The organism is Collinsella sp. WCA1-178-WT-3 (M1) (genome assembly GCF_009696325.1).
In the GTDB taxonomy this organism is placed as follows: domain Bacteria; phylum Actinomycetota; class Coriobacteriia; order Coriobacteriales; family Coriobacteriaceae; genus Collinsella.
The window spans coordinates 115,344-164,533 of sequence record NZ_VUME01000004.1 but is presented as its reverse complement, the minus strand read 5'-3'; the positions used below and the strand labels follow the sequence as shown (position 1 = coordinate 164,533).

At 60.0% G+C, this 49,190-nt stretch carries 33 protein-coding genes and 1 tRNA gene; 6 read left to right on the top strand and 28 right to left on the bottom strand.

The genetic code is table 11. From position 1 onward, the window contains the following. Positions 1-15: 15 nt before the first annotated feature. The 5 genes from FYJ40_RS04250 to FYJ40_RS04230 all read right to left on the bottom strand — a co-directional run bounded on the left by FYJ40_RS04250 (position 16) and on the right by FYJ40_RS04230 (position 5,206). Complete coding sequence (locus FYJ40_RS04250) at positions 16-1,020, bottom strand: IS1249 family transposase (protein ID WP_154516574.1); 1,005 nt, start codon at positions 1,018-1,020, stop codon at positions 16-18. Between the two features lie 277 nt (positions 1,021-1,297). After that, the gene (locus FYJ40_RS04245) at positions 1,298-1,786 is read right to left on the bottom strand and encodes an S-ribosylhomocysteine lyase (protein WP_154516577.1); all 489 of its coding nucleotides are present in this window, start codon (positions 1,784-1,786) and stop codon (positions 1,298-1,300) included. Between the two features lie 215 nt (positions 1,787-2,001). Then, entirely contained in the window at positions 2,002-3,012 is a 1,011-nt protein-coding gene (locus FYJ40_RS04240) for a LacI family DNA-binding transcriptional regulator (RefSeq protein ID WP_154516580.1), read from the bottom strand. 219 nt (positions 3,013-3,231) lie between these two features. Beyond that, positions 3,232-4,206 carry a nucleoside hydrolase gene (locus FYJ40_RS04235; RefSeq protein ID WP_154516583.1) on the bottom strand — a complete coding sequence of 325 codons (975 nt, stop codon included), beginning with the start codon at positions 4,204-4,206 and terminating at the stop codon, positions 3,232-3,234. Positions 4,207-4,210: 4 nt separating this feature from the next. Next, positions 4,211-5,206 (bottom strand): ribokinase, encoded by a 996-nt coding sequence (locus FYJ40_RS04230; protein ID WP_154516586.1) that lies wholly within the window; start codon positions 5,204-5,206, stop codon positions 4,211-4,213. A 186-nt stretch (positions 5,207-5,392) separates the two neighbouring features. Between FYJ40_RS04230 and FYJ40_RS04225 the strand changes: the two genes are divergently transcribed. After that, positions 5,393-7,585 carry an acyltransferase family protein gene (locus FYJ40_RS04225; RefSeq protein ID WP_154516589.1) on the top strand — a complete coding sequence of 731 codons (2,193 nt, stop codon included), beginning with the start codon at positions 5,393-5,395 and terminating at the stop codon, positions 7,583-7,585. Between the two features lie 189 nt (positions 7,586-7,774). Here the strand turns inward: FYJ40_RS04225 and FYJ40_RS04220 are convergent, their stop codons facing one another. The 12 genes from FYJ40_RS04220 to FYJ40_RS04165 form a co-directional block, all read right to left on the bottom strand. Then, the gene (locus tag FYJ40_RS04220) at positions 7,775-8,971 is read right to left on the bottom strand and encodes an Nramp family divalent metal transporter (protein WP_154516859.1); all 1,197 of its coding nucleotides are present in this window, start codon (positions 8,969-8,971) and stop codon (positions 7,775-7,777) included. A 74-nt stretch (positions 8,972-9,045) separates the two neighbouring features. After that, complete coding sequence (locus FYJ40_RS04215) at positions 9,046-10,890, bottom strand: magnesium transporter (RefSeq protein ID WP_370450605.1); 1,845 nt, start codon at positions 10,888-10,890, stop codon at positions 9,046-9,048. A gap of 320 nt (positions 10,891-11,210) precedes the next feature. Then, positions 11,211-12,617 carry a polysaccharide deacetylase family protein gene (locus FYJ40_RS04210; protein ID WP_229770658.1) on the bottom strand — a complete coding sequence of 469 codons (1,407 nt, stop codon included), beginning with the start codon at positions 12,615-12,617 and terminating at the stop codon, positions 11,211-11,213. Positions 12,618-12,689: 72 nt separating this feature from the next. Continuing rightward, positions 12,690-13,445: a PRC-barrel domain containing protein gene (locus tag FYJ40_RS04205; RefSeq protein WP_154516592.1), complete on the bottom strand. Its 756-nt coding sequence runs from the start codon at positions 13,443-13,445 to the stop codon at positions 12,690-12,692. Next, a complete protein-coding gene (locus FYJ40_RS04200; protein WP_154516595.1) occupies positions 13,445-13,834 on the bottom strand; it encodes a YtxH domain-containing protein in 390 nt (129 codons plus the stop codon). Before FYJ40_RS04200 ends, FYJ40_RS04205 begins: the two co-directional genes overlap by 1 nt. 136 nt (positions 13,835-13,970) lie before the next feature. Then, positions 13,971-14,798: a hypothetical protein gene (locus tag FYJ40_RS04195; RefSeq protein ID WP_229770657.1), complete on the bottom strand. Its 828-nt coding sequence runs from the start codon at positions 14,796-14,798 to the stop codon at positions 13,971-13,973. 24 nt (positions 14,799-14,822) lie between these two features. After that, on the bottom strand, positions 14,823-16,196 hold the full coding sequence (locus FYJ40_RS04190) for a hemolysin family protein (RefSeq protein ID WP_154516597.1): 1,374 nt from the start codon (positions 16,194-16,196) through the stop codon (positions 14,823-14,825). Positions 16,197-16,310: 114 nt separating this feature from the next. Then, the gene (locus FYJ40_RS04185) at positions 16,311-16,994 is read right to left on the bottom strand and encodes a hemolysin III family protein (RefSeq protein ID WP_154516600.1); all 684 of its coding nucleotides are present in this window, start codon (positions 16,992-16,994) and stop codon (positions 16,311-16,313) included. Positions 16,995-17,378: 384 nt separating this feature from the next. Further along, positions 17,379-18,584: a DUF362 domain-containing protein gene (locus FYJ40_RS04180; protein ID WP_154516603.1), complete on the bottom strand. Its 1,206-nt coding sequence runs from the start codon at positions 18,582-18,584 to the stop codon at positions 17,379-17,381. A gap of 362 nt (positions 18,585-18,946) precedes the next feature. Further along, positions 18,947-20,152, bottom strand: coding sequence for an ABC transporter permease (locus FYJ40_RS04175; protein ID WP_154516606.1), 1,206 nt, complete (start codon positions 20,150-20,152; stop codon positions 18,947-18,949). After that, positions 20,139-21,326 carry an ABC transporter permease gene (locus tag FYJ40_RS04170; protein WP_154516609.1) on the bottom strand — a complete coding sequence of 396 codons (1,188 nt, stop codon included), beginning with the start codon at positions 21,324-21,326 and terminating at the stop codon, positions 20,139-20,141. Before FYJ40_RS04170 ends, FYJ40_RS04175 begins: the two co-directional genes overlap by 14 nt. Before the next feature lie 9 nt (positions 21,327-21,335). Next, positions 21,336-22,274, bottom strand: coding sequence for an ABC transporter ATP-binding protein (locus FYJ40_RS04165; RefSeq protein ID WP_154516612.1), 939 nt, complete (start codon positions 22,272-22,274; stop codon positions 21,336-21,338). Positions 22,275-22,440: 166 nt separating this feature from the next. On the opposite strand from FYJ40_RS04165, the gene FYJ40_RS04160 reads away from it, so the two are divergent. Then, the gene (locus FYJ40_RS04160; protein ID WP_154516615.1) at positions 22,441-23,586 is read left to right on the top strand and encodes a sensor histidine kinase; all 1,146 of its coding nucleotides are present in this window, start codon (positions 22,441-22,443) and stop codon (positions 23,584-23,586) included. After that, positions 23,583-24,212: a response regulator transcription factor gene (locus FYJ40_RS04155; RefSeq protein ID WP_154516618.1), complete on the top strand. Its 630-nt coding sequence runs from the start codon at positions 23,583-23,585 to the stop codon at positions 24,210-24,212. The genes FYJ40_RS04160 and FYJ40_RS04155 overlap by 4 nt, the downstream gene beginning before the upstream one ends. 608 nt (positions 24,213-24,820) lie before the next feature. On the opposite strand, the gene FYJ40_RS04150 is transcribed toward FYJ40_RS04155, so the two are convergent. From FYJ40_RS04150 to bilR, 8 genes are all read right to left on the bottom strand, one after another. Next, positions 24,821-31,174, bottom strand: a complete 6,354-nt coding sequence (locus FYJ40_RS04150) for a Spy0128 family protein (RefSeq protein ID WP_154516621.1) — start codon at positions 31,172-31,174, stop codon at positions 24,821-24,823. Positions 31,175-31,381: 207 nt separating this feature from the next. Then, on the bottom strand, positions 31,382-31,723 hold the full coding sequence (locus FYJ40_RS04145; protein WP_154516624.1) for a 4Fe-4S dicluster domain-containing protein: 342 nt from the start codon (positions 31,721-31,723) through the stop codon (positions 31,382-31,384). Positions 31,724-31,730: 7 nt separating this feature from the next. Continuing rightward, complete coding sequence (locus FYJ40_RS04140) at positions 31,731-32,819, bottom strand: nickel-dependent hydrogenase large subunit (protein ID WP_154516627.1); 1,089 nt, start codon at positions 32,817-32,819, stop codon at positions 31,731-31,733. 5 nt (positions 32,820-32,824) lie between these two features. Then, complete coding sequence (locus FYJ40_RS04135; protein WP_154516630.1) at positions 32,825-33,535, bottom strand: NADH-quinone oxidoreductase subunit C; 711 nt, start codon at positions 33,533-33,535, stop codon at positions 32,825-32,827. Beyond that, positions 33,535-34,128: an NADH-quinone oxidoreductase subunit B family protein gene (locus FYJ40_RS04130; RefSeq protein WP_154516632.1), complete on the bottom strand. Its 594-nt coding sequence runs from the start codon at positions 34,126-34,128 to the stop codon at positions 33,535-33,537. The genes FYJ40_RS04135 and FYJ40_RS04130 overlap by 1 nt, the downstream gene beginning before the upstream one ends. A 12-nt stretch (positions 34,129-34,140) precedes the next feature. Continuing rightward, complete coding sequence (locus FYJ40_RS04125; protein ID WP_154516635.1) at positions 34,141-37,023, bottom strand: proton-conducting transporter membrane subunit; 2,883 nt, start codon at positions 37,021-37,023, stop codon at positions 34,141-34,143. A gap of 286 nt (positions 37,024-37,309) precedes the next feature. Beyond that, on the bottom strand, positions 37,310-37,705 hold the full coding sequence (locus FYJ40_RS04120; protein WP_229770663.1) for a helix-turn-helix domain-containing protein: 396 nt from the start codon (positions 37,703-37,705) through the stop codon (positions 37,310-37,312). Positions 37,706-38,159: 454 nt separating this feature from the next. After that, positions 38,160-40,190 (bottom strand): bilirubin reductase, long form, encoded by a 2,031-nt coding sequence (bilR, locus tag FYJ40_RS04115; RefSeq protein WP_229770656.1) that lies wholly within the window; start codon positions 40,188-40,190, stop codon positions 38,160-38,162. 1,894 nt (positions 40,191-42,084) lie between these two features. Here bilR and FYJ40_RS04110 point away from each other — a divergent pair. Beyond that, complete coding sequence (locus FYJ40_RS04110) at positions 42,085-43,038, top strand: helix-turn-helix transcriptional regulator (protein WP_154516643.1); 954 nt, start codon at positions 42,085-42,087, stop codon at positions 43,036-43,038. Between the two features lie 258 nt (positions 43,039-43,296). After that, on the top strand, positions 43,297-44,961 hold the full coding sequence (locus FYJ40_RS04105) for a C45 family autoproteolytic acyltransferase/hydolase (RefSeq protein ID WP_154516646.1): 1,665 nt from the start codon (positions 43,297-43,299) through the stop codon (positions 44,959-44,961). A 325-nt stretch (positions 44,962-45,286) separates the two neighbouring features. On the opposite strand, the gene FYJ40_RS04100 is transcribed toward FYJ40_RS04105, so the two are convergent. Then, positions 45,287-45,363, bottom strand: a tRNA-Met gene (locus FYJ40_RS04100). A 197-nt stretch (positions 45,364-45,560) separates the two neighbouring features. Between FYJ40_RS04100 and FYJ40_RS04095 the strand changes: the two genes are divergently transcribed. Next, positions 45,561-46,334, top strand: coding sequence for a type III pantothenate kinase (locus FYJ40_RS04095; protein WP_154516649.1), 774 nt, complete (start codon positions 45,561-45,563; stop codon positions 46,332-46,334). Between the two features lie 195 nt (positions 46,335-46,529). Here the strand turns inward: FYJ40_RS04095 and FYJ40_RS04090 are convergent, their stop codons facing one another. Beyond that, positions 46,530-47,636: a serpin family protein gene (locus tag FYJ40_RS04090; protein WP_154516652.1), complete on the bottom strand. Its 1,107-nt coding sequence runs from the start codon at positions 47,634-47,636 to the stop codon at positions 46,530-46,532. Between the two features lie 159 nt (positions 47,637-47,795). Continuing rightward, positions 47,796-48,992: an ATP-binding protein gene (locus FYJ40_RS04085; RefSeq protein ID WP_154516655.1), complete on the bottom strand. Its 1,197-nt coding sequence runs from the start codon at positions 48,990-48,992 to the stop codon at positions 47,796-47,798. Between the last annotated feature and the right edge of the window lie 198 nt (positions 48,993-49,190).

The following is a 49,190-nucleotide window of genomic DNA, read 5'->3' as shown; positions in this document are numbered from 1 at the left end:
CGAGGGACGGGCCCGTCAAGCCGTGACCGGAATCGGTGAAAATACGTTAGCGCAACCGGTGAAACCGCCTTTGCGCGAACGGTGCGCCTGTTTAGCGAAACTGGTGAAAAATAGATTGACGCTAACAGACGTCAGCCCCCGGTGGTTGCGCAGGACGGCCCTCAGCTGCGAGTTCACCCCTCCCTCGATCATGTTGTTGGTCGACGGCAGCGGGCCGGCCTTGGCCAGGGCGGGGTCGAGGTAGGCGAACAGCGTCCCCGCCGACACCAGCGACGACAGCGACGAGCGCGCCCGCCTCAGCCTCTCGTGGGTGTAGACCCTCCTGCCGTCCACCACGGTTCTGTCCTCCAGGAAGTCGGCCCAGAACCCGCACCAGTCGAGGTAGCGCTCGACCCAGAGCTCGGCCTGGTGCAGCGTCTCGATTCCCATGAGGTCGCGCGCGATGAGGTAGAGCTCGCGCCCCGCCTGGAGCTTCGGCCGCGTCGTCGTGTAGCGCTTGACCTGCGAGAAGGCGTGGAAGGTGCATCTCTGGACCCTGGTGCGCGGCCAGGTCTCGCGCACGGCCTTGGCGAACCCGCTCCCGCCGTCGGTGACGACCACCTCGGGCGCCGGGATCGGCGCCATGAGGGCCGACCACGCCCTCGAGTTCTCCGACCTTGCCATGTACCAGGAGACCACCCTCTCGCCGCTGCAGCATATGAGCACCACGAGGTCGCGCGCGACCCAGATCCCGTCGACGTAGAGCACGCGGTGCAGCTCGCCGTCGGGGACGGGCATGGGCCAGACCTCCCAGAACTCGGCCGTCCTGCGCCTGAAGGACCGCCCGCCGCCCGGCATCGCCGCCTGGGAGTCCTTGGAGAGGAGCCACCCGAGGAACTCGTCCAGCCTCGTCGCCGTGTCGTCGTACCTCACCGTCGTCGACGCGCCGCAGGCCGTGCATCTCCACCGCTGGGACCCCGATGAGGTCCTGCCGTTGCGCTTGGTCCGACCGCCGCAGTAGGGGCAATAAACGGCCTTCATGGGCACCTCTTCCGAAAGGGTATTTAACGGTTCCGGAAAAGGTTATCTAGCTGCGGTAACGATAGGCAACCGGACACACATTCTGTCCGAGCGGTTAAAAGCGGGCACGGAATTTAAACGGCTGAAAAAGGGGCATCGACCTGCGCCGATGCCCCCAACGTGGACACACATTTTGTCCTATAAGTCGCGATTTTGAACGCTCGTCCAGACCACTCAACAAAAAGGCGCCCCCGCATAAGCGAAGGCGCCCAATGCGCGCGTTTTGGGCGATAAGCCCTTACGCCTGCTGATAGTGCAGGTGCTTCTCGTCGATATCGGCCAGGTCGCGGTCGAGGTAGCGGCGCGCAAGCCAGTTTGCCATGGGAAGGTTCTGGTCCAGGTAGTTGCCGCACTCCTCGGGAGCGGCTCCGGGGACATCGCCCTCAAAGTCGGCGACAAACTCAAACAACTCACGCACGAGCGGCAGAATCTCCTCGCTCGTCACCTCGCCAAACACGACCAGGTAAAAGCCCGTGCGGCAGCCCATGGGGCCAAAGTAGACAATGCGGCTCGACCACTCGGCATGGTTGCGAAGGAATGTCGCGCCTAGGTGCTCGATGGTGTGGCACTCGGCCGTGTTCATGACCGGCTCCTTGTTGGGCGTGGTCAGGCGCAGATCAAAGGTGGTAACGACAGCGCCGGTCGCCGGATCGCGGTCGATGCGGCTCACATACACGCCGGGCTCAAGCAGCAAATGGTCAACGGAAAAGCTCGCGATGCGCTCCATGGCAGATCCTCTCGATAGTCAATTTGGGACGGGGCTCTTTTAGCTGGTTCGAATGGTCGCACCAATCATACCAGTCAAAAAAGCCCCGTCCCAAATGAGCTGCCCGGGACGGGGATCAATGAGTTTTTAATCCCGTCCCAAAAAATCATGCTAGGCAGTGTACGAAATGGTCGCGTCGACGGCTTTGCCGCCCTGCGGCCCGGCGTTGCCTTTGCCTACATCTCACGCACGCTCTGACGCTCGACAAAATAGGTCGATACGGCTGTCTTGCAGGTATAGCTCTTGGGATTGCGGATGTTGCCCACCAGGCGGCGCACCGCGATCTCACCCACCTCGTGCTTGGGAACGTGCACCGTGGTGAGCGGCGGGTTGGAGAAGGCACCCAGAGATAGGTCGTCAAAGCCGATGATCGAGACATCCTCGGGCACGCGAATACCGTGCTCGTTGAGCGCGCGCATGGCGCCTACGGCGAGCACGTCGTTTTCGGCAAAGAAAGCCGTCGGCAGGTCGTCGCGCGAGACGCTGTCGAGCCATGCGCCCATGTCGCGATAGGCGCCCTCGAGCGTGGTGCCCAGCGTGACGCGCCATGTCGGGTTGGCCTCAAGGTCTGCGTCCTCAAGCGCTTGGCGATAGCCGCGCTCGCGATCCTTAAAGTTGCGGATGCGAAGGTCGCCTGCCAGATAGCCGATCTGCCTGTGACCTTTCTCGATGAGGTGATCCACGGCGCGCAGCACCGAGTCGGTGTTGGCAATGACTACGGCATCGAAGTACTGACGATCGCTCCAGCCATCGAGCACGATCAGGTGGGCGGCAGTGTTGGCAAACAGGGCGTAGTCTTCCTCGCCCAGCTCGGTACCCATCAGCACGATAGCGGCGGACGGATCGGCGATCAGGCCCTCGACCTGCGGACGCACGGCGTCCAAGTCGCTAAAGTCGAGCGAGACAAAGCTCGTGCTCATGCCGTGACGACGCGCCTGGCGCTCCACGCCCTCGATGACCGCGGGATGGAAGGTGCTCTCGTCCAAGATGGCACCCGTCTTGCGCGCGAGCACAAACTGAATGCTCTCGAGCTGCGTCGACTGCTGATAGCCAAGCGATTGCGCGCACTCCAGGATGACCTTGGCGGTCTCTTCACTCACGCTGCGCTTGCGGTTGAGCGCGTTGGACACGGTCGCAGGCGAAAATCCGGTGATGCGGCTGATCTCGCGAACACTTGCTTTGGCCATTGTTCCCCCTAGCAACGGCCGTGGCGGAGCATCGCAACTTGATGACTCGACAACTAAACGACCGCAAATTCAATCTAAACAGAGTAGTAAATGTTTATGAGCTAGTTTAGCCTGTTGTCAAGCGAAGTGGCACGACTATTCCCCCAACGGGCACATTTACTCGGTAGCTAAAAAAGCCCCGTCCCAAATTGACTACATGGGGCGGGGCACGGAAATCATCTAGCCAAGAACACGGGCCATGCGCGTCTTGAACTCGGACAGGAAGCGCGGGGCATCCACGGTCAGCGCCACAAGCGCGCTCTTGTCCGGATCGGACAGGCGATGCTCGTCGCAAATGGTGCGGCCGCGATACTCGCCCAGCAGATCAACACGCAGATTGCAGCCGAGCGCACCCACGAGCGTGGGGTCGATCGCCACGGCGACGGCCAGCGGATCGTGCAGCGCACAACCACCCAGGTAGGGTGCGTTCATCTCGTACGAGCCAATGTAGTGCTCGACCATGCTCGCAAACGCACAGCCCGCCATGGTGCCCGAGCCCGTCCATCCGGCAATGTCGCGACGCGTGAGCACCACGCGATGCGTCACATCCAGGCCCACCATAGTGAGCTTGCGGCCCGAACGCAGCACGGCATCGGCCGCCTCGGGATCGCTTGCCATGTTGGCCTCGGCACCCGCGCTCACGTTGCCGGGCACGGTCAGGGCGCCGCCCATCACCACCACGCGGCCAATAGACATCACCGCCGTCGCATCGCGCTCCAGGGCAAGCGCCAGGTTGGAGAGCGGGCCGGTCGCTACGTAGACCAGATCGGGACCATAAGTGCGCGCGGCATCGATTAGATAATCGACTGCAGCGTTGCCATCGGCCGACGTCGCCCCCACCGGCTCGTAGGGCGACGCGGGCACGCTCGCGCCGCCGATGCCGTTCTTGCCGTGAATGAGTACGGTGGACGCCGGCGGCGTATAGGGCTCAGTCGCCTGCAGAGGACGGTCGGCACCCAGGTACACCGGCACCTCGGGACGGCCCAACAGGTCAAGCACCGCCAGGCAGTTGCGCGCCGACTGGTCGACGCGCACGTTGCCAAAACACGTGGTAATGCCCACGAGCTCAACCTCGGGGCTCGCGATGGCATAGGCAAGCGCCATCGCATCGTCCACACCCATATCCAGATCAAGGATCAGCTTCTTGGTTGCCATTGTTCTACTCCGCTTCTCCGTCTTGTACTAAATCGTCTAAACCAAACACGCGCTCAACTTCGGTGCGCGTGGGAATCGACTGCTGCGCGCCCAAGCGCGACACCGTCACTGCCGAGGCGCGAGCACCCGCGGCCATGCACTCAAAGAGCGGCAGGCCCTCCAAACGAGCCGCGGCAAGCGCACCGATAAATGTATCGCCCGCGGCCGTCGTATCGACCACCGCGCTCGAAAGCGCCGGCATGCGCAGCAGCTCGCCGTCGTCGCCGAGCGTAACCGAGCCGGCGCCGCCCAGCGTGATGACCGCGGCGCCGGCACCCTTGGCGAGCAAGGCATTGAGCGCCACGACGCAGCTCGCATCGTCTGCAGGCAAGATGCCCGTCAGTACCTGGCACTCAGTCTCGTTGGGACAGACCAGGTCGACCGCAGGCCAGACCTCCGCAGGCAAATCGCAGGCTGGCGCTGGATTAAAGACCGTATAAAACCCCTGCTCGTGAGCGCAAACAAACGCCTCGGCCGTCGCTGCAAGGTCACATTCGCCCTGGGCGATAAAGACGCTTCCGGCAGCCGGGGCAATCTCGCTGGCGTCGCCGTCGAGCTCATCGGCCACCAGACGCCTCAGCGCGCGGGCAACGTCCTCGCCCGCAAGTGCATGGTTGGCGCCCGGCGACAGCACGATGCGGTTATCGCCCTCACAGCGAATGATGGTCGCCGTTCCCGTCTCCACGTCGTCGCGGCGCGCCACAAAGTCACAGTCCACGCCAGCATCTTGGAGCCCCGCCACGAGCGACGAGCCAAACGCGTCGCGGCCGACCGCGCCGATCATGCGCGTGCGCGCACCCATGCGCGCAGCTGCTACGGCCTGGTTGGCGCCTTTGCCGCCGGCGTTGGTGATAAACCCGCTGCCGCCGACGGTCTCGCCCGCACGCGGCATGCGCTCGCACGCCACCGAAAGGTCCATGTTCATGCTGCCAAACACCGCAACGATGCCGCAATCTGCCATGAAAACCTCCTCGTCCGCGGGCTCTGCACCCGCTGTCGGCCGTCAATCGTGCGCTCTCGCACCTCTATAACTTTAGTTCACTTTGATGTGGACGCGCGCTTGAGCTTACGCCAGCAGCAAGCATTCACAGGAGTAGGCGGCTACAATGAAAGCGTGCTGATTATTCTCGTCATTGGATGATGTTTTATGGAACAATTCCCGCGATCGAGCTCGCGCAGCTCACGCCATGCGAGCGATCAACAAGCGCCGCACGAACGTTCGCGCACTAACCGCCAAACCACCGAGCCGCGCCGCGCTGCAGGCTCCCATCGCTCGCCCGCCAACAAGAGCGCCCGCACCGACAGCGCCGCAAAAGAACAGGCGCCCACGCGTCCCAAATCTCGCTACATCCCCGCCCTCGACGGCCTTCGCACGCTCGCCGTTGTCGCGGTGGTGCTCTATCACCTCAACCTCACGTGGGCACAGGGCGGCCTGCTCGGCGTCACGATCTTCTTTGTGCTCTCGGGATACTTGATCACGCGCCTGCTCCTCAACGAAATCGCAAAGACCGGTCGTATCGATCTCAAGAGCTTCTGGATCCGCCGCATCCGTCGCCTGTTCCCCGCCGTGGTAACCGTCGTGGTGGTGACCTGCGCACTGTGCACTGTCTTTAACCATGTGATGCTCACCAAGATGCGCCCCGACATCCTGCCGTCGCTGCTGTTCTTTAATAACTGGTGGCAGATCATGCAGGACGTTTCGTACTTTAACGCCCTGGGCGACCCCTCGCCGCTCACGCACTTTTGGTCGCTTGCCATCGAGGAACAGTTCTATCTTATTTGGCCGCCGCTGCTGCTCGCCATGGTGTCGGTGCACATGAGCAAGCCCAACACGCGCCGCGTGGTCCTGGGCCTCGCCGCCGTCTCCGCCGTCGCCATGATGGTGCTCTACAACCCCGCCACCGACCCCAGCCGCGTGTACTACGGCACCGACACCCGCGTGTTCTCGTTGCTGCTGGGCGCCTGGATGGCCTTTATCCCCGACCGCGACCTGGCGCCTGCGCGCCTTGTCCGCCATCTGGGGCTCGACCGACTGGCCGGCGCCGCCAAGCACGGCAAGTCAAAGAGCGACACCGCCGAGGCCGCCACGACAAAGCCAAGTGAGCTCGCACGCTTTTGGTCCTCCCCCGCATCCATCGATTTGATGGGCGTCGTTGGCCTGGTCGGACTCGCCGCCATGGTCGCGCTCACCAACGGCTATACCGCGTTTCAGTATCGCGGAGGCACGCTGCTGTGCTCCATCCTCACACTGATGGTTATCGCGGCATGCGTGCAGCCCCAGGGCATGGTCGCACGGGCCTTGGCCGCCGAGCCGCTCGTATGGATCGGCAAGCGCTCCTACAGCATCTACCTGTGGCATTATCCGCTGCTGCTGCTTATGAACCCGGTCGCCAACATTAACGACACGCCCTGGTGGCACTACATTTTGCAGGTGTTGTTGGTGGTCGCCGTGGCCGAGTGCTCCTATCGCTTTATCGAAACGCCGTTTAGGAAGGGCGCTTTTGGGCGCACCGTTTCCGAGCTCCGCGACGGCACCACCACGCCCGCCGGCTGGATGCGCGCACATGTCCCCACCTGCGCCGTTTGCGCCGTCGTGCTTGTTGTGGCGCTGGGCGGCCTGGTCTTTGTGCCCGACACATCCGCGCTGAGCGGCGAGGGCGCCGAAATCCTAAACAAGGAGGCCAAAAATGCAAAGCCTCAAGATCAGCAGGCGGCCGACGACTCCGACAAAGACGACGACGGCTTCCCCGACGGAGCCTACGACCTGCTAATGATTGGCGACTCCGTGTCCCTGCGCGCCGTCGATGCCTTTGACGGCGTGTTCCCGCACAGCCACATCGATGCCGAAAAGGGCCGCCAGTTTGATGCGGGCCGCGCGACATTTGAGGGCTATATCCAGCAGAACCTTGCCGGCAAGATCGTGGTCTTTGCCCTGGGCACCAACGGTTTGGTAACGGACGCCCAGGTCGACGCGATCATGGCCGACGCCGGTGATCAGCGTATTGTCGTGTTTGTAAACACGCGCAGCCCGCAGCCGTGGGTCGGGTCCACGAACCAAGCCATCGCCAACGCCGCTACGCGCTACAAGAATGTACGCGTTATCGACTGGTACGGGCACAGCGCCAACCGCAACGACCTGTTCGATGGCGACGGCACGCATCTTTCGACCGCCGGTGTGACCGAGTACCTTAAGCTCATCCACGATGCCGTCAAGAAGGACCTACCCGTGCACCCCGAGGACCACGTTAACGATCCGCAGCCGGCGGCTGTCAAATCCGCTGCCGAGGCACTCGTCAACGCCCTCGCCTACAAACCGCACAAGCTAGGCACCGACAAGTAACGCACAGCCAAATCTGCTTACAATCCGGCACTTGGGACCACTTCCGCGACTTACAAAGCCGCCTCTGGGCTGTTAATTCACCCCAGAGGCGGCTTTATGGCTGCACATCGGTATATAACTAGCACCCTATAGCAGACAAAAACAGGCCGCAGCCCATGGCGGCGGCCTGTTTAGAGTCCAAGAGAGGTGCTACGCGCTGTAACCCATCGCTTGCAGAACAAACATGACGACCGTCAGCACCGTAATAACGCCGATAGTCGCCCAAGTGAGTACATTCCACACACGGCCGTTGCGGTTGGCGCCCATAATGTGTCGATCGGCGGCAATAACCACCTGGAACACCAGAACCACGGGCAGCAACACGCCGTTGATGACCTGCGAGGTCATCATAATCTGGAACAGGTCGACGCCGGGCATGAGCACCAGCACGGCAGAAATGCCAATGATTGCCGTAATGATGCCGCGATAGACCGGGGCCTCGTCCCAGCTGCGATCGGCACCGCGTTCCCAGCCAAACGCCTCGCAGATAGCGCTGGACGTAACGCCCGGCAGCACACAGGCGGCCAAGAAGCTCGCCGCGACCAGGCCCGAGGCAAACAGCACCGTGGACCACTGGCCCGCAATGGGCTCCAGCGCGCGGGCAGCGTCTGCAGCGTCGCTAATCTGAATGCCCGCGGGGAACAATACCGTACCGGTCGTGATGATAATAAAACCGGCAATGACATCGGCGGCAATCGAGCCGCTCACGGTATCGATGCGCTGCAACACGATATCGTCCTCGCCCGCATTCTTATCGACCACGTTGTTCTGTGCCAGGAAAATCATCCAGGGCGCGATGGTGGTACCGATCGTCGCGACCACAAGCGACACGTAGCTGGGGTCATTTTGAATGTTGGGTACAACCAAATCGACCGCCACCTCGCCCCAACTGGGACCAGCCATAATTGCAGCGACAATGTAGGTCACAAACACGCAGCTCACCAGCAACAGAATCTTCTCGATGCGCTGGAAGCTACCCGACATGGTAAGCATCCAAATCATCAGCGCCACCAGCGGCACCGAGATGCTCGCCGGCACGCCAAAGAGGGCAAGGCCGCTCGCGATACCCGCAAACTCCGAAATGGTCACGGCTGTGTTGGCAATCAGCAGCGCCGCCATGGCCAGCACGCTCTTGCGCACGCCAAAGCGCTCGCGAATGAGCGAGGCCAGGCCCTTGCCCGTCACGCAGCCGCAACGCGCCGCGGTCTCCTGCGTCACGATGAGCAGCACGGTCATGACGGGAAGCATCCAGAGCATCTTGTAACCATAGCTGGCACCGGCGCTGGAATACGTGGCGATGCCGCCGGCGTCATTGCCCGAAAGCGCCGCCAGAAGGCCAGGGCCCATGGCACCAAAGATGGCCGCGATGGTCAGCTTTTGCTTGGTGCCCTGCTTTTGCTTGCTATTTTGCACGCGACCACCTAACCCATGACCGACATGGTGAGCAGCACCGCAGCGGCACAGTACGCCACGCACGAGATCATGACGGCAATGACGTTCATAGCGGTACCCGACGTATTGAGGTCGTGCTCGTCACGCCAGAACAGCACCATCAGGTAAATCACAGCGCTCATGTTACCAATCAGGCAGACGATGGCCGCGATGTTAAAGCAGCCGGTAAAGAGCTGCTCCTCAAGCATGGGCGCGTCGGGGAACGCCGTGGTGCGCACCAGCTGAGCGCACAGGTAGGTCACGAGCGACAGGATCAGGCCCATGCCCGTGCTCTGGAAGAAGAATCCCAGATACGGCTTGGGTTCATCGTCATGGCCGTCGTACTCCAGGAAGTAGTTCTTGACGAACGACACCATACGCGAGGCAGCCAGCAGCACGAGCGGCATGGCGCACATGGGGAACACCACCAGATGCGCGGAGCCCAGCGCCGTCCCCAGCACTGCCGCCATGATGCACGAGGAAATGCCCCACACGACAACCCAGTACTGGCGATGCACAAACCAGCTGAGCACATTCGTCGAGTCGTCGGACGCGCTATCGCCCGAGCCGACGCCTGCGATCTGCAGGTCCTCCTGGTGCTCCTCGGCGATAACGTCCATGGCGTCGTCGAAGGTCACAATGCCCAAGATATGTCGGTTCTCATCGCAAACGGGGATGGCGACCAGGTCGTACTTGGTCATCTCGTCCGTTACGTCTTCCTGGTCCTCGTCGGGCGACACATAAACCAGGTCGCGGTAGGCCAGCTGGCCCAGCGTGGCGTCGCGGTCAGCCACGATCAGCGTGCGCAGCGAGAGCACGCCGGTCAGCATACCGCTCGGATCCTCGGTATAGACGTAGTAGACGCTTTCGAAATCCTCGTCGAGCTTGCGGATCGCCTCGATGGCGTCACCGACCGTCGCCGTGGCAGGCAGGGAGACAAACTCCGAGGTCATAATGCGGCCGGCAGTGTTTTCCTCATAGCCCAGCAGGTTACGAATCGCCTTCTCCTCCTGAACGCCCATCAGGCGCAGGAGCTTCTCGGCCTTCTCGTAATCGAGCTCGTCGATCAGGTCGGCGGCGTCGTCCGGGTCCATCATGGCCAGCATCGACGACGCATCCGTGTCGGACAGGCCCTCGAGCATCTCGGTCATGAGCTCGTCGTCATCGAACTCCGAGATGGCCTCGGCGGCCTGGGCGGTGTCGAGCTGCGCGAACACCTGCGCGCGCAGGCGAGGATCGAGCTGCTCGATAATGTCGGCAATGTCGGCAGGATGCAGCTCGCCGAGCGTCTTATGCGACACCGACAGCTGGATGTTCTTAGTCGAGCGATCGAGCAGGTCCATGTAGGACCAGGCGATGATGTCCTCGCCGAGCGGTTTGCCCAGGTGCTTCATAAAGCCCTCGACGACATGTTCAAGAGCGGGGCTGATGGCGCGCAGCAGACCGCGGGCACCGACTTCGGCACCCAGCAGGCGCAGCTGATTTTCGCCCGACATGGAAAACTTGATGTCGTTTACGCGCACGACCTTCATGCCCTGCGTGTCGACGATTTGTTTATTGAGCACGTCGCGCGCGAGCAAGAGTTCGGTCGGCTGCAGGTACGAAAAACGGATTTCGGTGGCCGACGTCTTAAGGTATACGCCCGTCTCGTCGATACGGTCGACCCATTTTCGCCAGCTGATCATAAACGGCGTCTTGCCGGGACCGCGGAACGCGAGCGACGTCACGTGCGGAAAAACTTCGCCGGTAGCAATGCCAAAATCGTTCACAACGCCGAGCTTTTCGCCATCGACGTCCAAGACCGGCAGCTTGAGCATCTCACTCAGATAATTCACTGGTGCTCCCCATCATTATTCCTTCGGACCGTGGCCATGCCGGCACGCCATCCGTGGACTTTTAGATATGTATACGCATGCGCGGGCGGCACACCGCTCGGCGCTCACACCCCGTGCATGCGCAAGAAGCACCTGCAAGGGGTCATCGACTGTATGGTCGAGGTTTGGATTTCACCTGCAACCTTTCTCTTGACCCTTGTTATCCGCAGTAACTATAGCATCAGCATCGCGCCGTGACGCCAAATTTATGCTCCAAACATCGCAGGCATATCAAACGCTGACGCATCCGTGACACAGTCGTTTAAGAACGTCCCCCATGACTAGTCTGCGGTGTCGTTATCTTCGGCGAGCTGGGGAAACACGGCGTTCTTGGGCATGGAAGTCTTCGTTAGCGAGGTGAGTTTTTTGCTCAGCGACGTATCCGTCTTAACCAAATCGCTCAGCGTCACGATCTTGTAGCCCTTGGCGACAAGGCCATCGATGATCTGCGGCAGCGCTTCGAGCGTCTGTTCGGAGCACTCGTCGCTATCGGTGAACAAAACAATGTTGCCCGGAGTCACCGATTCGAGCACTGTCGAAACCTGTTCGTCGGCGCCGTTGAGCAGCCAGTCGCCCGAATCGACATTCCACGAGACCACGGCAGACACCAGGTCCATCGCATCGATCCAGTTTTGCTCGTCAAACGCGGCGTAGGGAGCACGCAGCAACATCGTCTCGACGCCGGTCGCCGACTTAATCGCCTCGGTGCCCTTCGTGATCTGCTTGCGCACCGCCTCACGATCCTCGCCCTTGAGCGAATCATCGCTGTAGCTGTTGGAGCCGATCTCGCATCCGGCATCGACAATCGCTTTGGCAGTAGCGGGCGAGGCTTCCGCAGCATCGCCCGAAAGGAAAAACGTCGCCGTGACGCCCTTTTCCTTGAGCACCTGCAAGACCTGCTTGGTCGCGCCGCTCGGACCCTCGTCAAATGTCAGGGCCACGTACTTTTCGTTGCCCTTGGGCGCTACGCTCGCGCACTCGACTACGCAGTCGGTGGCGGGCACGACCTCGCCGCGGTCCTGCGTCTTGCCCGACTGCTCGCCGACCCATACCTCGGAGCGGCCCCGAACGCCCCAGGTTTTAACGTATTCGATAGCGCCCGTGCCCTCGACCTTCAACTTGGGCTCAATGGTCGTGACCTGGACCTCGTGCTTCTCGTACGTGTCGCGGCCGTCTTTGACCGTCACTTTCTCGCCGCCCGTTAGCTCGCGGCTATTCCACTTGCCCTGCTTCACCCGTTTGCCGTCCACCTTCACCGACAGCTTTTCGCCGCCACGGCGGGTAAGCACGCTATCGTCGACAGCCAACAAGTCGCCGGCATCGTAGGTGTCGATCAGGCCTTGATCATCGATAAGGTTCTGCAACGTGGAGCCCACGCGCACCGAAGCCTGCTCCCCATTGAGCACAATGTCCACGCTGCGATTGACATAGCCCACGACGGCAGCGATAAACAGCACGAGCGCACAGCCGACAGCGATGAGCGCATAGGGCAGGCGGGACGGTCGGCGCGGTGAGCGCCCGTTGCCGATGCGCGCGCTGCGATCGCTAAACCCACGGCTGTGGTTGAGGTACATCGCGCCGGGTTTACGGCGACGTCGACGCTGACCGCTGGGCAGCTGCCCCAGGTCGCGTCGCGCCGTCGGACGCGCACCCGAGCGCCCGTTTAAGTTAGATCCGTTTTGGCGCATGTGCCCTCCCCCATAAACACAGCGAGCCGGAGCAACATGTCTCCGGCTCGCCCCCCGTCATTTGGTACGTCGCTATTTGCTAGCTTTTGACGAGCCCCCGCTCGCCTTTTGATATTCGTCCTTAAAGGCCTTGAACATACCGCGCGTCTTGCCGAGCTGCTTGCCCAGTGCGCGACTGCCCTTGTCCACGGCGGCCGATCCCTTGTCATCGAGCACCTTGGCGCCCTTCTTGACCTTATCGCCCACCACGACACTGGCCTCGGCAGCCTTGGCGGCCGCGCCACCCGAATACCCGAGCGACTTGACCTCGTCCGAGACAATCATCGCGCCGTTCTCGTAGCCGCGCAACATCGTCGGCGGCATCTGTGTGTCGCCCACCAGCACACTCGAGGCAGTGCCGGCGGTCACGTAGAACGTCTGCACGATACCCGAACGCGGCTTGAACTCAACGTCCGAGCAGTAGCCCACGACGTCGCCCGATTCCGTGCGCACGTCCATGCCAACCCAGATGATGCAGTCGTCCAGGTTGATATCGAGGCGCTTGGCCGCGGCGGCATCGTAGGTGCCCTTGACGTCGTCGACCGCGACAGCACCCTCATAGACGCCGATGGCATCGAGCGCCACAAATCGATCGGGGCGCTCGATCATGCCCGCGATATCGGACTGGCGAACCATAAAGCCCACCACGCGCGTACCGCCCGGGGTAAAGACCGGAAAGTGAATCTTGCCGAGCTTTTTGGGGCTGCGCGGCGTGCCGTCCTTTTTGGTGCGCTTGTCTTCGGCAGGCTTACGATAAACCTTGACGCCGACAAAATCCCCTGCGCGCATTATGCCTCGGTCGAGGGCTCCGTGGCCTCGGTGTCGGCCTCAGTGACGTTCTCGACCACGACGTCGGCAGCGGGCGTCACGTTGCCGCCCGAGATGGCGTCGTTGAGCTGCTCGCGAAGCTGGTCCATGCGCTCGCGGGCCAGGTCGACCTTGGCGCGCAGGTCATCGGTCTTGGCGTCGACCATCGGACCAAAGTCGTTGACCGCGGCACGAGCCTCCTCGGCACCGTGCTCGTAGGTGTCGCGCATGTTGTCCCAGGCATCGTTGGCGATATCGGCGGCCATGGCACGGGTCTCGGCACCCGAGCGCGGGGCCAGAGCAACGCCGATGATAGCGCCGGCGGCAGCGCCAAAGAGCGCACCGGAGACAAAGCTGAAAGTCTTTCCCATGATCATTCCTCTCCTGCGGGCACCTCGATGCCCACCGTTTGAATGCTGTCCATTATACCCGCAGCGCAACACTTGCCGTCGCGCTCATCTGCGTACGGTAAAAGCGCAGGTACATGATGGTGATAAGCGAGTGAGCCTACTCCTGCGGTATGGCAGGCATGGCCACCGTGGCGGCCGGGTCCTCGCCGGCGCCATCAACGAGCGGAAGCGCACCTTCCTGTGCGGGGCCTGCCGGAACCGTCGCCGCGCCACCGTAGACGGCAGCGGGGGCCTCGTGGCTCTCGGCGGTCGCGCCCTCGGTATCGATTGCCTCCTGCAGCTCATCGTCGAAGCTCGGAACACCCTGGGGCTCCACGGGCTCGGACTCGACGGCTTCCTCAGCAGCTGCCTCGACGCCGGGTTCGGAATCGGCAGGAGCCTCGCCTTCGGCCCCGTCCTCGGCGTTTGCGGCGGCGATGGCCTCGTGCGGATCCTTGCCCTCGGCCTCGGCGCGCATACCCAGCACCAGGTTGCGCAGGCCCGCGACCGTGCCCTCCACGTCAGGGGCAGGCTGGTCGGCGTGCAGATAAGCCCAGTCCATCATAAAGGTCGCCGAAGACAGCGCGCCGATGGCCAGCGCGTCATCGGGGCATGAAAGCTCAACCTCAAAGACACGCTCATCGTGCTCGCTTACGCGGGTACGGCCGCACGAAATGCTGCCGGCGAGACCGGTCTCGTTCATGAGCTCCACTGTCACGTGCTCAAGCAGATGGCAAAGCTCGGTCTGGCCCATGCAGTCCTGGAATTCACGACCGGAATCGCCTAGGCACAGGTGCTTGGCAATCGCGGGCACCAGGTAGTACACGCGCGCCGTGGCCTCGATGTCCTCCGAGGTCATGAGCGGCATGCCGGGGTTCACCAGCACATGCGCGCAGATCTTGTCCTCGCTGACGGTGACCTTAAGGATGTTGAACAGGCCTGCCATAACTCTCCCCTACTCTTCCTTGCCCTACTCGTCGCCGTCGTGCGGGCCCGCAGAGCCCGCGCCCGGCGTCGCCGGCTTATCTGCCGAGGACTCGGAATCCTTCTTATCGGTTTCGGCCGGAGCGATCACGCGAATAAGCGAGATGCGCTGGCCACGCATCGACTGCACCTTGAACTTGTACCCTGCAACCTCAAACACCTCTCCGATGTCGGGCACCGAGTCGCAAAGTTCCAAAATCCAGCCGGCGATGGTCTCATAATCATCGCTTTCCTCGAGCGGCCAACCAAGCTCAATCGCATCATCGCACGAAAAACGCCCATCGACGAGCCACTCACGGCGCGAAAGACGCGTGAGGTACTTGTTGTCGGGGTCGAACTCGTCCTCGATCTCGCCCACGATCTCCTCGACGATGTCCTCGATGGTAATGATGCCAGCCGTGCCGCCGTACTCGTCCACGACCACCACGATCTGGTCGTGCGAAGTCTGCATCTCGGACAGCAGCGGCAGGATGTCCTTGGTGTCGGGCACAAAGGTGGCGTCGCGCAAATAACCGGCGATGGGCTGGTCGCCCTCGCCGTCGAGCGAGGGCTGAATCAGGTCCTTGATGTGCGCGATGCCCGCCACGTTGTCGGGATCTTCGTGATAGACGGGGATGCGGCTAAAGCCGGTCTGGCGCATAGTGGACAGCACGTCGGCGACCGTCTCGTCGTCCTCGCACATGGTGGTGTCCACGCGCGGCACCATGACCTCGCGGGCAACGGTATCGCCCAGGTCGAAGATCTCGTGGATCATACGCTTTTCCTCGTCGAGCAGGTCGTCCTGCTCCGAGACCATGTACTTAATCTCTTCCTCCGAGACGTTTTGGCGATCGTCGGCGCTCTTGATGCGCAGGATGCGGGCCAGACCATCGGAGCAAGCACCAGTCAGCCACACGAGCGGACGGGCGATCTTTTGGAAAAACGACAGCGGCCCCACGACCTGCTTGGACACGCCTTCGGCATTGGCCAGACCAATGCGCTTGGGCACAAGCTCGCCAATCACGATGGACACGAAGGCGACCGCAACGGTGATGATGACCGGCGCCAGTCCGCGCGCGATGGCAGAGAGCGGCGCGATGCCAAAGCTCATGAGCCACGTGGCGAGCGGGTCGGACAAGCTCGTCGAAGCAACGGCGGACGAGGCAAAGCCCACGAGCGTGATGGCGACCTGAATGGTGGCGAGCAGCTGGTCGGAGTCGGCGGCCAGCTTAACGGCGCGCTCGGCGCGTTTGTCGCCTTCCTCGGCCTCGTGCTCCAGCACGGCGCGCTTTGCCGTGGTGAGCGCCATCTCGGACATAGAGAAGTAGCCGTTGATGAGGGTCAAAACGAGGGTGGTGATAAGGGAGATGGTTATGTCCATCGGGAGTTTCTCGAACCTCCAAGATTCGGGACGTTAGGTAGTAAGCGTAGATAACGGATAGGGCAGTTGCGTCCGGCGGCCGCTTGGATGAGTCCGCAGGCACAGACGTGATCGCTAGATTACGAAGAGGATCACCGCCATGAACTGGAAGATACTGCCGGCGAGCACCCACAAGTGAAACACACTGTGCAGGTAGCGCACGTTTTTAGCGATGTAGAACGGCACGCCCACGGTGTAGCACACGCCGCCGATAGCGAGCAGGGCAAGTGCCACGGGGTTGAGCAGCGACACGAGCTCGGGCAGCTTAAAGACGACGAGCCAGCCCATCAGCAGGTAGACCAGGCCGCTTACCCAGTGCGGTTGACGCTCGCGCATAAAGCACTCGAGGGCGATGCCGATAATGGCGATGGCCCATACGGCAAAGAACAGCATAGGGCCGCCATCGTTTGCGAGCGTGATGAGGCAAAACGGCGTATAGCTGCCGGCTATGAGCAGGTAGATGCAGCTGTGGTCGATGATGCGAAACACGCGCTTGGCGCGTGCGGGCTGAATCGCGTGGTAGAGCGTAGAGGCTAGGTATTCGAGGATAATACTGACACCATAGACAATCGCCGCGGCCATGTGAGCCGGGCCTCCGCCGCGAAGAGCGGCAAATACGATCAGGAGCACCAGGCCCGCGATGCCCAGCAGGCAACCGACACCATGGGTGACGGAGTTCATGATCTCCTCGCCCACCGTGTAGTGCGAAACGGCCGCGGCCTCGGGTCGCGGCTTAGAACTGTCGCTCGAATCGGACATGCCGGTTACATCCTCCAAGTAAATAGTTCTCAACACTATATCAAAGCGTCTGGGTACGTGCGAAATTTGCACCATACGTGACCCCTTGTTTACCCATTCTTTGCTTGTTGACGCATCAACGGCGAACAATCATGGTTGGTTACAGCGCTGGAGGACCGTTTTGGCTCCCGCCTTCGGAAGTATGCGGCAAAATCTGGAACTGCCGACCAGACCGCAGTTTTACCAACAATTTATCAGGGGTTTTGTTGCCAAAAAATGTCGTGTGCTCGGCGGTCTCGAAATTTGCCGCATACTTCCGGAAAGCCGCCCGTGAGCGCTGTGCTCGCGAGCGGCTTTTGCTCGAATTACGCCACAAAGGCGCTTGTATTGTCCAATAGCTAGGCGCTATTTGACCTCGATAAGCTCGTACTTGCTCGTGCCCAGGCCGATCTTCTCGGCGTGCGCGATGCACGCGCGCCAGTCGGTGTCGGGATGCGTGATGCAGAAGGGGTCACGCGCCTGCTCGCCCTCCAGATGCTCATGGTTATGCTCCATCTTGGCCGCGCTATCGGTGAGCTCGGTGTTGGGCAGCGGCTCGGACGCCATGACGGCATCGGCACAGGCCTGGTCGATGGCGACCGGGTCGAAGCTCGCGAACATGCCGATATCGTTGACGATAGGCGTATCGTTTTCGGGATGGCAATCACAGTTGGGGCTGATATCCATGGCAAGCGAGATGTGGAAGCTCGGGCGGCCGTCGACGACGGCCTTGGTGTACTCGGCGATCTTGCAGTTGAGCACGTCGGCCGCGGCGTCATAGACGGGCTTGATGGCGTCCTGGTTGCACACGCCGATGCAGCGTCCGCAGCCCACGCAGCGATCGTGGTCGATGGCGGCCACGTGCACCGTACGAGTAGCGCCGCTGGCAAGCTCGCGCTCGCGGGTGTCGTCGAACGAGATAGCGTTGTGCGCGCAGATCTTTTCGCAGGCACGGCAGCCAATGCAGTGCTCGGTCGCGACGTTCGGCTTGCCGGCGGCATGCTGCTCCATCTTGCCCGCACGGCTACCGCCTCCCATGCCCAAGTTCTTCATGGCGCCGCCAAAACCGGCCTGCTCATGGCCCTTAAAGTGGGTGAGGCTAATCACGATATCGGCATCCATGAGCGCCTGGCCGATCTTGGCCTCGCGCACGTACTCGCCGCCCTCGACCGGGACGAGCGCCTCGTCGGTACCCTTAAGGCCGTCGGCGATGATGATCTGGCAACCCGTGGCATACGGGGTAAAGCCGTTCTGATAAGCGGTGTCGATGTGCTCGAGCGCGTTTTTGCGGCTACCGACATAGAGCGTGTTGCAGTCGGTGAGGAAGGGCTTGCCGCCCAGCTCCTTCACGACATCCGCGACGGCGCGGGCGTAGTTGGGGCGCAAAAAGCTCAGGTTGCCCAGCTCGCCAAAGTGAATCTTGATAGCGACGAACTTGTTCTCAAAGTCGATCTGCTCAATACCGGCGCGGCGGATGAGGCGCTTGAGCTTGTCAAGCTGGCTCTCGCGAGCATGCGTGCGCAGGTTGGTGAAGTACACCTTAGCGGGTGCTGCGGGTGCAGTTGCGGTCATAGATCTATCCCCTCGGTCTATATGGCGTTACAGACATAGAGGATGGTACCCGTTAAAGCGGGGTCAATGTCAAGTACGGCGCCTAGTCATTGGGGACGTTCTTAAATGAGTGACTACTCATTGGGGACAGACTTAAATGACTGAAACCACTCATTGGGGACGGACTTAAATGAGTGCCTCGCCACCTGGCGGCTAGGGACGTTCCTTTCCTGCCGGCAGCTGGGGACAGCCCTTGCCAACCCGACCGGCGAGCCGGCGAATCGGCAAAGACTGTCCCCGATGACTGGTCGTTTAAGTCTGTCCCCAATGACCACTCTTGGTCGTTTAAGTCTGTCCCCAATGAGCACCCAATGACTAGGTAGCTAGGCGTGGGATTTGGCGCGTGCGAGGGCTAGGCCTACGGCAGCGATGGCCGCGGCAAAGAGCACCGTGACGCCCAGATCGCAGGCGATGTCTCCCAGCACGGCGGACGTCAGGTCCGCGGCGAGCGCCTTGCCGATTGCGTCGTTCACCCAAAACGTCGGTACAAAGTGCGCCACCGTCTGCACGGCCGGGCCCATCAGCGACAGCGGCATCCAGGCGCCGCCCAAAAACGTCATGAGCATGCCGAGCAGGTTACCCACACCGTTGAGCAGCTCCTCGCGCGCGCCCAGGCTCGACAACGCAAAGCCAACGGCCAGCGGCGTGCACGCCAGGGCAAACGTTGCCGCCAGCGCTAGGCACACACGACTCGCGCCGACCTCGGCGACCGCGCCGGCAAAGCCCACGACGCCCATCATGCTCGACACAAACCAGATGCAGACGGCGAGCACGGCGGCGGCCGCAAACACGGCAAGCGAGCGCTGACGCTCGGAGACCGGACTGGCCTCCATGCGGCGCACGCGCTCGGGCTCGTTCATGCCCGAGAACACCAGCCCCACCGATACGATGACCGACGAGATAATCGCGTACGTGCCAAAGTTGAAGTACGACTCAAGCGTGGCGGCGGCTGTCGAGTCGACCTTGACCTGCTCGATCTCGACCTCCGCGCGCTTGGCGGCGGCATGCTCGGCGGCCTTGGCGACGTCACCGTCGGAGGCAGTAGAATCAAGTGCGGCCGCGGCGCCCGCGAGCGAGATCCAGCGCGAGGCCTCGGCAGACGAAAGCGCCGCCGCCATGGTGCCGGCACCGTAGGTCACATCGAGCTTGGGCAGGGACTCCCCCGCTCGGGCGGCTGCGACGAGGTCGTCCTCAAACCCCTCCGGGATAAAGAACACGCAGTCGGCGCTGCCCTTGGCACTGTTGCTCTTGGAGAGCGCGTCCGCAAGGTCGTAGGTGTCCTCGCCGATACCCGTGACCAGATCAAAGCGCGAGCCCAGGTGCTTGGTAAGCGCCCGCGAAAGGTCGCTGTCGTCGCGGTCGACCACGATCACGTTGGTGTCGTAGGGCTCGTACTCGGTGAGCTGCGACGAGTTCCAGCTCACCGATGCCGCGATGAATACGCCCATGAGCGAGATGAACACCGTATAGATGAGCAGGTAGAACGGGTGCGCCAGCGCCATGCGAAGCGCAGTCTTAAAGGTGCTCATAGCGGCTCCTTCCAAAGATCAGCGTGGCGACGGCAACGAACAGCAACGCCATAAAGACCAGCGCGCCGGCGCGAACGGCAAAGGGACCCAGGTCCTCAAAGAAATACAGGCGGTTGAACATGTCGCAGATGAGCTTGACGGGATTGAGCCAACTCTCGGCCGGGCAGGCGCGGGCGACGTCGTCGGCAAGCGCCATCGCCGGCTCGCCATAAAGCCCGGCGAACAGGGCACACGTGGTGGCAAAGCCTGTGAGGATGCCCGACTTGGACGCCTTGCCGCCCTTAACGGGCAGCGTGCCCACAAAGAGCCCCAGGCCCGTCGCGGCAAGCGCGGAGGCAGCGCCGCCCACCAGACACAGTCCCTCGCGCCCGCCAAAGTCGACGCCCACGACCAGGCGCACGTAGCCGATCGCAATCGCCATCGAAGCAAAGGAGACCAGCCACGAGCCCACAAAAATACCGGCCAGCGATGCCGTCTTGGAAAGACCGCCCACGCAGCGACGCGCGCCAAGGCCCGACAGATTGGGCTGCAGGTCGACGACGCTCAAGGCGGCAAACTCGGCAGACATCATCGCGACCAGGCCAAAGAGCGCGTAGTAGTAGATGACCGTGCCATCGGGCGTGGCACGCGTCAGGCTCACACGGCGGGTTCCGCCCTCAAGCGACAGGGCGCGCGCAACCACCTCCGGGTCGGCGAGCGCCGCCGGGTTGTCCTGGGCAATCTGGCGCATGAGCTCGGCATTTTGCGTATACGAGCTTGCCACCGTCTCCAGGATGCTGCGGTCGGTGAGCACCGACGTCGCACGCGAGCTGTCATAGCTCGAAAGCAATGTGAGTTTGGGCGTGCCCGCGGCATCGACCGCATAGATGCCCGCGACCTCGCCGGCCTTAAGCGCACGGTTCGCATCGACTGCGTCGTCGAACTCGTGGATCTCGAGCAGTTGGTCGTCGCCTTCCTTGGCAAGCGACGTCGCCACGTCCTTAAAGGTCGAGGCGCCCCAGGCCTCATCCGCCACGACGGCCACCGGCACCGGGTCGACCGTGCCGTCGGAGCTCAGATTCGCAAACATAAACATGAACATCGTGGAAAGCGCGACGGGAAAGATCGCGCCCCAAACCCACGTGCTCGGCCGGCGCAGCAGCGTCTTGACCGTGATAATAATGGTGTTGAACATGGCCGCCCCCTAGTCGCGCAGCTCGCGGCCGGTGATCTCGAGGAACACGTCGTTGAGGGTCGGCGGCTCGCTCCACACGCGGCCGAGCGCAACGTCGGCGGCGCGCAGCGTGTCGAGGATGTCGACCAGATTGTGCGGGCTCGCTTCGCAGGTGCAGATGAGCTCGCCGCCGGAAAGCTCAACCGAAAGCACGTGCTCGAGGGCGCGCAGCCGCTCGACTGTGGCGAGCTCGACGGCACCGACCTCGACGGTCACGCGCTCGCCCATCTGAATCATGCGCTTGAGCTCGTCGTTGGTGCCCTGCGCCAGCACGCGCCCGCCGTCCATGATCATGATGCGGCTGCAGATCTGCTCGACTTCCTCCATGTAATGGCTGGTATACACCACCGTGGCGCCCTCGTCGCGCAGGCGGCAGATGCCCTCCAGGATGGCGTTGCGGCTCTGCGGGTCGACGGCCACCGTGGGTTCGTCGAAGAAGATGAGCTCGGGCTTGTGCGCGATACCGCAGGCGATGTTGAGGCGACGCGCCAGGCCGCCCGAGAGCTTGCCGGGGCGAAACTTGGCAAAGTCGCCCAGCCCGACAAAGTCGATGGCCTCGTCGACCAGCGCGCGACGGCGCTTGCGGTCGTTGACGTAGAGGCTGCAGAAATAGTCGATGTTCTCGCGCACCGTGAGCTCGTCGAACACCGCCACCTGCTGCGGCACCACGCCGATGCGGCGCTTGAGGTCGTAGCGGGCGGGCGTCATGGGCTCGCCGAACAACTCGATGGCGCCCTTGTCGTAGGCAAGCAGCTGCAGAATGCAGTTGATGGACGTAGTCTTGCCCGATCCGTTGGGGCCGAGCAGGCCAAAGATCTCGCCGGGGGCGATGTTCAGGTTAAAGTGGTCGAGCGCGATAAGATCGTCGTAGCGCTTGACGAGGTTTTCGACGTGGACGATGTCTGTCATGAGGCGGCTCTTCCGTTGATTGCGGCCCGGTACGATTGCATCATCGCAGGAGCCGCCAGCGCGCGCCAGTGAGCTTTGTCACGAGTGCGGCGGGGGCGGGCGGGAGGAATGTCACGGTTGCGGCGCCCGAGCAATCGTCGCGCGCACCATCGCGTACAATACCCGTATGAACAGGCTATTCGACAAATCGATCGTGCTGGCGTGCTGTATCGCGGCCGCTCTGGGCCTTGCTGTGGATGCTTGCTTGGTCGCGGCGTTTTGTCTTGGCGTCGCAGTCGCCTCGCTTACGGAAATTGCGCAAGGCGAACGTGCCCGCCGCGCCGGTGAGGCCGCGAGCTACGCTTACATTATGGTGACCGTCTTTGTGCCGCCGTTTGTGCCGTTTGCGCCCCTCGCCCTCTATGACATCGCGCGATACGTGCGCCGTGAGCACGCCTGGGTCGCGCTGGGCGCCGGCGCCATCTTTGTCTGCGCACTCGTCGCATATGCCCACGCCGGCGCGCTTCCCACCCGTGCGCTGCTGTTGACCGCCATCCTTTCAGTCGCCGCCACCTTGCTGTCTCTGCGCACCGCTCAGCTGGAGCGCGAGCAGGAGCGCATGCGTCGCACCCGCGACGAGCTGCAGGAGCGAGCCCTCGCGCTCGAGGCGCGCAACCGCGACCTTGCCGACCGCCAGGACTACGAGGTCGAGCTCGCAACGCTCGCCGAGCGCGCCCGCATCGCACGCGAGATCCACGATAACGTGGGACACCAGCTCACGCGCGCCTCGCTGCAAACCGAGGCCCTACGCGTGGTCCACGCCAACGAGCCCGGCGTCGCCGCCGACTTCGCTGACGTCAAGCGCACCGTGGACGAAGCGCTTCAGCTCGTGCGCTCGAGCGTCCACGCGCTCAACGACAACGCGGCGAATCTCTCCGTACAGCTCGAGCGCATCGTGGAGGGCGCGCGCTCAGATGGCGGGCCGCAGATTGAACTTGAGGTTTTGGCCGAGCATGCGCCCGCAAATGTCGCCAACTGCTTTACGGCGGTCCTGCGCGAGGCGCTTTCCAACGCCATACGCCATGCTTGCGCCCATACTGTCACCGTACGATGCATGGAGCATCCGTCGTTTTACCAGCTCATCGTTACCGACGATGGCGCGGGCGGGGTCCAAGCAAGCAGCCGCGGCACCGCAGAGGGCATGGGGCTCGGCTCCATGCGCGAGCGCGTCGAGGCGCTTGGCGGCACCTTCACCGCCGGCCCGCGCGCCGGCGCCGGCGGCTGGCGTGTGTTTGCCACCGTTCCTAAACAGCAAGGAGATGAGGGCCGATGAGGCTCATCGTTGTCGACGACGACCGCTTGGTGGTCGATTCGCTCAAGATAATCCTGGGCGCCCAGCCGCAGATCGAAGTGGTGGGTACCGGTGCCAACGGCAACGATGCGGTTTCACTCTATGCCGAACACGCACCCGATATCGCACTGCTCGACATCCAGATGCCGGGGCGCGACGGGCTTTCGGCGGCCCGCGAGATCCTTGAGCGCGACCCTGCGGCGCGCGTGGTGTTTCTGACGACATTCTCGGATGACGAGTACATTGTGTCGGCGCTCAAACTAGGTGCCCGCGGCTACCTGATCAAAACCGATGTCGCCGCCATCCCGCCGGCGTTGGCCCAGGTCATGGACGGTAAACGCGTGCTCGAGGGTAAGGCGATCGAGGATATCAACTTTGATGGGGCGGGCGTCGAGGTGGGCACGACCCGCCGGCCCGCGGCCTTCGTCAGCCTGACCGACCGCGAGTTCGAGGTCGCCGAGCTCATTGCCCGCGGCCTCGATAACAAGGAGATTGCCGCCACCGCCTATATGGGCGAAGGCACCGTGCGAAACCGCATCAGCTCAATCCTGGCCAAAATGGGCCTGCGCAACCGCACCCAAATCGCCATCGCCTACCTGCGAGGGTAGTTGCCCGAAGACCGACCGCCCCGACATAACAAAATGTCTGCTACCGATTTAATGCCATTTCAAAACTATGCCGGTTTACGGGGCCAAACTCAGGACCCCCATCCATACCCGCGTTTTCTGTAAAATGACAGCTCGTCTACCTGCGGTTTTATTTTCACGAATATCAGCATGGTTGGGGACTCGTGACTCAGCCCCGTAAACCGGCCTAGTTTTGTCCGAGCGGCCACGTCAGGTGTCTCCGAAAGCCGCTTCAAGCCAAAAATGATCCGTTTTCCTCCGTCCCCAAGGGATCAGCCGGAACCGCTCCACGAAATCGGCCCATCTACTACGTTTAACTCGATACCCCTGACCATACCTTCGTTTTGAGCAAAACCGCAGGCGTTCTACCTGCGGTTTTGTTTTCGCGTTTTTTGACATGGTTGGGGGTAAGGGACTAAACGTAGTAGATGGGTCGGTTTCGTGGCGAGCCCTCCTCGCCTACGCACAAAAGCGCCGCCACGGAGGAGGGAGATGCCTCCGTGGCGGCTGGGGGTGGGGGGGGGTGGGGCTATGTTCTGGCTCCCCGCCGGCCGCCCGGGGCCTTTTGGCCCCGGGCGCCGCCAGCGTGCCTAGCGTTTACGGATACCCCAGACCAGGGCTCCGACGCCGGCTATGGCGATAACAAATGCCATGAGCAGTGCGGCGGTCTGCTGGTCACCCGTGGTGGGCAGGAAACCCTTGACCGTCTTGACGATGTTCGTCACGGTCTTGGGCGTGCCGGGATCGGGCGTCGGCACGGGCGTCTCGGGCTTCTTGTACGTGTTGTTGAACACGATGCCCTCGACGCTCTTGTCGCCCTTGGTAAAGGCGACATTCGCCTTGAGGTTGCCCTCGCCGTCATCGGCCACGTTGACGGTCGCGGTAAAGACGGACTTGTCATAGGTCATACCGGCCTCGTCGCCCTTGACCTCGCTGATGGTGTAGACGTACGTACCGGGCTCGTCGTACTCGAACTTGTCGAAGTTGATCTTGCCATCGGCATCGTTGGTGACCGTAGACTCAATGTCCTCGCCAAAGAGCTTAAAGCTAAACTCGTCCTTCTTGAGCTCGCGTCCCTCGAGCACCTTGATGGCACCGATGGAGACCTGCGTGGGCATGGCATGATACTTGTTGGTAAAGCCAGCCGACTCAGTAGTTCCCTCGAGCTTGTGCGTCGCGGTCAGCGTGCCGTCGCCGTTGTCGGAGACGGTGGTCACGACGGTGTAGGTCGTGCCGTCATAGGTGACGCCCTTGTACAGGCCGAGCGCGTTGGGGCAAGCCTCGCGCAGCATGTACGTGTGCGCGCCAGGTGCCTCGTAGCGGATCGGGCTCAGCGCGACGGTGCCATTGGCGTCGTTGGTGCCGGTCGCGACAACCACGCCGTCCTCGAGCAGCTCAAACGTGAACTCGCCTGCTGCAAGGTCGCGTCCGGTCAGGCGCTTGACCGTCTTGACCTGATCGGTCACCACAGAATCGGTAGGCGTCACGCTGTAGGTGTTGGTGAACGTGAAGGCAGCGCCGTCGTCACCCTCGCGCACGACCTTCAGATGTCCGGCACCGTCGTCAGTCACGGTGTAGGAAACCTTACGCGTGGCATTGGCGTCGTTAGTCACGCCAGGGGCGCTACCGGACTCGGTCACCGTGTAGGTAAAGGTGTGCGAGCGCGGGGCGGTGGGGGCTGCGGGCACGGACTCGCCGCCGGACTCGTCGGCATTGGCATCAGCGTCGACGTCGGCCTCTTCAGCCTCTGCCTCGTCGGCCTCGGCTTCGTCAGCTTCGTCTGCCTCGGCCTTATCGGTCGCATCATCCGTCACGCCCAAGGCGCGGTTGAGGTCCTCGAGCGTAAAGTGGATCTTGCCAAAGTCCACGTTGCCGGCCGCGTCGTTGGTTGCGGCCGTGCGCTCGGGCATCGGGGCGCCCGCCTCATCGGCGGTCACGGTAAAGGTGAACTTACCCGTGATATCGGCCGGGGTCAGGCCCTCGGCAGCCTGGAGCTTCTTGGCGCCGGCAAGTGCGGCATCGACGGCCTCGGCGCCATAGACGTTCTCGAACACGGGCTCGGTGCCACCGTAGTCAGGCTTCGCCGTCAGAGTGCCGTCGCCGTTGTCGACGACGATGACCTTAAAGCTAAAGCTCGACTTCGCGGCAGTAATACCCTTTGCTGCGAGCGGGGACGTGTACTCAAACGCCGTGTAGTTGATAGTCCACGCAAGCTTGGCGTCCGTGTCGGTACGGATGGCGCGTCCGGCGCTCACCAAATCGGCGAGCATCTCAGTCGTGTAATGCAGCGTGCCAAAGCTCACCTGGCCGTTAACGTTCCACGCCGTAGTGCCGTTGATGGCTTCCGTCTCACCTGCATAGGCAATACCGAAGCAGAACTCGCCGTCGGCCATCGGACGACCGGTCAGGGTCTTGGTGGCGACAATCTGCGCAAGCTCGCCGCCCGGGTTATCGGTCGATGCGTGGTAGCTGTTGGCGAACGGGACCACGGCGCTCTCGACCTTGTTCTCGCCACTCTTGTAGACCGTCGCATGCGTGCCCTCGGGTCCGCCGGAAACGGTCGTCGTAGCGGTGAGCGTACCAGCGCCATCGTCGGCGATAGCGATCGTCACGGTGCGCACAGCCTCGTCGTAGGTGTAACCGGGCTGGCCATCGTTCTTCTCGGCAACGGTGTATGTAAAGGTCTTGCCCGCGTCAGCCTGCGTAAACTTGACCTCATGGCCAGCCAGGATGTCGATCAGACCAACCGTTGCCTCTGCCGTTGCAGGGGACTTGTACACGTTGGCGCCCTCGTGCAGGCCGAGCGCGATGGCCGAAGCCTCGTCGGCGGGCGTCACGGTAAAGGTGAACTGACCCTCGGTCATGGGACGTCCGGAGAGGGTCTTGCTGAGCTTGAGGCCGCCGGCCGCGGCGTAATCGAGCTCAGTACGGTACGTGTTGGTGAAGCGGCCGCTTTCCTTCGTGGTGACGTTGGAGGTCAGGGTGCCGTCGCCGTTCTCGGTCACGGTCACTTCGGCGGTTGCGACATGCGCGTCATACGTCATACCGACCGCGCTGCCCGCGTTCTCGCGGATCTCGTACTTGTAGGTTCCGGCAGCCGTGTAGTGGATCTTGCCGAACTTGATGGCGGCGATGCCTTCGTTGTCAGCATCCTGCTTGGTCACGGTTACGGTTGCCGGGTCGGGCAGTGGGGTGCCCTCGGAGGCCGTGATGGTAAAGCTGAACTTGTCTGCATCCGTCCAGTCGCGACCGTCGATGGCCTTGCTCAGGCCAAAGTCGAGCTCTGTGTCGAGCGGGGTCACGCTGTAAGCGTTCTCGAAAGTTGCAGCCTTGACGTCGTCCTTCAGGACATGCTCGGCCTTGAGGGTACCGTCGCCGTTGTCGGTGATGGTGGTCTCAACGGTGTACTTGGCGCCGCTGTACGTGACGCCCTTGCTGGTGGTTCCGCCGTTGACCTCGCGCAGTGTGTAGGTGTGCTTGCCGGACTTGTCGTACTTCACGGCGTTCATCGTGATCTTGCCTTCGGCATTGTTGGTGCCGGTGGCGACGACCTTGGCGTCCTCGCCCTCGCCCTCGACGAGCTCGAATCTAAACTCGCCAGCCTTGAGGCCGCGGCCGTCCAGGACCTTGGTCGCGGTGATCTGGTCGGTGACGCTTTTCTCGACGGGCGTCACGCTATAGGTATTGGTGAACGTAAATGCCGCATCGCCGTCCGACTTGCGGGACACCCTCAGAGTACCCTCGCCGTCATCAGTCACGGTGAAGGAAACCGTACGCGAAGTCTCGGCGTCGTTGGTCACGCCAGCGACCTCACCGGACTCGGTCACGGTGTAGGTAAAGGTGTGCTCGCGCTTCTCGGGCTTCTCGCCCAGAGCCTTGTTAAGGTCGTCGAGCGTAAAGGTGATCTTGCCAAAGTCGACCTTGCCCTTGGCATCATTGGTCACGCTCGCGTTCGCGGGCATGGGTGCGCCCTCTTCACCGGTCACGGTAAAGGTGAACTTGCCGGCAATGTCAGCCGGGGTCAAGCCATCAGGAACCTGCAGATTCTTCTTGCCCACAAGCGATGCCTCGACAGGCGCGGCAGTGTAGGTGTTCACAAACTCGTTGCCGGCATCGCCGTAGACAGCCGTCGCCGTCAGGGTACCATCGCCGTTGTCGACAACGGTTACACATGCGTCAATTGCCGACACGGTGGCGCTCACGCCCGTAGGCAGTTTGCCGGTCTGCTCGGCAGCAATGTAGCGAATGGTCCACGTGGGCTTGTCGGAGCTAGCATTAACCGACGCCTTGCCCTCCTCGACCAGCTTGGCAAGCGACTCGGTCGTGTACGTCAGCGGCCCGAACTCAACCTTGCCACCCTTGTTGGTTGCATCCAGCAGAACCTCGTCGTGCCCCGCATAGCTCAGCGCAAACTTAAATTCGTCATCGGCCATCGGGCGCCCCGTGAGCGTCTTGGTTGCCTCAAGAGTCAGCGGGGTTTCCGTCTTGGCGCTATAGGTGTTCTTGAACTCGGTCTCGCCCGAGATCTTTTCAACGTCAGCCTTAAGCCCACCCGTGGCCTTAACCGCCACGGTCACCTTGAACGTGGCAACGTTCTCGCTGTAGGTGATGCCACCGACGCCGCCCTTGACCTCGCGGACCTCATAGGTGTACTCGCCCGGCTTGTTGCAGGTGATCTCGCCGAAGTCGATAGCTGCCTTGCCATTGTCGTCTAGGTCGTCATTGGTCACGGTCGCGGTCGCGTGTGCGGGCATCGGGGCGTCATTCTCGGACGTTGCGGAGAGTTCAAACTTAAACTCGTCCGCATCCGTCCAATCGCGGCCCTCGAGCACCTTGGTCAGGCCAAAGCTGGCCTTGGTATCCACCGTTGTCGGCGTCACGTTAAAGCTGATCTTGCCGTTGTTGCCCAGGTAGGAATTGACATGCGTCGCGGTCGCCTTGGCGGACACGTTGTTCCACTTGGGATTAAGAACGTCGGTCGCGGTACCAGTGTTGTTGCCGCCCACACTCTCCTTGGTGGTGTGGAGCTCGTCGATAAAGGCTAGGCGCGCGGTTCCCACGCTAAACGAAAGGCTGCCGTCCTCGTCAGCAACAATAGCGCCGTCAAACTTTGCAGCGTCGCCGCCGATAAACTCGATGACGGCAGAGGCGGGCTTGGCCTCATCGTTTTCGCCCTGCTCCTCAAACTCATCCTTGTAGTAATAGGTGCCGGTATCTGCCAGTGAATTCTTTGCAGGCTGCGTGCAGTCCTTGTCCGTGTAAATTGGGGTCTGTTTCTGGAAGTAGTAGTAGCGGTTGGTGTCGGCCGGCTCAAAGGTCGCAACCGTATTACCCAACGCGCCGGTCTCCCACTTGTTCGCGTAGAAGTTCACGGTCTTGGTGCCATCGTCGGCAACGGTCGTATTCTTTTCGATGTAAGCCTTGAGCCCCGTGACCTCCTCAGGCGTAAATAGGTTGTCGAGCGCAACACTCTTCACGCTCGAAGCATACTTCACCTGGATGGGCTTAACGTTGTCGACCGAAAGCTTGCCGTCTACGGTCTTAAAGTGACTCAGCGGAATCAACGACGCAGGAATATTGACCGTTACGATATCGCCCTTCTGGGGATTGTCATCGCCGGCGCGCTGCACGGTGATGAGCAGGTCTTTTGCCTTGCCGGTGAACTCGTAGGTGTCGGTATTGGTTTCTTTATTGACCGTCTTGCTCGCCTTGGTAAACGGCGTGCCGTTAATGACGACTTCGGTAAATCCGTCAACCTGCATAAAGTCGCCCAGCTCATCGGTAAACGTGATGTAACCGGACTTGGTCGCGTCGTAGCCCTTATCAATTTCGGTCGGATAAGGCGCCTCCGACGTAATGGCCTGTGAGATGTCGTCGAAGACCTTCTTGAGCTCTTCGGCATTGGTCGCCGACTTGTAGTAGTCGGAGTTTTCCGCGCGTGCACCATGAGTATCCCATGCCGTGGCATTGGGGTAGTTGCTCGAAACGGCCTGCATGAACTTGTTCTCTTTTTGGCTTTTTCCCGAATCCTGGATACCAGCGCTGGGATCCGCGCCATCAAAGATGCCGATAGTATAAACGGTGGCCTTGCTGTCCTTCATGTTCTTGGCAGCCGCCACGCCAGCATTGGCGACATCCGGATTGAACTCGCTGAAGCTTGTCGGCGTGCCGTCGGTAAAGAACACAACAATCTTCTTGGCGCCCGCGCGACCAGAAGTGATGCCCTCGGCCAGTTCTAGACCATAGTCGGCACGCGTGGCGCCGTCGGGTTCAATCTCGGCAATCCTATCCTTAAGAGCTTTCACGTTGCCGCCGGAGCAATCGGTCAAGTCTTTCATAACCTGTGTGTAATTGTAGGTGTGTCCTCCGTCACGATACGTATCGTTGCCGATTTTTTTGGACTTCTTGCCCGCAAACTTAACGATAGCAACCTTATGCTGCCTATCCACGCCCTCGATGCCCTCGTTTTGTTTGGCAATGGTGTCGATGAAGCTGCTGGCAGCGCTCTCCAACGCATCGATGCGCTTGGGCTTGGTGGGATCTCCGCCGCCCATGGTGTAATCCATCGAGCCAGAAGCGTCCAGCACCATCACGATATCAAGCGGTGTGGTAACCGTCACGGTTGAATTAGACGTCGAGGACATCGCTGAAAGTGTAGTCAGAAAATCCGACTCTTCGTTTTCATCGGTTGCCTTGACCGTCTTGTCGGTCCAGATTCGGCCGACGTGTTGGGTCGATACTTTATTGCCGCTATGGCCAGCCGCCCAGATTTCCCAGCGACCGCTCGTGTCGGGGTCGTCGACCGTTTTTCCGGTCATGGTCGGTCCGTCCATTCCGGTGCTGGACCTGGCGTTGGCCTCGGGCAGCATGGCAAATGCCGCAGCCGGCAATACCAGCACTACGGCCAGCATCACCGCCAAGAGACCCCTCGTGTACTTACCCATCGCGTCTCCCTTCTCGCAGACTCAGGCCTTGCATCAGCCTCAAGTTACGGAATGAGACACAATTTGAGCAGGTGACACACGTTCCAGATTCGGTTTTGAGCGTGAGACAAATGTCTCACCAAAGTTGAGACACGGGATTTTTGCGGGTAAACGAATGCGAATGAGGACCGGTGGGGCATTTTTGTCCCACCGGCCCTCATTTCCTCGCTACTCCGGCTTGGTTTCTACCGTGGGAGTCTTGTTCGCCGCAACCGGAGTACGGGCGGTGTCCATAGTCAGGCAGTGCTTGGGGCAGCTCTCGATGCACTCGCCGCACACCACGCAGGCGTACGGGTCGATCGACCAGGTACCACCCTTGCGATCGACCGCAAGCGCGCCCGCCGGGCAGCGACGCGCGCACATACCGCAGCAGATGCACACGTCCATATCGTTGACGATATGCCCGCGCAGGCGCTCGGGCGCCGCCAGCTTCTCCTGCGGATAGCACACCGTGACCGGCTGCTTGACCATAGAGCCCAAGGCCGTCTTGGCAAATGTCATCAAACTCATGCCGCGCCTACCTTTCCGTGCAACTAATGCAGGGGTCGATGGTCAGGATAATCATGGGCACGTTGGCAATGAGCACGCCCTGCAGTGCATGCGTCAGGCCCGCCAGGTTTTGCGACGTCGGCGTGCGCACGCGGAAACGGTCCAAATTCTTGGTGCCGTTACCGCGCACATAGTAGTACGCCTCGCCGCGCGGTTGCTCAATCACAACCTCGCCGCGTGCGCCATCGGCCGGCGTAAGCTTGGTGCGCCCGCCGATGCCGTCGTGCGGAATCTTTCCCACAAGCTCCTTAATGATGTCCATGGCCTGCGTGACCTCGGCACAGCGCACCTGGCAGCGGGCATAGCAGTCGCCATCGGTGGCAACGATGGGCTCAAACGCAGCCAGGTCCGCATAGGCACCGTCGCCAAACATGCGCACGTCGTAATCCACGCCCGAGGCGCGCCCAAACGGACCGACCATCGACAGGTCCAGCGCGTCTTTCTTGCTGATCACGCCCACGCCATGCAGGCGCTCGCCGCAGCTGTTGTCGTCCAAAAAGGTATGCACCAGGGCCTCGTAGTCGGGGCGCATGGCATCGAGCGTCTGGACAATGCCCGCCAGCTCGGAGTCCTCAATGTCATGCTTAAGGCCGCCGATCTCGTTAATCGACAGAATCACGCGACCGCCACACGTGCTCTCAAAGATCTTGAGAATCTGCTCGCGCAGGGTCCACGAACGATAGAACAGCGCCTCGAAGCCAAAGGCATCGGCGAGCAGGCCCAGCCACAGCAGGTGCGAGTGAATGCGCGAAAGCTCGTGCAAAATGGTACGGATATACTGCACGCGGCCGGGCACCTCGATATCGAGCATGCGCTCGCAGGCGCTGGCATAGCCGCAGCTGTGACCCACGGCGCAAATGCCGCAGATGCGCTCGGCGATGTAGCCAAACTGGTGCATGTCACGCTTTTCGGTGAGCTTCTCGAGTCCGCGGTGCACAAAGCCGATCTGCGGAATTGCCTCGATAACGCGGTCGTCCTCGAGCACCAGGTCCAGGTGAAGCGGCTCGGGCAGCACCGGGTGCTGCGGGCCAAACGGAATAACGGAGCGATGTGCCATGGACCTTACGCCTCCTTTTTCTGCTTATCGCGGGCGGCTTTGGCGGCAAGCGCCGCGCGAACCTTGGCCGCTTTCTCGGGATCCATGGCGGCGAGCTTTGCCTCCATCTCGGCAGCCTTGAGCGCGGCCTTGGCGGCAGCCTCGTCATGCTGAGCATCGGAGCCGGCAGCCGCAGCGGGCTGAGCGACGGCAGCGCCCGCAGCATCGCCAGCGCCCTCCCCCGCAGCGGCCGCGGCAGCGGCGGCCTTCTCGGCCGCAGCCTTGCGCGCCTTGGCCTCGGCGGCGGCACGGACCTTCATGGCCTTCTCGCGCGCAGCCTTAACCTCGGGCGTGATGACGCTCATGGGCTCGGCAGTCGAGACCTGGTAGAAAAAGCCCTTAAAGTCAATCTGCATGTCGGTAATGGCAAGCCCAAACAGGTCGTGCGCCTCATTTTCAAACGGGAACACCGCAGGGTAGTACGAGCTGATGGACGGAATCTCCTGGTACTGGTCGATGCCCTCAACCACCAGGTTCTCAATCGCATAGCTGCCGTCCTGCGCGATCTGCTCCTGGGCAGCACGAACGTTGATGAACGTATAGACCAAGCGATACGTGCCGTCGTCCACATTGCGCTCGGCGTGCATCTGTACAAAGCGGGCACCGGAACCCTTGAGCGCCTGGACATGCGACAGCAGCGCATCGAGCTCGACGGTGGTATAGATTGCCTTTTGCATTACTCGGCCCCCCTTGCAGCGGCGGACGCGGCGGGCGTCCCAGCAGGTGCGTCGCCAGCGGCGGGCGCGTCGCCGGCCTCAGCCGGGGCCACAAATCCGTCCTCGCCCAGCTCAACACCACCATCCCAGGTAGCGGCACCGCCCACGGTAAGCGGGTCGCCGCCGGCGCGCATCACGGCCTCCTTCTGGTCCAGGATGCCGCACGCCTCCACAATGGCGTCGATCACCGTCTCGGGGCGAATGGCGCATCCGGGCGCGTACACGTCCACGGGAATTGCGCGGTCCACGCCACCGATCACGTTGTACGCATCGCGGAACACGCCGCCCGAGCACGCGCAGATGCCGCACGCCACCACGCACTTGGGCTCGAGCATCTGGTTGTAGATCTGGCGCACGACGGGCAAGTTCTGGGCGTTGACCGACCCCGTCACCAAAAAGATGTCCGCATGTTTGGGGTTGCCGGTGTTGACCACGCCAAAGCGCTCCGCATCGAACAGCGGCGTGAGCGAGGCCAGCACCTCGATATCGCATCCGTTGCAGCTCGAGCCGTCGTAATGAATAACCCACGGCGAGCGCGACATTTTATGATCCATGGATGCCGCCTCCTAAATAAACACGTCGACGAGGATGGGCATAAGGTTGAGCAGGCCAAACACCAGCGCCACACCCCAGCCGAGCTTAAAGCAGCTGCGCCAGGTGCTACGGGCGAAGGTGTTATCGATCAGTACCTCGACAAAATACGTCATGACCATAACGACCAGGGCGACGACCCAGCTCACCGGGTTGTCCCAAACAAAGAACATGCCCACCCACATCAAAAACAGCACGGTCTCGCACCAGTGCATAAGGGTCATCTTGGCCAGCGTGCCGCCGCTCATCTCGGTGGCGACGCCCTGGACGATCTCCTGATGCGCGTGATGCGAGTACGAAAGGTCAAACGGCGACTTGCGCAGTTTGATGGTAAGCACCGCGAGCAGTGCGAGGAAGATGGGCGCGCTGTACACGATGATGGGGGCCGACTGCCCCGTCACGGCGATGGAATCGAAGCTGTCGGTGGCAAGGTACAGGCCCACACTCATCAGCAAAACGGCGGGCTCGTAACTCATGACCTGCAGCAGCTCGCGGTCGGCTCCGACCTGGGCAAACGGGCTTTGCGTCGAGGCGGACGCCAGCACCACAAAGATCGCAGCGAGGGTAACCATAAAGGCGCATAACAGTGTGTTGGAACCCGACACAAAGATGCCGCCGCCCACCACGGTAAAGATGAGCGCGCACGCCATGTAGGTATCGTCCACGGTGTTTACGCTGGCAGGGGCTTTGCGCAGGAGCTTGGCTACATCGTAGAACGGTTGCAGCAGACGCGGTCCCACGCGGCCTTGCATGCGGGCGGACAGCTTGCGGTCGATGCCGTCGATCAGGCCACCAACCAAAGGCGCCAGCAGGGCAAACGCCACGGTGCCTATAAAGATGCCCACGACACCCGAGCCTTCGAAATACTTGCCGCGCAGCACCGAGGGCTCGCCCATGGCGAGCGTATCGGGACCAATCCATGCGCAGCATAGCAGCGCGAACAGAATGATGCTGCAGCACACGATGCTGCCCGCGGGGCCAATGCGCTTCTCGCCAAGGGCGTCCTCCAGGTACCAATTGCGCTTTTCGGCCTTCACCTCGTGTCCCATCGAGCCGCGGAAATGACGGTAATTGTCGGTTCCCACGCCCGAAAGATATACGTTTACATGCGGTTTGTTGCTCACGCGGAATGAAGTCAGCAGCACCACGGCGATAAAAGCCACGATAACCACCATTAGATACATGGCATCCTTGCCAATAACATACGGCACGCGGCCAAACACCATGGCCAAGTAGGGCGACACCAGACCGCTCGAGATAATCGGGAACGCTACACAGCACAGAATCAGCAGCGCGGCGATAGTGTTGAGCGCTATCCATTCGGTCTTATGGACATTGCCCTCCACGTTTTCGGCCGTAGAATCCACGCCCGAAAGCTTGGCGAGCCACTTGCCCCAGAAGAAGAACGTCGCGGCCGAGCCAAAGGCCAGCACCATGATCATGAGCACATTGCCGGTCTGCGCAAACGCCACCAGGGCGCCCCACTTAGACACGAGCATGCCAAACGGCGCCACGAACATGCCCATGATGCCCAGCATCATCAGGCGCGTCAGGTGCGGCATGCGGCTGAACATGCCGTCCATGTCCTCGATATTGCGGCTGCCGATATGATGCTCGGCCGTGCCCACGCACAGGAACAGCAGCGACTTTGCCACCGTATGGAACAAGATCAAGAAGATGGCGGCCCACACGGCCTCGGGTGCGCCGACACCCAGGCAGGCACTGATGAGTCCCAAGTTGGAAATGGTGGAGTACGCGAGCACGCGCTTGGCATTGCTCTGCGAGATGGCCATGAGGGCGGCGAGCAAAAACGTGATGGCGCCCACGCTCGTGACCATAAAGCCGGTCACGGGATAGGTGGCGTACAGCGGGCTCAGCTTGACCATCAAAAACACGCCGGCCTTGACCATGGTGGACGAGTGCAGCAGGGCGCTCGTGGGCGTGGGGGCGACCATGGCGCCGAGCAGCCAAGTGTGGAACGGCATCTGTGCGGCCTTGGTAAGTGCGGCGATCGACAGCAAGACGACCGGCAGCACCAGCAGCGTGGATTGCGCGGTTCCGGCGCCGGAAAGCTCGATCATGCCCGAGATGGTCAGCGGCACGCCGTTGACGTGCAGGAACATAAGGCCCGCCAAAAACGCGATGCCGCCCAGCATGTTGAGGATGATCTGGGTAAAGGCGTTTTTGATGGCCTCGGGCGTGCGCGTATAGCCAATCATAAGGAACGAGCACACGGTGGTGATTTCCCAGCCGCAGAACAGCCACTCCAGGTTATCGCTCGTCACGATGACGAACATGGCCGAGAGAAACAGGAACATAAGCGCCAGGAACTGCGGGCGTCGGTCGGGCGCGGTCTGCCCACGCAGCGCGGCCTCGTGCTCATCGTGCGCCTGGAAGTCCTTCATGTAGCCCAGGGCATACACGCAGATCAGGCTGCCGACAATGCCAACGGCGAGCACCATGATCACGCTCATATAGTCCAGGTAGAGCGGCGTGGCGGTGACGACCTCGGCCGTGGGCAGCGTCATGGCAGCGAAGGCAACCGAACCCACCAGCTGCACCACGCCGAGCACACCGGTAAGCGCGTTCCTATATTTGAACGCGTTGTACAGGATGACGGCGCACAGAATTACGTCGATGACGGAGCCGATGATCGAGAGCACATGCGAGGTGCCGGGGGCAACCTCAAAGCCCTGCGGACCCGTGCCAAAAAATAAGACGGCGACTACAACGGTCACCGCCATAATAATGCCGGAGCCTACAAGCCCTACCGCATCGCGGGCTCGGTCACTGCGCGCGAGCAGCATGCCCATCGCCGGTACCAGCGGAAACAGGGTAAGGAAATACAGTAGCGTCATACCATCACTCCCCCATGCAAAAACGCTGCAATTATTTAACGTTATAGCTCAAATTGGGAGTTCAGGCGGCAGGTTTTCGGTCAACTGGGGAGTTTTAGGCGTATGGGGTAAGGACATGTCCGCTTTGGAGTAGAGAGGCAACGCTCCCCCTCTCGTAGCGGCGGGCGCACGGGCCACTGCGCGCGGTTTATTGACCACTTTGAAGGATGTCCCGATAGACTCGCGGCGGTCCAAAAAGTTGGCGCGGCAAGAAAAATGCGCCCCTGCGGACGCACCATCCCGTTCGCTATTCCGCCTTTTTAACGCGCGGTTTACGACCCCGCGGCTTATCGACCAAGGCGGCCTCGCCACCGTCGCGATACTGTCGGCACCAAGCTTTAACCGAAGACTCGCTGGGGATCTTGTGCTTGACCATGACCTCACGCACCGTCAGACCATGTTCCAAGCGGTCCTTAACCACGGCAAGCTTAACGTCAAACGAATATGTGTGGTGATGAGAGCCCGCATTGAGAACGGCGTCGGCGCCGCCCACGGCATACGCACGGGCCCACTGACGGGCTGTGGCCTGGGGGATGCCAAGCTCTGCGGCGAGCGCGCGATGGCCGACCCCTTCTTGGAGGATCTCGACAGCGCGCTGCCTAATCTCGGGCGCATGCGTGCGAGTCCTTGTTGTTTCTGACATACCTGCCACTTCTACTTCTTAGCCTTAAACGTTAAATTGCTTTCTTACGTGCAAGTTAGATAGTAGCATTTTACTGTTTGCTCAAAGCAGTTAATTAAAATAGACGCGGCGCTATCTGGGAATTTGACACCAATTTACGACATTTCTTTATTGATTATTTACGCTGGTAACTAGCTCGCAGCTAATCGTCATTCGCTTGCCAGCAAAATTGGCATCTCTTTATATCCTTTGGAATAGAGGATATGATTATTAACCCCTCCTCCAATAATTTTGAGCAGCCTGCAAGGCAGTAGACGCCTCACTCCCCATGATTAGCGCGCATTGCCGTCCACCGGGGCAAAACAAAAAGGGCGGGACCTGCTGCGCTTGCAGGCCCCGCCCCGATTGACACCCGATGGGACGCGGCCGGGCGAGACAGATCCGTGCTACCGCCCCGCCTGGCCGCGATGTTCAACTACAGCTCGTTGGCCGCGTGATATGCCGTGCGAATGGCGTTCGCAATGTCGGCGGTGCGCTCGCCCGAGCAGTCGCCCACACAGGTCACGGGCACCGTAACGCCATCCAAGTCAAACGCGTTGGCCTTGGAACCGACGGCCATCACCACGTAATCGCAGGCGATCTTCACCGGCTCCTCGGCGCCGTCATCGGCAGTGCGCACGGCCTCCACGCCCTCGTCGGTAATGGCGGTCAGACGGGTCTTCACGTGCTGCTCCACGTTGTGCTCTGCAAAGTCGCTCATAATCAGCGGCAGAATGGTCTCGGACTCGCCCGCGGCAATCTTGTCGAGCATCTCCACGATCGCCACTTCGCAACCGTGCTGCAGCAGGTACTCGGCAGTCTCGGTGCCCACCAGGCCACCGCCAATGACGGCGACGCGGCCCGTAAGCTCCACCTTGCCGGCCAGCACGTCCCAGCTCGAGACGACCTTCTTAGAATCGGCACCCGGAACGGGGATGACCACGTCGTGCGCGCCCACGGCCACAATCGCGGCGTCGGCGGCGTTGAGGTCCTCAGTGGTAGCGACGTGGTTGAGCTCAACCTTCACGCCCAGGCCGGGCAGAATCTTCTCGTAATACTCGACCGAGCGCATGATTTCGTCCTTGCGCGGAGGCGCGGCCGCCAGCACAATCTGGCCTCCCAGATGATCGCTCGCCTCGTAGACGGTCACGTCGTAGCCGCGCTTGGCCACCACGCGTGCGGCCTCCAGACCGGCAATACCGCCGCCCACAACGGCGATCTTCTTGTCGCCCTCGCCCGGCTTAATGGCGATGGTAGCCTCGTCGCCGTTCTCGGCATTGAGCACACACGAGATGTACTTGCGGTTTTGAATCGCATCGACGCAGCCCTTGTTGCAGTTGAGGCACTCGCGGATGGGTTCGCCCGTGGCGGCCTTCAGCGCAATGTCGGGGTCGCACATGAGCGAGCGGCCATAGGCGATGATATCGGCTGCGCCGTCTTCCAGAATCTTCTCGCCAGCCTCGACCGAGACAACACGGCCCACAGTTGCTACCGGCACGGAGACCAGGGTCTTGACGCGCTCGGCCACGGGCAGCGTCCAGTTGTAGGGCATGGCGCCCATGGACGGAATGGTGTCGCCCATATTGCCGGTGTGGTTGGCTTGTGCAACCTGGATCATATCGATGCCCGCGCCCTCGAGCAGCTTGGCGAACTCGCAGGCCTCGTCGGGCTGCAGGCCGCCCTTGCCACGCGGCGTGCCATCGGGGTTCTCCATGATCACGGGGAGCTTATACTCCACCATCAGCTGCGGCGCGGCTTCCTTGATGGCAGCGACGACCTCCAGCGCGTAGCGAACGCGGTTCTCAAACGAGCCACCGTACTCGTCGGTTCGCTTGTTGAGGGTCGCGGAGCACAGCGAACCCACCAGGCGGTCGCCGTGGACCTCGATGGCGTCGATGCCGGCCCGCTGCGCGCGAGCGGCCGAGGCAGCGATGGCCTCCTTGATCTGGGCGAGCTGCTCTACGCTCGCCTCGTTCACAAAGTGCTGCATGTCGTGGTGCAGCTTGGCGTATGCCTGCTTGCGGATCTCGTTGGACTCGGCCATCTTGGCGGCAAAGGTCTCCTCGTCGCCGGCGGCCTTGGCCTCCTGCGCGGCTTTGGCCGCAGCCATGGAGCCCATGACCATGCGGCCGACACCGGGCACGTCGTACTCGGGGTGGAACAGCTGCAGCGCGACCTTGGCACCGTGCTTGTGGACGGCGTCGGCCAGCGCCTTAAACGTGGGGATCTGGGCGTCGGTTGCCAGCTTGGGCGTGGGGCTTGCGGTCATGACGGGAGCGACGTCGCCGATGACGATGTAGCCCACGCCGCCACGGGCCAGACGCTCGTAAAAAGCCAGGCTGCGCTCGCCGATGGAACCGTCGCGCTCCTCATAGCCGGTGGTCAGCGGCGGAAACATAATGCGGTTCTTGAGCTCAAGGGGGCCAACCGTAATGGGCTGGAGCAGCTTGGACGCAGGTGCGGTCATGGACATTCCTCTCTTGTAGACGCGGCGGCGATGGTGCCGCGTAGTTGTTTAGAGGATATGGCATGGGGGGTACAGCGGCACAACGAAAATCGGCGGATAGCAGGCAGCGGCAGGCGGATGGGGCGGGGCGGCCCGTCGGTTTGTCTCGATCTGTAACAGCTACCCAGCAAAACCGGGTCTTACTGTTACAGATCGAGATATTCCTCTCGACCCATCCTCAACAATCTAAATCTGTAACAGCTAGACCCACTTTTGACCCCTACCTGTTACAGATCAAGACAAACGGAAGCGTTCCGTCGGAAAATCTCGATTTATAACACCTACAGGCCAAAAACGACCCCAGATGTTACAGATCGAGACGAACAAACTCGGTCCGACCAAACATCTCAATCTGTAACATCTAGACCGACTTTTGGCCTCCACCTGTTACAGATCAAGACAAACGGCAACTGTCCGTCCGAATATCTCAATCTGAAACAACAACTCGGCAAAATCCGTCCCTCGTGTTACAGATCGAGACAAACGGAGCCCCGCTCGCCGGAAATCTAAATCTGTAACATCTACAGACCAAAATCGGACCCACCTGTTACAGATTGAGACAGCCCCAACAACACCGTCCCCGTTCGAGAAAACGACCGCCACACTCACCTTTTTAAACAACCTAATACTGCGCAGCCTGCGATAATAATTTGGTCATGCGTCGACTACGGCGAAGACGCGGCAGAGGGGACACCCATGCAACCGAGTACCACCGATAGGTCCACCGCAAAGCAAGCGCTGCTCGAGGCGCTCTTGAGCGACGCGGGGCTCAAGAACCTCACGCAAACAGCCTCTACCGTTATGGGCAACCCGGTGCTCGTCGTCGATCCCGTCTACCGCTATGCCGCCCGCGGTGGCTTTGAGCTCGACGATGCCGACGACCCCCCCCTTTTTTGCAGCCATCACCCGCGCCGAGCTCTCCGAAGGCGATATGCTGCAGGACGAAGCCGTGCGCTACATCATCGAACGCGATCTAGACGAGAAGATTGCCCGCTCGACAGGCCCGCTCACACGCTATAACGACATGTTCTGCCTCAACACCATGACCGGTGCGATCAAGGTTCACGGCACGTGTCTGGGCCGGGCGATGATGATCGAGCGCAATCTCATGCGAATCCTCCTTTATAGGGCTCTCGGACGAGCCCGGGTTTCATGCGAATTGCATGCGTATCGACAGCCATACTTTCGCTCGAGAACAGGCTCAAAACCATGTGCAGGCGCACCGATGTTTGCCCATAGCGACCATGGGCTTTGTGCGGATGAACCATGCGTTTGGGCAACGCTTTCGAGCGCATGGTCCTGGCGCCATACGCACAAAGGGGGGCGGTGTGCCTTATGGCACCCGCCCCTGATAATCGAGTTTTCTTATGTTTAGTCCAATAAACAGTCCAATGTCTTTAGGCAAGATCACCCCGACGACGCTCATCCTGCCTGGAAGGCCAGACTCCACCCGCCCGCTCGATGGGATGAGTCCGCGCATCACCTGGACTCTCTACGCCTCCAATGGATCGGTAGCCTCTTACGAACACTTTCAAAAGTATGACAAGAGAAAGAAAAGTCCGTAGATTATGCATCTTTAGACTCGTGAAAAAGCGCATCGTGCCCGTCAGCGGCGACGCACCGGCCTTCGGGACGCCTGAGGGCTACTGGGCACGGCGGCGATGTTCATAGCGAATGATGCGGACGCTGCAACTGGTATTATATGACGTGCTATTGAAAGGATGTTGAAGAGGTTGCGGGAAAAGACTTGCTTACTAGAAGCAGAGCAAGGAGATCCAGAAGACGGATTGCGGATAAATGATATGAATTAAATAGGGCACTGCGCGCTATAGAAGGAAAAGGGTGGTGGCTCCTGATGCTGGTGCTGTCTGCTGTTTTAAGTTTATTAATAAAATCTGGCTGTGTAATCTGTGCAGCCCTTTATTTAATCCTCTATATCGGAGGTCAAAAGAAGGAATATCTGTATATCGCTCTGTTTATGCTAAGCCAGTACTTGATTGAGCTAATAGTTCGAGGATACGAAATTAGTTCGCCCCTTTATTATTACTTTCATAATTTTTTTTCGGTGCCCGTAGTAATCAAGTCGCTATTATATTTCGCCTGCGCCTTTCTCATATGTCATTTATTCAAGGGGGCTGTTGGAGGGTCAAAAACGTGGATATTGACATTGGTGGAAGCGCCATTGTTCATCTGGCTCATTATGTTCCCTTTGTTAAAGGTGCGTACAGGATTCTTGTATATTTGTTATTTATTGCCATTCCAACTTCTGGTTATCGTGCTGGCCTTTATCGGTAGCAGGTCCTTTGGCAAAACAGTGCATAAGAGCATGTTTTTAAGGTTAGATATGTTCTTGCGACTGGTTGGAATCCTGGGATTAATGACTGTCTTTGAGGATATTCTTACGGGGTTACATTATGGGCTAAATAATGATGTTGCAAGCCTAGTAACTAGCGGCGCGATTCGAAGCCGCAATTTTGGCGAAAGCGTCTCCCAGATAGTTGTTGCCGCATATCTTATTGTTGTTGCGGCGCGTTTTTTTGTTGACAAGATCACAGTGAAACCGATCAGCTATGAAGCCTTGACAGGAGAGCTTTCGGAAGAAATCATAGACGCCTATGCGACATCTATTGGCCTTAGTCTCAGAGAGCGAGAGATTCTGGGGTTCTTGCTCAAGGAGAAAAGCACACAGGAGATATCCGAACTGTTGTTTATTTCGACTGGCACCGTCAAATCTCATACGCATAACATTTACCAGAAGGCCGATGTTAGCAACAGGATGCAGCTGCTGCAGAAAATCAGATGTTCATAACGTTGATTACGTTGGGCTAATCAATATGAATCCCACTTCCTTTTGTTTATACAGTTTAGCGCTTTATGAACCCTGGTTCATAAAGCGCTAAACCAGGGTATAGGCTAAGATTGAACATATTTATCGAGACCAGTTCATGTGAAAGCGGATCGGAAAATTACATAATTTTGTCATTAGGTTGTCGGCAACGAGGGGCCTCTGCTTTAGCCATCAAGTTATCGGCAACACGGAACCTCTGAAAGAGAAGGTGACAGGATTATGAGAAGAAAGATAGCCTGCGTATTGTGTTGCGCCAGCCTATGTTTAAGCATGGTGGCAGGCCCAGGATGCTCTGCAAACAATACGCAAGGTGGGTCATCAGACGGCACGCTGGCAAATGCCGGATCAACTTCTGAAAACGAAGAGTTTGACGGGAAGTTCGATGCAACCGTCAACGCAGGAAATGCGCAAGAAGTTGTGTATGTAAATGGCTCCTGGTTTGACATGGGAAAGCAGTATGGCTTACAGCAAAAGGATCAGTTAGAAAGTAACTGGACAGCTGTAATGGCTTCAATTTATGCAGAGGCAGACGATGCCGCATATAACGAAGCTATGGGTAAGATTCTGAAACATTATGAAGAGGATGATCCATCTGTATTTAATTTCTTGTCGGGCGTAGCTGAGGGGGCAGGAGTCTCAAAGGAAGATGCAGTAGTTGCAGTTATGGGCTCATCTGTTCTTAACTATGACCTCATGATGCATTTTGATCCAGAGAGCTCAAATGATCCAGAGCGTTCAAAAACATGTATGAATGTATCTGCTTGGGGAAGTATGACTCAGGATGGTCATCATCTTGGAGCCGCTAATCTTGATGCAGTCAGCACAACACCCGCCGCAATGTTCTCGAGCATGGTTTCTTATCCGAAACATGGCAATGCAGTCATTGCATCAGGTGGACTGCAGGGAAATGCGTTCATGAACTCTAAGGGCCTTATTATTACCTATGCCGGAGGGCCTACGGCATCGCCAAGCGATGATGCTAAGACAATCGATAGGGAAGGCACCTTCCTCGATACTTTGTTTGCTTATTGGTACACAGCCACAAAGTGCGATACGGCAGACGAAGCAGTCAAAATGCTTACGAAAACTGAGTGGATTCACACGGGTAACATCAACGTTTCCGACAACAAGGGAAATGCGTATCTCATCGAGCAAAAAGATAATGCATATGTAGTACGCAAAGCCGGTGACTACGGTGAGACGGACTATCTAATTGCAGCGAATCATTTCAGGGATGAGCTCTGGATGAATGATTCATATGAGGCATATCCGGATAGCGTGCCAAGAGCCAATACTCTAGAAAAGGTTATGCAAGACGAGAGCGGCAGCGTTACCCCACTCACGCTCGCGAACGGACTCGGAAGCATTCGTTACTATGACGAGGGCAAATGGAGTGAGGAAAATTGGGACTTCGGTGGTTTCTATCAGTTCCACTCTCCAGAAGGCGATGACATAGAATTCAAGACAATTTTCAGGACAATTTTTGATGCAACTGATCAGGAAATGTATGTCTTGAGAGGTCATGACGAGAAATTCCGTTCAGACGTTCCCTATGGTACAGCTAATTACTACAGGCTTACTCTCGGAAAGAACATGCAGGCCACTAATAAGAGCGCAGAAGTCGACGCGCGTATTGCGGTAAGAAATGCAGGAGCTGAATTGTATAAGAAGGGCTCAGTGGATGACGAGTCCATGGAGTATTACAATAAGGCTGCTGAGGCGGTGCACACGGGATGCAATTACACCACTATGGCTGATTGCGCCAATGCGAAAGGCGATAAGGAGCAGGCTGCGATTATGTATGGCCTTGCTACTTCGCAGTTTGCCAATGCTCAGCGATACGCACAGGCATCTTATACTACTGAAAATGTAATTATTCAGTAATCTTGCGTAACGCTCAGCTCGTCATTTAAAGAAAGCGGAAGTGATCTCGAACCCTCCCTAAAGATAACGCTCGAGATCACTTCCAAGATGTACCATCATGCCGATCATCTCGGCATGATGGTATTTTTCGTTTATTCGCGCTGCCAGGCTTTCCTGCGTCTGACCCGGAGTTTTGATCGTGGAGGCCGGATTCGAACCAACGACCTCCAAGGCGCATAGATTGACACGGGGGATCCAAAATGCCCGCTCAGCAACTAGCTCGCCGTGCTATTTATCCAAAGAAAAACAGCCCAGAGGAACAAGGCCTCTGAGCTGTTAAAAGTCTTGGTCGCGGGGGCAGGATTTGAACCTACGACCTCCGGGTTATGAGCCCGGCGAGCTACCAGACTGCTCCACCCCGCAATGTCTGGGCGCCTCATGTGCGCAAGAAAGAATATTACTCGGGAGTTCGGTGGACGGCAAGGAAAATCTCGTAGAGCATAATTCCTTCATATTTAAAACCCCTCAGCCCATATCACCGTAAACGAATCGCAGTCGAGCGCCGTCGACAGCACGTATACAATGGTGCGCGTCCTTTTATGCCGAAACCGGGAGTAGACATGCTGCTCGCTATCGATATGGGAAACACGCAGACGGCCATGGGCCTGTTTGACGGAGACGAGCTGGTGCAGTCGTGGCGCATGCCCACCGACCGCTCCTATACCGCAGATGAGATCCATGTGCGCCTGATGGGTTTTTTTAAGATGTACGGCCTTTCGCTCGACGCGGTCGACGCTATCGCCTTTGCGGGCGTGGTGCCGCAGCTCTCGCGAGAATGGCATGCCGTGGCCGACCGCATTGCCGCAGACGTCATCGTCATTGGGCCGCAGACGGCCGCCGTAACCAAGCTGCGCGCGGCGCGTCCCCGGGCCGTAGGTGCCGATCGCGTCGCCAACGCCGTTGCGGCTGAGACTTTCTACGGCGCGCCGGCAATCGTGGTGGACTTTGGCACCGCAACCAATATCGACGTCATCGATGAGAGCGGCTATTACATTGGCGGAGCGATCGCGCCGGGCATCCGCATCTCCATGGATGCACTTGCCGCCCGCGCCGCCAAGCTCGCCAGCGTGCCGCTCGAGGCGCCCGAGCACGCCATCGGCCGCGATACCGAGGAGTGCATCAAGGTCGGCGCCGTGGTGGGCACCGCCGCTATGGCCGAAGGCCTGGTCGCGCGCATGAAGCGCGAGCTGGGCCGCGAGGATGCCACCGTTATCGCCACGGGAGGCCTCGCCGGCATCGTCGCCGATTCGACCGATGCCTTCGACGTGGTCGATGGACAGCTCACCATTAAGGGTATCTGCGAAATCTACCGCCGCATGCAGGAGCTGGGGTAAGACAGGGACCGGAGCCAAGCGTGAGCACTGTCTTATCCCCTCAGTTTCTCTGACGCACGGACTAGGTGACTCCAGTTCTCCAACCCCTCCGTGAGCCAGATCAAGGGACTACGTTTCATCAAAACAGAATAGTCAGCTGGAAAGAGTACGTTGGCAACCCTTGGCATAGCAGCCCCCCCTTCGCAAACCTCAACCTCACCTTTCTTGCACGTCCACCGACGGCAGCGCGACGCTTGCCACAAAGAGCGGTACGCCGGTGCGAGACACGAGCGCTGCATAGAAAGGCCTGTCAAGCGTTATCTTGCGCGGCTCTGGCGGGTTCTCCGGCGGAAGGCCCGCGACAGCGACCATCACCGTGTACGCTCCGGCCTCTACGCCGTTCTCATCGACAGCGAACTTCGCGCCATGGACAATCTGCGTTGGAGTCCCCTCTACCCCCACCATAGGTGTAAGCTCCATCGCAGTTGCCGTAGAGACGCCGGCGGCCTTTAGCAGCGAGCAGACGTCCGAGAGCGTCGACTCGCATTCAAAGCGAGGAATCCCCAGGTCGACGGGCTCCCATTCTCCCTCGCCGTGGGACAGACGCTCGAATAGCCCAAGCGCATCATCAATATGATCATCCTCGCCGCTCGGAAGAACAAAACACACGCCGGCACCGGAGCTGAGCGGCAACAAGAAGGCAACCCTGCCGTTCTCGACGATCACCGCACAATCGCGCTTGCCACGCATAAACGCTGCTTGAACATCGCCGTTCTTTGCATGGAAGGTCTCAACTTTGGTCGATTCGCCGTCAAACGGATCCGCCCATGCATCCTTCATGTAAAGCGCGCTCACAAGACAGGCAAGAGCCACTGGTGATAACTCGATGCTTGGCGACAGTAGGCCGTGAGTTTGTTCGGCTATCCAATCGGTCACCCGTTGGCTAACGCGCGGATCGGCCAAGTCATCGATTGACACATGCACGCTGCATTTGTCGCACTCGTGCAGAAACGCCTCCGATGGGCTCGCGGACCTGGAAAGCCAAGCTGCCGTTGCCGTGCTCGCGTCATAACCGTCATAGCCCCAGTTCCGCTCCAGCTCGATGCCGAAGGGATCACGCTCGCTAAACATGTCGCCATCGCCCAGGAGCATGTCGAGCTCCCGACATGTGGCGCCCGAGGCACCCTTTCGTACAATCGTCAACAAGCTCGCGACGCACGCAGGCGACCAAGCCCCGTTCTTGCCTTGAGCGAGTATTTTCTCGGATAGGGATTTTGCAACCCTCCATGCCTGTGGACATGCCGAATTTGCTTTGTCAGCCATAGTCTGCTCCCATCGTTAGGACATAAACTATTATTTCGCACGGCGCGGACACAAATCTCGCACCGGAAAGGCAGCCCAATGGCTTTCTAAGAGGCTCAAAGCCTTTCTATTCCTCAAAAACGAAAATTTTTCAGTTTTGAGGAATAGGCTCGATGCACGCTACGCCTCCCCGCACAGCCACCTCGCCAGGTCCACGATCTGCACTCCGTCGCGGTCCGTGGCCTCGTGATGCGTGCGGGCGAGAATCATCTTGGGATACGCGTCGCCAATGCTCAGCAGTGGCGAAATCTCGCGTTCAAATGTCTTATCCGAGCTGATGTCGTCGCTCACCTGAATGTAGAGCTTCTCGCTTCGCTTGATTGCTACAAAGTCAATTTCCTTTTTATAGAGTACGCCGACGTATACCTCGTATCCGCGGCGCAGCAGCTCGATGGCCACCATGTTCTCGTACACGCGCCCCCAATCCATATCACGTGTACCGAGCAGCGCGTATTTGAACGCGTGGTCCGCCAGGTAATACTTCTCGCCGCTCTTAAGGTATTTCTTGCCGCGAATGTCGTATCGGCGAACTTTATAGAAGGCAAACGCATCGCACAGGTACCCCATGTACGCACCGACCGTCTTGTTCGTAATCTTTAGTCCATCCGCATTTAATGCATCGGTAATGTTGCGTGCCGACGTAATGTTGGAAACGTTGTCCATCATGTAATCGGCAATGCGCAGCAGCGCCGATTCGTTTCTCACGTTATGCCGCTGCACGATATCTCTCACAATGAGCGTCTTAAAGACGTTGGAGAGATATTGATAGCGCTGCTCCTGCAGTGGATAAGGGTAAGAGCCAGACATACCGCCGGTTCTCGCGTACTCATCGAAGTCACGGTCGACCTCGCCCTCGTCGCCATAGAGACGATACTCCTCAAACGAGAATGGGAAAACCTCGATCTCGAACGTGCGCCCCGTAAAGAGCGTCGACAGATCGCTCGACAGCAAAAAGGCATTCGATCCGGTAATGAAGATGTCATAATGCTCGGATGCGTGAAGGCTGTTGATCGCACGCTCAAAACCTTCGCACATCTGAACCTCATCGATAAGCAGAAAGTTTTGTTTGCCGGGCACCCGATGATCTTTTACATAAGCGAGCAACGCGTGATACTCGAGCAGGTTCTCGAACTCATCGAGGTTGTAGTTGATATGGATGACATTCGAATTAGGCAGATTTGCCTCCACGTAATCGCGGAGGGCCTCGAGCAATTTTGATTTACCGCTGCGGCGGATGCCCGTGATGACCTTGATATCCGGCACGCCAATAAGACTCGTCAACGTGTCCATATATGACGCTCTATTGATGAGTTTCATCGGGGCCTCCTCGCAGTCTTTTATCGCTATTCCTCAAAAACGAAAATTTTTCAGTTTTGAGGAATAGGCTCTATAGCGAATATACCTCGCAAAAGGCCGAGCTGCCTTAATCCTATTCCTCAAAAACGAAAAATTTTCAGTTTTGAGGAATAGGGCCGCGATGCCACCCTGTAGTCGCGCAAAGACCCTCCCCGGCAG

Excerpts from the sequence above, each read along its gene's own strand:
- FYJ40_RS04245 (WP_154516577.1), bottom strand. The coding sequence starts at position 1,786 with ATGGAGCGCATCGCGAGCTTTTCCGTTGACCATTTGCTGCTTGAGCCC.
- FYJ40_RS04120 (WP_229770663.1), bottom strand. The coding sequence starts at position 37,705 with ATGTCAGAAACAACAAGGACTCGCACGCATGCGCCCGAGATTAGGCAG.
- FYJ40_RS04090 (WP_154516652.1), bottom strand. The coding sequence starts at position 47,636 with ATGGCTGACAAAGCAAATTCGGCATGTCCACAGGCATGGAGGGTTGCA.
- FYJ40_RS04165 (WP_154516612.1), bottom strand. The coding sequence starts at position 22,274 with ATGACAGACATCGTCCACGTCGAAAACCTCGTCAAGCGCTACGACGAT.
- FYJ40_RS04170 (WP_154516609.1), bottom strand. The coding sequence starts at position 21,326 with ATGTTCAACACCATTATTATCACGGTCAAGACGCTGCTGCGCCGGCCG.
- FYJ40_RS04185 (WP_154516600.1), bottom strand. The coding sequence starts at position 16,994 with ATGTCCGATTCGAGCGACAGTTCTAAGCCGCGACCCGAGGCCGCGGCC.
- FYJ40_RS04195 (WP_229770657.1), bottom strand. The coding sequence starts at position 14,798 with ATGGCAGGCCTGTTCAACATCCTTAAGGTCACCGTCAGCGAGGACAAG.
- FYJ40_RS04140 (WP_154516627.1), bottom strand. The coding sequence starts at position 32,819 with ATGGCACATCGCTCCGTTATTCCGTTTGGCCCGCAGCACCCGGTGCTG.
- FYJ40_RS04230 (WP_154516586.1), bottom strand. The coding sequence starts at position 5,206 with ATGGCAGATTGCGGCATCGTTGCGGTGTTTGGCAGCATGAACATGGAC.
- FYJ40_RS04180 (WP_154516603.1), bottom strand. The coding sequence starts at position 18,584 with ATGACCGCAACTGCACCCGCAGCACCCGCTAAGGTGTACTTCACCAAC.
- FYJ40_RS04085 (WP_154516655.1), bottom strand. The coding sequence starts at position 48,992 with ATGAAACTCATCAATAGAGCGTCATATATGGACACGTTGACGAGTCTT.
- FYJ40_RS04220 (WP_154516859.1), bottom strand. The coding sequence starts at position 8,971 with ATGGGCCCTGGCCTTCTGGCGGCGCTTTCGGGCAATGACGCCGGCGGC.
- FYJ40_RS04095 (WP_154516649.1), top strand. The coding sequence starts at position 45,561 with ATGCTGCTCGCTATCGATATGGGAAACACGCAGACGGCCATGGGCCTG.
- FYJ40_RS04235 (WP_154516583.1), bottom strand. The coding sequence starts at position 4,206 with ATGGCAACCAAGAAGCTGATCCTTGATCTGGATATGGGTGTGGACGAT.
- FYJ40_RS04240 (WP_154516580.1), bottom strand. The coding sequence starts at position 3,012 with ATGGCCAAAGCAAGTGTTCGCGAGATCAGCCGCATCACCGGATTTTCG.
- FYJ40_RS04110 (WP_154516643.1), top strand. The coding sequence starts at position 42,085 with ATGCTGGTGCTGTCTGCTGTTTTAAGTTTATTAATAAAATCTGGCTGT.
- FYJ40_RS04145 (WP_154516624.1), bottom strand. The coding sequence starts at position 31,723 with ATGAGTTTGATGACATTTGCCAAGACGGCCTTGGGCTCTATGGTCAAG.
- FYJ40_RS04190 (WP_154516597.1), bottom strand. The coding sequence starts at position 16,196 with ATGGACATAACCATCTCCCTTATCACCACCCTCGTTTTGACCCTCATC.
- FYJ40_RS04130 (WP_154516632.1), bottom strand. The coding sequence starts at position 34,128 with ATGGATCATAAAATGTCGCGCTCGCCGTGGGTTATTCATTACGACGGC.
- FYJ40_RS04105 (WP_154516646.1), top strand. The coding sequence starts at position 43,297 with ATGAGAAGAAAGATAGCCTGCGTATTGTGTTGCGCCAGCCTATGTTTA.
- FYJ40_RS04155 (WP_154516618.1), top strand. The coding sequence starts at position 23,583 with ATGAGGCTCATCGTTGTCGACGACGACCGCTTGGTGGTCGATTCGCTC.
- FYJ40_RS04205 (WP_154516592.1), bottom strand. The coding sequence starts at position 13,445 with ATGCGCGCAGGGGATTTTGTCGGCGTCAAGGTTTATCGTAAGCCTGCC.
- FYJ40_RS04200 (WP_154516595.1), bottom strand. The coding sequence starts at position 13,834 with ATGGGAAAGACTTTCAGCTTTGTCTCCGGTGCGCTCTTTGGCGCTGCC.
- FYJ40_RS04150 (WP_154516621.1), bottom strand. The coding sequence starts at position 31,174 with ATGGGTAAGTACACGAGGGGTCTCTTGGCGGTGATGCTGGCCGTAGTG.
- FYJ40_RS04135 (WP_154516630.1), bottom strand. The coding sequence starts at position 33,535 with ATGCAAAAGGCAATCTATACCACCGTCGAGCTCGATGCGCTGCTGTCG.
- FYJ40_RS04125 (WP_154516635.1), bottom strand. The coding sequence starts at position 37,023 with ATGACGCTACTGTATTTCCTTACCCTGTTTCCGCTGGTACCGGCGATG.
- FYJ40_RS04160 (WP_154516615.1), top strand. The coding sequence starts at position 22,441 with ATGAACAGGCTATTCGACAAATCGATCGTGCTGGCGTGCTGTATCGCG.
- bilR (WP_229770656.1), bottom strand. The coding sequence starts at position 40,190 with ATGACCGCACCTGCGTCCAAGCTGCTCCAGCCCATTACGGTTGGCCCC.
- FYJ40_RS04225 (WP_154516589.1), top strand. The coding sequence starts at position 5,393 with ATGGAACAATTCCCGCGATCGAGCTCGCGCAGCTCACGCCATGCGAGC.
- FYJ40_RS04175 (WP_154516606.1), bottom strand. The coding sequence starts at position 20,152 with ATGAGCACCTTTAAGACTGCGCTTCGCATGGCGCTGGCGCACCCGTTC.
- FYJ40_RS04210 (WP_229770658.1), bottom strand. The coding sequence starts at position 12,617 with ATGCGCCAAAACGGATCTAACTTAAACGGGCGCTCGGGTGCGCGTCCG.
- FYJ40_RS04250 (WP_154516574.1), bottom strand. The coding sequence starts at position 1,020 with ATGAAGGCCGTTTATTGCCCCTACTGCGGCGGTCGGACCAAGCGCAAC.